Here is a 56480-nt window from a genome sequence, read left to right on the forward strand (position 1 = left end):
GTGGCTCAGGCTGACGGACAGCTCCCCCGGCCCCGGCGGCGACCCCGCCGCCGGGGCCGGGGGAGCAGCAGGCCCCGTCCGCGGCACCGTCCACCGTGCCGTCCGGGACCCCGGCCGGGGTCCCCGCCGAGGCCCCGTCGGCCCCGGTGGCGGTCCCGAGTCCCGCGCCGAGACCGACACCCACCCCCACTCCGACCCCGGCCCCGGTCCCGGTCCCGGTCCCCACCCCGATCGTGCGGCCGGTGCCCGCGCGCCCCGCGGCCGTCGGTCCCGGCGTCGGCCAGGACTTCGGCGGTGTCCCGGTCGTCGGCCGGATGTTCGCGGTCAAGGGCGGCGGGGCCTACTTCTGCACCGCGAGCGTGGTCGCCTCCCCCGGGCGTAACCTGGTGCTCAGCGCGGCGCACTGCCTGCTCGGCTCCGACACCCAGCAGGTGGCTTTCGTACCGCTGTACACGCGCGCGAACCCGCAGCCGTACGGGATGTTCCCGGTCCTGCGGGACGCGGCCGGGCGCTCCAAGATCTGGATCGACCCGCGCTACCGGTCCCAGGGCCCCGACCGCGCGGCCACCCTCGACGTGGCCTTCGCGCAGGTGGGGCCGGACGCCCACGGGTTCCCCGTGCAGGACGTGGTCGGCGGGAACCGCCTGGTCACCGGCTCCGGTTACGCACACGCCGGGGTCACGCTGATCGGGTACCCGGCCTCCGCCGCCCGCCCTCGCCTGTGCATCAACCGGACGACGAAGTTCACCAGCGCCGACGCCCGGATCCCCGGATCGTTCCTGCGGATCGACTGCACGGGCTATCCCGGCGGGACCAGCGGCGGCCCCTTCCTGACCCGTTTCGACATGCGGACCGGGACCGGTGACGTGGTCGGGGTCATCGGCGGCTGGAAGACGGGCGGGGACACCGCCGACACCTCCTACAGCTCCTACTTCGGCACGGACATCAGGAAGTTGTACGAGAAGGCGGTTGCCGGGGCGAAGGCGGGGTGAGCACCCGGACCCATCGGGTCCGGCGCGGGTTGCCGACCGTGCGCGGGGTCGCCGGGAGCCCGGCGGCGGTCAGCGGGTCGGCGGGCGTGAGGCCTAGTTTGCGGCGCAGTTCGGCGAGGGCGGCGTGGACGGGCGCGAGCACGACCTCGGCGCCCGGGTCGAGGTACGCGAGGGCGTGAGCGGTGGTCTCGATCGCCTCGGCGGCGTCCTCCGCGGCGGTCCGGCTCCACCCGCCGGGCACACCGGTCCCCCAGGGGGCGACGGCGTCGTAGAGGTGGCAGGCGGCATCGGCCACGGCGTCGGCCCGTTCCCCGACACCCGGCGCCGCGATGGTCGGCAGTTCCATACCGGGTGAACGAGCCGATCCCGCCGGGGGGTACGAGCGGAAACCTCCCGCGGTTTCCCGGACCCTGCCGTCAGAGTCCCGCCCGGCCCCGCTGCGGCGACGGGGCCCGGGACCCGCTCCGGCGGATCCGCCGGGCCACGGCATGCGAGACGGCGGTGGCCGCGCCGGCGAGCGCCAGACCGCCGGCCACGTCCCGCGCCCGCGTGGGCCGCAGGACCCCGCCGCGGCGCAGCCTGCCGCGCGCCCACAGGGTGAACGGGACGACGAGCAGCGGTGAGGTGACCACCCCGGGCGTGTAGCCGCGGGTGGCGGCGGCCTGCGCGAGGTGGACGAGCCCGTGCAGGCCGAAGCCGTTCAGGGAGGCCTGGTAGAAGGCCGATCGCCCGCCGGTGCGGTACCCGTCGGCGGAGGCGGCCGCGACGATGACCGCCATGACGCCGACGGCGGTGGCGAACTCGCGGCCGTCCACGGCTCCGAGGCTCCGCCACACACGGTCGGGTATCCGGGGGTGGCGATCGCGCAAGGCCGGGACCCGGGTACGGGACCAGCGCGGCACGGTGGCCATTTCCTCTAGGTCGTGCACGGCCCACGCGGCCAGCAGGCCGAACGTGACGGCGCCCGTCGATGTCGTCGATGCGTTCACGAGGCAACAGTCTGCAGCCACACCGGGAGCAGCAGGAGGGAAACGACCGAACTCTTGATCACGACGGATGCGGAGAGCGCGACGCCCACGTCGTAGCGCTGGGCGAAGATGAACAGGTTCTGCGGGGTCGGCATCGCGGCGATCAGGACGAGGTAGGCGAGCCACTCGCCCCGGACCCCGAACACCGCCCCGCACACCACCCACGTCAGCAGCGGGAAGGCCAGGCACTTGAAACCGATGAGGGCCAGCTCCTCACGCGTGGTGCCCCGCAGGTCCAGGCCGACCCCGCCGAGGTGGAGGCCGAGGGCGAACAGGGCCACCGGGGAGGCGCTGTCCCCGACGAAGGCGGCTCCGTCCAGGACCACGGCCGGGATGTGCACCGACAGCAGGTTGAGCACGATGCCCGCGTTGCAGGCGAGGACCAGCGGCGTGGCGAGCGAGGCGCCGACCGCGCGGGCCAGGCGCCGGCCCGGGCCGCCCGCGTCGGGGCCGGCCCTGCCCAGTTCCATCAGGGAGATGACGACCAGGGACAGGACGCACACCTGGAAGAGCAGGATCGGGAAGATCGGGGCCGCGGTCCCGAACACGGTGATGAAGACGGGGACCGCGAAATAGGCGGTGTTCACCTGGACCCCGGCCATCACGCGCAGCGCGACGGCGCGGGGCTCCCGTATCCCGTGGGCCACGGCCGCCACCGCGACGAGGGTCACGGCGAGGGCCGCCGCACCGGCGTAGCCGCCGATCGCCTGCCAGTCGAAGAGGGCCGCGAGATCGCCGGCGTAGATGTTGCCGAAGAGGTAGCAGGGCACGGCGAAGAGGAAGGCGTAGTCGGAGAAGGCCTTCGACGCCTCGGCCGGGACGATCTTGCGGCGGGCGAGCAGAACCCCGCCGCCGAAGGCCAGGACCACCGGCACGAGCTTCTCCAGCGCGGCTGCCCCACCCATGTGTACCGGCTCCCCGAGATCGACCGGGCAGCAGCCTACATCCGGCCCGTGTCCGGGCCCAGCGGCGCATAGGCTGGACCGATCATGAGCGACAGAGCCCGCACCCGACTGCTCGGCCGGACCGGCGAACTCCTCCGTATCCGCCGGACCCGCGAACGCGCACCCGCACCCGCCAAGCCACCCGCCGGTGCCCGGGTGCCCGGGGCGCTGGCGCAGCTCGCCGTGGTGATGCGCACGCCCGCCCGGGCGGGGCAGCCCCTGTTCGCGCAGGCGCCCAAGGCCTGGCAGCGGATCCTGCCGTTCGCGGTCGTCGGCGTCTTCGTGGTGACCCTGTTGCCGGTGACGATCGCGGTGCTGAGCAACGACTACGCGCTGGGCGGCGGCTGGGCGGGCGCGCTGGGGGTGGCGCAGACCGTGCCGCTGCTGCTCGCCGTGACCCGGCCGCTGCACGCGTGGGGCGTGGTCCTGGTCGCGGACACGATCGGCGGGGTGCTGCTGATCCACGCCGACAAGGTGGCCGCGCACGCCTGGCCGTGGACGCCGATGGCCATCGTCGGGTACCTGGTGCTGATGGCCTGCCTGGGGCTGCGCGAATCCATCCGGACCCTGGTCGGGGTGTGGCTGGTGACCGGCGGGGTCGGGGCCGTGCTGGGCTTCTTCCAGCCGGCGGACACCATGAACACCGCGGCGCTGCTCTTCGTGCTCGGCGGGGTGATGCTGGCGCTGACGGGCGCGCTGCGCGGGCTGGGCGACGCCCAGCAGCGCATCGCCGAGCAGGAGAGCATCAGCGAGGCGGAGCGGGCCCGGCGGACGCTGCTGGAGGAACGGGCCCGGATCGCCCGCGAGTTGCACGATGTGGTGGCCCACCACATGTCGGTCATCACGGTCCAGGCCGACTCCGCGCCGTACCGGCTGCCGGGCATGGCGGAGCCGGTGCGGGAGGAGTTCGCCGCGATCGCGGCCAGTGCGCGCGAGTCGCTGGGCGAGATGCGGCGGCTGCTGACCGTCCTGCGCGGGGACGGGGCCGGCGGCGGCGCGGACGGCGAGCGGGCCCCGCAGCCGGGGATCGACCGGCTCCAGCAGCTGGTGGAGGCGACCGTACGGGCCGGACAGCCGGTGGAGTTGTCCTTGGCGGCCGGAGCGGCCGGGGCGGCGCCGCCGGCCGTGGACCTCTCGGCGTACCGGATCGTGCAGGAGGCGCTCGCCAATGTGGTGCGGCACGCGCCCGGGGCGCGGACCCGGGTGTCGGTGACCGTGGACGAGGGCGAGGTCCTCGTGCTCGTGGTCAACGGTCCGGCCCGGAACGCCGTGGTGGCGCTGGAGGGTTCGGGCACGGGGCACGGTCTGGTGGGGATGCGCGAGCGCGTACGGTTGACCGGCGGGACGCTGGACACCGGTCCGCTGCCCGACGGCGGGTTCCGGGTCGCCGCCCGCCTGCCCCTGAACGCGCCGAGCGGGACGACCCCCATGAACGAGGAGGGCAGTTGACCATCCGCGTGATCATCGTGGACGACCAGGCCATGGTGCGGGCGGGATTCGCCGCACTGCTGTCGGCGCAGGCCGACATCGATGTGGTGGGCGAGGCTCCCGACGGCCGCCGGGGGGTGCAGGTGGCCCGCACCACGCACCCCGACGTGGTGCTGATGGACGTGCGGATGCCGGAGATGGACGGGCTCACGGCGGCCCGGGAGATCCTCGACCCGCCGCCCGGCGTGGTGCACCGGCCGAAGGTGCTGATGCTGACCACGTTCGACATCGACGACTACGTGTACGAGGCGCTGCGCGCGGGCGCCTCGGGATTCCTGCTGAAGGACGCCCCGCCGGCCGATCTGATCGCGGCGGTACGGGTCGTCGCGTCGGGCGAGGCGCTGCTGGCGCCCTCGGTGACCCGTCGGCTGATCGCGGACTTCGTCCAGCAGCGGCCGGCGCCGCGCAAGGACCCGGCGCTGCGGCTGAACGGACTCACCCCGCGTGAGACCGAGGTACTGGAGCTGATCGCGCGCGGGCTGTCGAACCAGGAGATCGCCGGCCATCTGGTGCTGGCGGAGCAGACGGTCAAGACGCACATCGGGCGGGTGCTGGGCAAGCTCGACCTGCGGGACCGGGCCCAGGCGGTGATCTTCGCGTACGAGGCGGGGCTGGTGCGTCCCGGCGACGCCGGCTGACCTCTTCTCCTCCACCCCCTACCGGGGTATGACATCCGGATTGGCTCCCCGGTCCGACGTCGCCGCGGGTACCTCCTTCTTACCTTCCTCCTCGTCACGAGGAGAGGAGAAGGGGCATGCGCCGCTTCGGAAGGACGATGGTCACCGCCGCGCTGGCCCTGGCCGTCGTCGGGGGGACCGCGGGATGGGCCTCCGGTGACAGCCAGCGGGCGGTCACCGGGCCGCCGCCGGGCACCGCCGCCTGGCTGGCCGACGCGGCGTCCGGCCGGGCGCTGCCCGATCCGGTGAGCGCGACACCGCGCGAGGTGGCCCGGTTCTTCGCCGGGCTGGACGAGGCCGCGCGGCAGGAACTCGTACGCTCCCACCCGCTGGTCGTGGGCAACCTGGACGGCGCGCCGCTCCGTCTGCGGTACGGGGCCAACCGGATCGCCATCGCCGCCACGGGTGAGGCCCGCTACGCCCCGCTCGGCGCGCCGGACCGGCAGATCCTGGCCTTCGACCCGCGCGGCCGGGGCCAGGTCGCCGAAGTGTTCGGGGACCTGGAACGCGCGGCGCACGTCTCCGTGATCGTGCCGGGCTCGGACAACGACGCCACGAACCACGACGCCAAGCGCAAGCCCGCCACCGGTCCGGCCGGGATGGCCCGGGCGCTGCGTGCCTCGGCCGGCCACTCCACCGCGGTGATCGCCTGGACCGGTTACACCACCCCTGTCGGGGTCGGCCTGGACGCGGCCGACGGCCGGCTGGCCGAGGCCGGGGCGGTCCGGCTGGCCCGGTTCACCGCGGGGCTCGACGCGGTCGGGGCGCCCGATCCGGTGCTCTTCTGCCACAGCTACGGCTCGGTGGTCTGCGGGCTGGCGGCCCGGCACACGGACGCCGTCGACGTCGTGGCCTTCGGCTCCCCCGGCATGCGCGCCGGCACCGCTGCCGGGCTGCGCACCGGTGCCCGGGTGTGGGCGGCCCGGGGGCCCTCCGACTGGATCGCCGACGTGCCGAACGTCGAGTTCGCCGGGATCGGCCATGGCGCCGACCCCACCTCCGCGGAATTCGGCGCCCGCCGGGTGCCCGCCGCCGACGTGCGGGGCCACACCGGCTACTTCGCGCCCGGCACGCAGTCCCTGGCGGCGTTCGCCGCGATCGCGAACGGAGAGCTCCGATGACGACGCCGCGCACGCTCACGACGCTCAAGAGGACCGCCGAGCGGATCGAGCGGCAGACCCCCGCCCACCGCGACCGCGCGGTCGACGGGCTGCGCGCCCTGGCCCTGCTGGCCGTGCCGACCGGGCACTGGCTGCTCGGCGGGTTCACCCTCGACTCCGACGGCGGCCTGCACAACGCCAGCCCGCTGTCGGCCTTCGGCGGGCTGGCCCCGGCGAGCTGGGTGCTCCAGATGCTCGGCATCTTCTTCCTTGTCGGCGGTTACGCCTCGGTGCTCTCCTTCCGGCGCCGCAAGGGGTCGGTGGGGGCGTGGCTGAAGGGCCGCGTCGTGCGGCTGGGGCGGCCCGTGCTCGGGGTGACGGCGGTGTGGGCGCTGGCCGCGCCGGTGCTGTACGCGGCCGGGGTGCCGGAGGCGACGCTGCGGACCGGGGCGAAGCTGGTGATCCAGCCGCTGTGGTTCGTCGGGGTGTACGTGGTGGTCACCGCGCTGACCCCGTACTGCGTGAAGGCGGCGCGCCGCCTCGGCGGCTGGGCGGCGGCTCCGCTGATCGGGTCGGTCGCCGTGGTGGACGTCCTGCGCTACGGACCGCTCGCCGACTCGGTGCCGTCGTGGCTGTCCCTGCTCAACATCCTGCCGGGGTGGTTGTTCGCGTACCAGCTGGGCGTGAGCTGGGGCGAGGGGCGGATCGGCCGGCGCGGGGCCTGGCTGCTGCTGGCCGGCGGAACGGTGCTGTTCGCGGCACTGCTGGTGGTCTTCCACTATCCGGCGTCGATGGTGGGGGTGCCGGGTGCGGCGCGGACCAACTCCCACCCGCCGTCGCTGCTCGTACTGGCCCTGGCGGCGGCCCAGTCGGGCGCCGCGCTCCTGCTGCGCGACCGGCTGGCGCGGCTGCTGGCCCGGCCGGCCCTGTGGGCGCCGGTGGTCGTGATCAACCTGTGTGCGATGACGATCCTGTGCTGGCACCAGTCGGCCATGCTGGCCGCGGCCGTTCCGGGCTCGTTCGTCGGTGAGCTGGCGGGGCTGACGACGGCGCCGGACAGTCTGGGCTGGATCGCGGCGCGGCTGGCGTGGATGCCGGTGTTCGCGGCGCTGCTGGTGGGCATCGCCCGGTACGCGCGGCGGTTCGAGGGTCCCCCGGTGGAGGGCCGCGGGGCCACGGCGGTGCGCCGGACCGTGGCGGGGCTGCTGGCGGCGGGGTTCGCGGTGTTCGCGCTGGGCCTGGCGTAGCAGCGGAACGGAGTGCGACGGGAGCAAAGGAGTACGCCGAGAGCGCCGCTCCCCCGTGGGAGCGGCGCTCTCGTCGCGTACGGCCGCGAGGCCCTGTCCGGGCGTCAGGCGATCGAGGCCGCCACGATCGCGGCCACGGCGAGGTTGCAGGAGGCGGTGACCCAGACCGCGGGGTGGGGCTCCGGGTCCACGACGATCGCGCCGAGCTTGCCCGGGGTCACCAGGTCGAGCACCAGGAAGGCCACCGCCATCAGGACCAGGCCGAGTACCCCGAAGGCCGCGGTGGACAGCAGGCCCTTGCCGAAGTCGTCGTAGGTGGTCCAGATCGAGGTGAAGACGATGCCGCCGATGCCGAGCAGCGCGGAGCTGAGCAGGAGGGCGGCATTGCGGTTGCGCTCCTCCCAGATCTGCTTCGGAAGCTTCCCGGGCGTCAGCACGTCCACGAGGACGATGCCGAGGATGAGCAGCACCAGGCCGAGGGCGCCGAAGACGCTGGTGCGGCCAAGACCGTTGATGATGTCGCTCATTGAGAAGCCTGTCTCCGCGTGGGTGGGAAAGGATGGGCCGTGGGGAGGCCGAATCTATCTCACGGCCTTGGCGCAGACCATGGGGGAGGCCAGGAAATGGCAGAGGTCAGAGCCGCGCGGCCGGCCGAGGCGGACGCGTTGACGGGGCTGGTGATGCGGTCCAAGGCGTACTGGGGGTACGGGCCGGAGTTCCTGGCCTCCTTCGCGGAGGAACTGCGGATCCGGCCCGGCGACGTGACGGCCCGCCGGATCGTGGTGGCCGAGGACGGGCGGGGGACGGTGCTCGGACTCGCCTCCCTGGACGGTTCCGCCCCGCTCGCCTCGCTGGGGCTGCTGTTCGTGGAACCGTCGGCCATCGGCCGGGGTGTGGGGCGGCTGCTGTACCTGGATGCGCTGCGCCGGGCCGTGGAGCTGGGGGTGCGCCGGCTGGTGATCGACGCGGACCCGCACGCGGCCGGGTTCTACCGGGCGATGGGGGCGGAGGCGGCGGCGGGCCCGCCGGGCGGCCCCCACGCGCTGGTGCGGTTCGAGGTGGCTCCCGTCCCGCTCGCCGGGTGGGCCCGGGCGTGGACCGGGGGCGGGCGGGCCGTGCACGTGGGCAACGTCGCGGAGTTCAACGCGCAGTTCGCCGATGCCTCCCTGGACCGGGAGCAGCGGGCCGCGCACGACTACGCCTGCCTGGCCGCGTTCTACAGCCCGGACCCGGCGGCGCTGGTGCTGCCCCGGCCGGTGCCCCGGGGCTGGACCGAGCTGGTCTGCCGCCAGCTGGGCTGGTCGGGGGTGGAGGTGTACGACGGTCTGGTGGAGCGGGGGCCGGAACTGTCGGATGCCGTACGGTCCCGGCCGGCGCTGGCCGCGCTGCTGACCGGGTCAGGGCTGCCCCTCGTACCGTGGGGGCGGACCCGGCCGTTCGGGCTGCTGGCGGACCGGCCGTGGCGGGAGGGGGAACTGCGGTACGAGTCGAAGTCCGCGGCGCACGAGCTGTTCGCCCGGGTCCTGGCGGGCGGCGGACATCCCGGAATCGTGTTGCCCGCCCAGTGGCGGGCGGGCTCCCGGTGGGCGGCGGTCCGCCTCGTCGCGGCCCGGGCCAAGGCGGGCGAGAGCACTGTTCTGAAATCGGAGCACGGTGTCGGGGGTTCGGGCACCACCGTGCTCAGGCCTGGCGAGGTGCGGGCCGGGGGCGGGGCCGGGGCCGTCCTGCGGCGGCTGCCGCGCGGGCCGCTGCTGGTGGAGGAGTTCATCGGCACCCCCGCGGACGGCCGCGACCCGGCGCAGGACGACAACCCGCGTGACCTCACGTACGACGGGTTCGTGGACGCCGAGGGCCGGTTGCACGAGGCCGGCGCGGCGCTCATGGACGTGCGGGACGGCTGCTACCGGGGGGCGACGGTGGGCCCCGGGGCGGTGCCCGGGTGGGCGGAGAAGCCGCTGCTGGCCTTCGGGGAGGCGGTGGGACGGGAGTTGGCGGCGTCCGGCTACCGGGGCTGGTTCGACGTGGACTTCGTCACCGACGGGGCGGGGCGGCTCGCGCCGACCGAGACGAACCTGCGGCTGACCGGGCCGTCGATCGCCTTCATGGTGGCGGCCCGGCTCGACGCGCTGCGCGGCGCGGGTCACCTCGTACGGATCGCCGACCGGGTGGAGCTGGGCGCCCGGCTGCCCGAGGCGCAGCTGGACGAACTGTGCGCCGCCCTGGCCCGGGACTGCGCGGAGCTCGGGGCGGTGTTCGTCCCCGCGATCCCGACGGGCGCCTTCGATCCGCAGCCCTGGCTCGGCGTGCTGGTGGCCGCCCGCAGCCGGGAGGTGCTGGACGCGGCCGAGGCACTCGTCCGGGCCCGGGCCCTGGCGGTCGGGTCCGGGTTCGGCGCCCCACCGGACCCGGATCCGGACCCGGGTCCGGCTCCGGATCAGTCATCGGCGTCGACTGCGGAGACCGGCCTGCGGGCGACGTAGAAGGCCACTACGGCGGCCGCGATCATCAGCGGGATGTTGAAGGCGTAGACGAGTCCGGCCTGGCGAGGCCAGTCCTGTTTGGCCGCCAGCCGGTACATGTTGTCCTGCGGCCACCAGGCCACCAGCAGGTACACCACGGCCAGGTGGGCCGCTTTGGTCAGGCCCGGGCTCCGGCCGTGGGCCCGCATCCGGGAGCGCCCCGTGAAGAGGAACATCACCCCGAGGCCGAAGGCCACGCACTCGAACAGGTACAGGATGCTGAACAGGAACGCCCACGGGTCCGGCACCCCGGTGAGGTCGGTCGATCCGGGCCAGAGGAGAAGGGTGAGCAGCCAGGCTGCGCCGCCCAGCACCAGCGCCCCGCAGCCGATGCCGAGCCCGGCGGAGACCGCTTCGTCCACGCGGCCCGCGGCGCGCGCGGCCCCGTACTTGCCGCCGCCCTTGGCCGCTCGTCCGGTGGCGTTCCCGCGGACCGGTTGCGGCGGTTGCGGCAGACCCGCGCGGTCCTCCTGGCCGCCCCTGGTGCGGGGTACGGTGCGCAGCCGCACCACGGCGCGGGGCCGCGCCTCGGCCGGCAGCCTGTCCAGGAGGTGTTCGCGCAGTTCGTCGATGTCCGGGAGCCCGGCGCCCCGGAGCCGGCCGGGGTCCTCGGGCGGGGCGAGGTAGGCGACCAGGCGCGTCTCTCCCCCGAATCCCGGTACCGCGGCGACGATCGCCGCCCCGACGCCCTCGTGGCCGCGGATCACGGATTCCAGCCGGTGCGGGTCGAAGGTGCGGCCGTGGAGGGTGATCCGGTCCCGGAGCCGTCCGCCGAACGCCAGCAGGCCACTGCCGCGCATCCCGGCGAGGTCGCCGGTGGGGATGGCGTCGCCGCCGTCCGCCGGGGTGAGGTACACCTGCCCCTCCCGCAGGTCCACGCGGCAGCCGGGGAAGGGGGTACCGAGGAGGGACAGCGGCTCCGGGTCGTCGACCGGGCCGGGAAGCTGCGCCAGTTCGAACCAGGCGCCGGTGCCCGCGGTCTCGGTGGTGCCGTAGACGTTCAGCAGGCGCACGCCCGTCCGCAGGCGGCTCTGCAGGGCGGCCTGCTCGTCGAGGTAGAGCCGGCCGCCGCTGACGGCGACCAGCCGCAGAGCTCGCAGCTCAGGGGCCGCCACCTTGCCGGTGCCGGTGCGGGTGCCCGCTCCCGCCCGGGCCTTGGGCACGACGCCCGGTGCAGTGGCCCGCGGGCCCGGCGGGAACAGCCGGGCCGCCCCCACCGGGTCGGTGTACACGACACTGACGCGGTCGGAGTCGATCGCCCGACGGATCGCGTCGGGCTTCCACGGCGCGCGCTCGGGCAGGACGAGGGCCCCGCCCGAACACAACGCCCGGGTCCAGCCCGCCGCGAAGGCGGTGAGGGCCGGTCCGGCGGTGATCAGGTGGCGGTCCTCCGGGGTCGGCCGGACCACCTCCGCCCAGCTGTCGTGGGCGGCGAGCAGCCGGGCATGGCTGACGGGCACCGGGCGCGGGACCGTTCCCCCGGTGAAGAGGACTGCCGCGGTCCGTTCTCCCGTCGTGCGGTCCGGGGGAGAGGTGGGCCTGGCGGCGATCTCCGGCGCTTCCGCCCCGAGGCGGATCACGCGCAGGCCGCGGCCGTCGTCGAGGCGGGCCTGCTGAGCCGTGTGCGTGAGCAGCGCGAAGGGCGGAGCGGCGGCGAGCTGTTGCTGCCCGGTGCGCGGCACGTCGACGTCGAGGACGGTGTAGGTCCCACCGGCCTTGAGGACGGCGAGGAGGGCGACGAGGAGTTCGGCCCGGCGGTCCGTCCCGATCGCCACGAGGCCGCCGGCGGGCAGTCCGGCGTCGAGCAGGTGGTGCGCCAACTGGTTCGCCTGGGCCTCGAGTTGTCCGTACGTGAGACTGTCGGCGCCGGCCAGGACGGCACGGGCGCCCGGGGTGTCCCGCGCCCACCGCTCGAAGCGGTGCAGGACGGTGTCGGCGATGCTCCTGCCGAAGCGTACGGACTCGGATCCCTGCGTCATGGACCGATGATGCCACCGGGCACCGACAGCGGACGGGGGACGCGGAAATCCCTCGTACGGAAGGGAGTTGGCGACCCGCGAGAGCGCGCTCAGACCGCGAATGTTGACCTCGACCTTGGTTGAGGTCCTAGTGTTCCGGCCATGGACATGGAAGTCACCGCTTGGACATCGCTGCACAGCGCGATCAACGCGCAGCAGGACCGCCGCCCGATCTCCCGGGCGAGCCTGCGCCGGGTCGCCGCCTTCGCCCGCCCGCACCGCCGCGGGCTCGCCCTCTTCCTGCTGCTCAGCGTGGTCACCGCGCTGCTCGCGGTGGCCACCCCCGTGCTCGCCAGCCGTATCGTCGACGCCATCGTGGGCGGCCGGGACAGCGGCACGGTCACCCGCCTCGCCCTCCTCATCGCGCTGATCGCGGTCGCCGAGGCGGGCCTGGGACTGCTGACCCGCCGACTGTCGGCCACCCTGGGCGAGGGGCTGATCCTCGATCTGCGGACGGCGGTCTTCGACCATGTGCAGCGGATGCCGGTCGCCTTCTTCACCCGCACCCGGACCGGCGCCCTGGTCAGCCGGCTCAACAACGATGTGATCGGCGCCCAGCGGGCGTTCAGCAACACCCTGTCCGGTGTGGCCGCCAACACCGTGACCCTGCTCCTGACCCTCGCCGTGATGCTGAGCATCTCCTGGCAGATCACCCTGCTGGCGCTGGTGCTGCTGCCGGTGTTCGTGCTGCCGGCCCGCCGGATGGGAGCGCGGATGGCGGCCATGCAGCGGGAGGCCTCGGCCCTGAACGCCGCGATGGGCACCCAGATGACCGAGCGGTTCTCCGCTCCCGGCGCGACCCTGGTCAAGCTGTTCGGACGGCCTGCCGACGAGTCCGCGGAGTTCGCAGCCCGGGCGGCCCGGGTGCGGGACATCGGAATCCGTACGGCGATGGCCCAGTCGGCCTTCATCACCGCCCTCACCCTCGTCTCGGCGCTGGCCCTCGCCCTGGTCTACGGGCTCGGCGGGTACTACGCCCTGCGCGGGACCCTGGACGCCGGTTCCGTCGTCGCCCTCGCTCTGCTCCTGACCCGGCTCTACGCCCCGCTGACCGCGCTCGCCGGCGCCCGCGTCGAGGTGATGAGCGCGCTGGTGAGCTTCGAGCGGGTCTTCGAGATCCTCGATCTGAAGCCGCTCATCACGCAGAAGCCGGACGCCCGCCGGGTGCCGGAAGGGCCGGTGGCCGTCGAGTTCGACCGGGTCTCCTTCGGCTACCCCTCCCCCGACAAGGTCTCGCTCGCGTCCCTGGAGGAGGTCGCCACCCTCGACGCCCGGGGCGGTACGCAGGTGCTGCACGAGGTGTCCTTCCGTGCGGAACCCGGCCGGATGATCGCGCTGGTCGGGTCGTCCGGCGCCGGCAAGTCGACCATCGCGCAGCTGCTGCCGCGGCTGTACGACGCCGACGCGGGCGCCGTCCGGATCGGCGGGGTCGACGTACGGGACCTCACGGCCGATTCGATCCGCGAGACGCTCGGCATGGTCACCCAGGACGGGCACCTCTTCCACGAGTCGGTGCGCGCCAACCTGCTGCTGGCCCGGCCGGAAGCCTCCGAGGAGGAGATCTGGGAGGCCCTGCGCCGGTCCCGGCTCGACGGCCTCGTCGCCTCGCTGCCGGACGGACTGGACACGGTCGTCGGGGAGCGCGGCTACCGCCTGTCGGGCGGGGAGCGGCAGCGGCTGACCATCGCCCGGCTGCTGCTGGCCCGGCAGCGGGTGGTGATCCTCGACGAGGCCACCGCGCACCTGGACTCCACCTCGGAGGCCGCGGTGCAGGAGGCGCTGGGCGAGGCCCTGGCGGGACGGACCGCGGTGGTGATCGCGCACCGGCTGTCGACCGTACAGGCGGCGGATCTGATCCTGGTGGTCGAGGACGGCCGGATCGTGGAACGCGGCACGCACACCGAGCTGCTGGCGACGGGCGGCCGGTACGAGGAGCTCTACCGCACCCAGTTCGCGGCGGCGGACACGCCCGCCGACGTGGCGTCGGGCGGCGCGGCACCGGCGTCGGGAGCATGATGCTGTGATGGACATCAAGCTGGAACTCGTCGCCGTCCCCGTCACCGATGTCGACCGGGCCAAGGCCTTCTACGAGAAGCTCGGCTTCAGCGCCGACCATGACGTCACCGTCAGCGAGGACGTCCGCTTCGTCCAGCTGACCCCGCCGGGTTCGGCCTGTTCGATCGCGATCGGCAAGGGACTGACCCGGATGACCCCGGGGTCGCTGGACAACATGCAGGTCGTCGTCACCGACATCGAGGAGGCGTACGAGGACCTGCGCGGCCGGGGCGTCGAGGTGACGGAGATCCAGGACTTCCCCTGGGGCTCCTTCGTCTACTTCTCCGACCCGGACGGCAACGGCTGGGCGGTCCAGCAGACCACGCCCCGCAAGGCCGCCGCCTAAGGGCTGGTGACGGGTCGGCGGAGCGGGCGGACCCCACTGCGAGGCGGCCGCCGACCGGCCGGTCGGCCGCCGCCCGGCCGTGCGGGCGGCAGCTGCGACGGTGCGTCGCGCGCGGCCTGTGCGCCACCGCCCCGGAGCCCGGATCGGCCGGCGGGCGCGGGGTCCTGGCTTCGCGCCGCTCAGCTCTCCACAGTGGTCGTGGCGGCGGCCGCGTGGTGGTGGTCGAGCTCCCACGCGTGGTGCTTGAACTCGTGGCGGAAGTCGGCGTGGTCCTCCCACTGCCGGGCGATGCCCCGCAGGACGTCCCAGTTGTGCTCCACCGACTGGTCGATGACGCGGCGCGTGGCCGGCTCGGCCGACTCCCGCTTCTCGATGAGGCCCTTGACGGCGGAGGCCTCCAGGACGGCGTTGCGCAGCGCGCGCAGCGCGCGGGAGGTGTCGTCCATCCCGAAGCCGTACTCGCTGCCCGTCTCCGCGTCGAACAGCGGGGTGAGCCGCGCCTCGATGAAAGCGGTGATCCGCTCGAAGTGCTGCGCGTCCATCGGGGGCTCCTTCTCCTGCCGGACCGCGGTGCGTAACCGGCGTCTCCAGTGCTTCAGCTGTGCACCGCCCATTATCCAGCAGCCCCCTTCCGGGCCGGGACCGGCGTGGAGCCCCTGGTCCACCGCCCCAACTCCCCGCTCACCATGGCGATTTCCCGATGATCTATGTTGAGGACCCGCTGTGAGGAAGGGACGTGACAGGTGGACGGCAGTTCATGGCTGACGGAACGCTTCGAGGAGCACCGCTCTCATCTGAGAGCGGTGTCCTACCGGATGCTCGGCTCGCTCAGCGAGGCCGATGACGCCGTCCAGGAAGCGTGGCTGCGCCTCAACCGCTCGGACACCGGCGACATCGAGAACCTCGGCGGCTGGCTGACCACGGTCGTGGCGCGCGTCTGCCTGAACATGCTGCGCGCCCGCGAGTCCCGGCGGGAGCACTCCATGGAGACGTATGCCACCGACCCGGTCGTCAGCCGCGAGGACACGGTGGACCCCGAGCAGGAGACCGTGCTGGCCGACTCGGTCGGGCTGGCACTGCTGGTGGTGCTCGACAAGCTGACGCCGGCCGAGCGGCTCGCGTTCGTGCTGCACGACCTGTTCGCGGTGCCGTTCGACGAGATCGCCCCGATGATCGACCGCTCCCCCGCCGCGACCCGGCAGCTCGCGAGCCGCGCCCGCCGCCGGGTCAAGGGGGCCCCGCTGGTATCCGAAGCCGATCTGAGCCGCCAGCGCCGCGTCGTGGACGCCTTCCTCGCCGCGACCCGGGGCGGGAACTTCGACGCGCTGGTCGCGGTGCTCGATCCCGACGTGGTGCTGCGGGCCGACAAGGCCGTCGGACCCACCCCCGTTCCCGTCCTCATCAGCGGCGCCGTCACCGTCGCCAGGGGCGCCATGGCGGCCATGCAGCGGGCGCGGTCCACGCAGCCGGCTCTGGTCGACGGCGTCGTCGGTCTGGCGATGGCTCCGCTGGGACGGCTGTTCCTGGTGCTGTCCTTCACGATCGAGGACGGCCTGATCACCGGGATCGACGTGATCGCGGAACCGGATCGGCTGCGCGAGCTCGAGATCGCCGCACTCGACGCCTGACCGGTCGAGGACCATCGCGGTGTCCGCCTCCGACCTTTGAGGCACGAGGCGGGCACCGCCGACCGGCCCCGCCTCCGCACGAGGCGGGCACCGCCGGCCGCACGCCCGCCTCCGCACGAGACGGCACCGTCGGCCGCGTACCGCTCACGGGGCGAGTACGTCCAGCTCCTCCAGGGCGCCCACCGCGATCTGCCGGGTCAGCGCCTCGGCGCGGGCCGCGTCACCCTCCCGTACCGCCTCGGCCACCTGGACGTGCAGGGTGACGGCCGCCGGGTCGGGATCGTGGAACATCACCGCGTGCTCGGTACGACCGGTCAGCACCTCGGCGACCACGTCCCCGAGGCGGGCGAACATCTCGTTGCCGGAGGCGTTCAGTACGACGCGGTGGAAGGCGATGTCGTGGCGCAGGTAGCCGTCGAGCTGGTTGCCCCGTGAGGTGCTGACCATGCCGAGGGCCGCCTCGGTGAGCTCGGCGCACTGCTCCGGGGTGGCCCGGACCGCCGCGAGCCCGGCCGCGACCGGCTCGATCGCGGACCTCAGCACGGTGAGGGAGCGCAGCTGACGGGGGCGGTCGGCGCCGGCCAGCCGCCAGCGGATGACGCGCGGGTCGTAGACGTTCCACTCGTCGGTGGGGCGCACGGTGACGCCTACCCGCCGACGGGACTCGACCAGGTGCATCGATTCCAGGACGCGGACTACCTCGCGCACCACCGTGCGGGAGGCGTCGAAGCGTTCGGCGATCTCGTCCGTGCGCAGCACGCTGCCCGGCAGGTACTCCCCCGCCGTGATCGCCAGCCCGAGGGTGTCCAGCACGCGGGAGTGGAGGCCCTGTCCAGGACTGCCGTCGGTGGTCATGTCGTAAGCGTACGGTGACGCCTGACCGAACCAAAGATGTGATGTTTTCCGCCAGACCCTTGAATAAGTAGTACTTAATGCGCTTCAGTGGTGCCCGCACAGAGCGATGTCGACGAGGACAGCGAGGTAGGCGTGAGCACCCAGCGCGTCATTGTGGTGATGGGCGTGGCCGGCACGGGCAAGACCACCGTGGGCCGGCTGCTCGCGGAGGCGCTGGCCCTTCCGTACGCGGAGGGCGACGCCTACCACCCCGCGGCCAACGTCGCGAAGATGGCGGCCGGTATCCCGCTGGACGACGCGGACCGGTGGCCGTGGCTCGATGCCGTCGGCGAGTGGATCCGCGGCCGGGCCGGGCTCGGCGGCGGCGTGGTCTCGGCCTCGGCGCTCAAGCGCGTCTACCGCGACCGGTTGCGCGCCGCGGCCCCCGGGGCGGTGTTCGTCCACCTGACCGGTGAACGCCCGCTGATCGAGGGGCGGATGGCGGAGCGCACGGGCCACTTCATGCCCGCCACCCTGCTGGACTCACAGTTCGCCACGCTGGAACCGCTCCAGGAGGACGAGCCCGGCATCGTCGTCGACGTGTCCGGTCTCCCCGGAGAAATCACCGAACGGGCGCTGGCCGCCCTGCGTCGGCTCCCCGCACCCGAGACACCCGAGAACTGAGGAAACGTCACCGTGACCAGTCTCAGCGTCGAGACCCTGGCAGCGGCCGGCACCGGACCGATCACCTCGGCCGGGAACACCCAGCTGGGGATAGCCGTCCTCGCGGGCATCGCCGTCATCGTCCTGCTCATCACCCGCCTCAAGCTGCACGCCTTCCTGGCGCTGACGGTCGGCTCGCTGGCCCTCGGGGTCTTCGCGGGCGCGCCGATGGCCAAGACGATCTCCAGTTTCACCGCCGGACTCGGCGCCACGGTCGCCGGTGTGGGCGTACTCATCGCGCTCGGCGCCATCCTCGGCAGGCTGCTGGCGGACTCGGGCGGTGCGGACGAGATCGTCGACACGATCCTCGCCCGGGCCAAGGGCCGGGCGATGCCGTGGGCCATGGTGCTGATCGCCTCCGTGATCGGGCTGCCGCTCTTCTTCGAGGTCGGCATCGTCCTGCTGATCCCGGTGGTCCTGCTGGTGGCCGAGCGCGGCCACTACTCCCTGATGCGGATCGGCATCCCGGCGCTGGCCGGCCTGTCCGTGATGCACGGGTTGATCCCGCCGCACCCCGGGCCGCTCGTCGCCATCGACGCGCTCCACGCGAACCTGGGCGTCACCCTCGCCCTCGGCGTGCTCGTCGCCGTTCCGACCGTGATCATCGCCGGGCCGCTGTTCTCCAGGTATGCGGCGCGTTGGGTGGACATCCCGGCGCCCGAGAACATGATCGTGCAGCGCCCCGCGGCGGAGCGCGAGCACCGTCCCCGGTTCGGCGCCACCGTCTTCACGGTGCTGCTGCCGGTGGTGCTGATGCTGGTCAAGGCCTGGGTGGACATCGTTGTCAGCGACCCTGCCGACCCGGTGCAGCGCGTCACCGACGTGGCGGGCTCCCCCCTGATCGCGCTGCTCGCGGCGGTACTGGTGGGCATGTTCACCCTCGGCCGGGCGGCGGGCTTCACCAAGGAGCGCCTGTCCGCGACGGTCGAGAAGTCCCTGGCCCCGATCGCCGGCATCCTGCTGATCGTCGGCGCCGGCGGCGGCTTCAAGCAGACCCTCATCGACGCGGGTGTCGGCCAGATGATCCTGGAGCTGTCGGAGAACTGGGCCGTACCCACCCTGCTGCTGGCCTGGCTGATCGCCGTCACCATCCGCCTCGCCACGGGCTCGGCGACGGTGGCGACGATCTCGGCGGCCGGACTGGTGGCGCCGCTCGCCGCCGGCGCGTCCACAACCGGAACGGCGCTGCTGGTCCTGGCCATCGGGGCGGGCTCGCTGTTCTTCAGCCACGTCAACGACGCCGGATTCTGGCTCGTCAAGGAGTACTTCGGGATGACCGTCGGCCAGACCCTGAAGACCTGGTCGGTGATGGAGACCATCATCTCGGTGGTCGGGCTGGGCTTCGTCCTGCTGCTGTCCCTGGTCCTGTAGGCCGACTGTCCTGCAGGCGACGGCCTTGCAGGCCGACGGTCCCGTAGGCCGACGGCTTCGCAGGCCGAAGTTCCCGTGGGCGAAGGTCCCGAAGGCCGACGGCCCGGCCCACTGCGTCAACGGCCTGGTAGGTCAGCGCTCGTCGCCGAGCTGCGCCGCCGCCAGGGAGAGCCCGGTCGCCGCGGTGGCGCAGCGCCCGGCGAGGGTGGCCACCTCGGCGCGCAGGGCTTCGGACCGGGGCCCCCGCCAGGCCGGTGCGGCCGTCGTCGCCCGCAGCCGTACCGCGTGGGAGCGCAGTGCCGTGGCGTGGCCGCCCAGACTGGCGGCCCGGTGCGGGTGGGCGTGCGGGCGGACGTGCGGGTGCGGCGCCCACGGCCGGAGCGCGGGCGGTCGTTGACCGCGTGGAACGGGCTGCGGTGCCTCCACCGCGTCCCCTGCGGGCAGTCCGGACCCGCGGTCGCAGAAGGCCCAGAAGGCGGCGCCCAGTCCGAGGAGCGGTTCGGCCGGCACGGCCCGGCCGGTGGCGACCTGCCAGCCGGCGTGGTCGTTGAACGGGTTCGCGTCGGTCAGGGCCTTCCAGGCCAGGATGTCGGCGAAGGCCGGGGCCAGCAGGGAGAAGGCGTGCTCGGCGCCCCGGTCGCGCATGATTCCGCGGAACAGGCGGACGGCCTCCGCCTGCCGGCCCTCCTCGACGGCCCCGAGCACCGCGGCCGCGCCCGGATCCCGCATGAGTTCGGGACGGGCCGCGCTCGCCGCGCGGATCCGGACCCGGAGACCGCACACGGCGACGCTGATCGCGAGGCTCTCTCGGCCCGCCAGCATCCCCGCCAGCCGCCCGGCGCGCGCCACGCCCCGGCCGCGCGGGGCCCAGCCGAGGCCCGACGGGTCGGTGAGCGTACGCAGCAGGGTGCGCCAGCCGACCCGGCGGTGGCCTCCACGGGCGAGGGCGGCGGCCGGCAGTCGGCCGCCGAGGGCGAGCCCGGAGGCGTAGCGGGCTGCCTCGCCGACCGCGTCTGCGCAGGCGGCGAGTTCGCGGCACAGGTCGTCGAGCAGGTCGACGTCCGCGTCGCTGGACGCGGAGGTCGCGGCGTCGGCCATGGCGTCCTCTCGTGTGGGGGATGTGGGGCGTCAGCGGGTGGAGCGTCAGCGGGTGGGACGTCAGCGGGTGGGACGTCAGCGGCGGGTGAAGGTGAGCCGGATGCCGTACGGGTCGAGCGTCGCGGGCAGCGGTCCCACCGGGTCCAGGGCCGGCCGTCCGCCCCCGACCCGGTGGTCCCGCAGCACCTCGGCGCAGAACGCGGCCGTGAGCAGCAGGCCCAGCTGGTCGCCCGGGCACCGGGAGCCGCCGTGGCCGAAGGGCGCCATGCGGGTGTCCTGGTCCGCGCCCGGGTTCTTCCACCGGCCCGGCACGAACACGTGCGCGGCCGGTACCCGTTCGGGGTCACGCTGGTGGAACGCCACGGGCAGCAGTACGGAGGTGCCGGCCGGGCAGCGCACGCCCCGCCACTCGGTCTCGGTCCGGGTGACCCGGATCAGGTCGGGCACCACCGGGTACAGGCGCAGGGATTCCCGTACACAGGCCCGCAGCCTGGGCAGTTCGCCGCCCCGGGCCGCGCCCCCGGCCGCTTCGGCGGCGGCGGTGTCCTGCTCGGCCGGGTGCGCGCCGAGCAGGAGCAGGGTGCGCAGCAGCGTGGCGGGGAGGGAGTCCAGGGCCAGCAGCCACTGGTGGGCCTGGCCGGAGGGGTCCGGCACGCAGGCCGGTCCGGCGTGTCGGACGGCCCGGCCGAGGAGCGTGTGCGCGCCGGCGTGGCGGGCGTACTCCTGGATGCGGCGGGCGGCGCGGGCCCTGCTCTTGGTGCGTGACTGCCCGAGCCAGCCCGCGAGCTCCTCGTCCGCGGCGGCCGCGTCGCCGAGGACGATCCGGCGGGCGGCGCGGCCCACGGCGTACCGGGCGCGGGCGAGTTCGAGGGTGCCGGAGGCGCTCAGGTGCCGGGCCTCTTCCGCGACGGCCGCCAGGAACGGCCCGCACGAGGGGTGTACGGGGACGTCGGCGGCCAGCACCTCGACGGCGGTCTGCCGCTGCTCCGGGCCGGGTTCGGCGTGGGCGCAGCCGAGACCGGCGGTCTGCGGCGGGTCCGCCGCGAGGACGCTCACGGGTTCGGCGTAGAACCGGCCCAGGTCCCCGGGGGCGAGGAGCACGAGGATCGCCTTGCCGGACCGCTCCCGTACGAGCAGGGGCGCGTCGCCGTGGCGGGCCCGCAGGGCGCGCAGGAAGGCGGCGGAGGCGCGCGCCGTGCCGGGGCGGGTCCGGGCGGGGACGAAGCCGCGGACGAGGGCCACGGTGCGCGGAAACGATTCTTTTACGGATGTCCGCCGACCTGGAGGTTCCGTGCCGAGGCCGCGCACGGCCGGCCCCCGGTCCGTGAACGGGGTTCCGCCCCGGGGCGGCCGGCCGGCTCTCCCGGCGGCCGGGCGGGGCCACGGGGATCCCGCGGCGGGCGCGGCGCTCACCCGGGCGTCGCCCGGCGCGGGACGCACCGGCAGCCCGGTCCGCTCCGCGAGGGCCCGTACCCGGGCCCTGAGCCCGTCGAGGGCGGCCCCTTGGACCGTACGCATCCGGGTACCTCCGCAGCTGGGACGACAACGGTCGGTGACATCGGCTTCACCGTACGACGCCCCCGCGGACCCCGCGCTCCGAGCGCTACGGCAGGGCGAAGGCGGCGGCGCGGAAGGCGGTGCGCAGGGGGGTGTCGCGGGTGGTCGGGAGGAGGAGGGCCCATCGGCGGTGCCGCGGGGAGATCCACAGGGCCGGGCCGCCGGGCGCCGGGGCGGGGTGGGTCCAGACGCCGTGCGGGGCCGGGTGCCACAGGAGGCCGCGGGCGGGGGTCAGTTCGCCGGTGCGGATGCGCAGGGACTCGGCGGTCCATGCGCGGGTGATGCCCACAGGTCCGCCCGGGCTGCCCGTGCTGCCCGGGCTGCCTTGGGCCACCGCGCCCACCGCGCCCACCGCCTCCACCGGAGAAAGAAGGTGGCGCAGGAAGCGGACGAGGTCGGCGAGGGGCGCGCGGAGGGTGTCGTCGGCGAACCGGGTGCGGGTCATGCCCAGGGGGTGCCAGACGCGGGTGGTGGCGAATTCGGCGAGGGGCATGCCGCAGAGGTGCTCGGCGAGGCGGGTGAGGGTGAGGGCGGCTTCCCCGTCGGCATGCGTGAGCAGGTGGTGGGCGGTGGTCCCGGCGGGAGTACCGGCGGCGGCCTCGTCCCCGTAGGCGGCGAGCGGTGTGTGCAGCCGCAGCGCACCCTCCTCGACGAGGCTGCCGATGGCGGGCCACAGGGCGAGGGCGGCGGCGAGGGCGCCGACGTCGAGGTCGGCGGCTCCGGGATCCCCGGGGTCCTCGGCCTCGGGGACCCGTGGGTCCTCGGCCGCCTCGGGGACCCCGGAGTGCGAGACCGCCTCGGGGACCCCGGAGTGCGAGACCGCCTCGACACCCTCGGCGCCGCCGACGGCCCAGACCGCCCCGGGATCGGCGGACCCGACGAGGGCCCGGATGTCGTCGGCCTGGTCGCTCAGGAGCGTCATGGTTCCTCACATTAACGAGCCCGCAGCACCGCCCCCGGCGCGTCGGACCACAGTCGGCAGGCCCGCCACCCGAATGCCCGGGCCCGTCCCGGGAAGTCCAGGTGACACGGCCGGCTCGAGAGGCCCGAAAGGGCGGGGCGCACCGTCCGGCGCCCCGCCCCTTCGACCCGTCCGGTCAGTTCTTGTCGGGGCGGTCCGTCACGCGCAGGGTGTTCAGCAGGGGCTTGCCGAACCCGGTGTGCGTGACGAAGCGGACGTTCAGCACCCCGTCCGTCACCGTGACCGTGTACGTACGGGTCAGAGCCGTGTACGTGCCCGCCTCCAGGGAGACGTCGAGGGAGGGCAGGACCTGGCTGCCCTCGGCCAGGACGTCGAAGACGCGCTTGTTCGGCTTGGTGGAGGAGAGCTCCGCGAAGCCCAGCTCCACGGTGTAGGTCCCGTTCGGCACGTTGTCGAAGCGGTACTCGTACATGCCCTCACGGGCGTTGCGGAACAGCCGCTGGTCGTCCGTACCGGCGATGGTGCGGCCCGTGGACTGGACGGAGCCGTTGCCCTGGTAGCCGTAGGAGCCCGCCGTGTACTTGCGGTCCGGGGACCAGCCGTCGCCCAGCGCGTCCGTGCTCGCGTATCCGGAGCCCGCGTCGAGGGCGACCTGGTAGCGCGGGACGACCACCTTGACCGGGACGGTGAGCACGGGCGTACGGCCGCTCGCCGACGCGATCTTCAGGTCCGCCGTCAGGACTGACCCCGGGGTCAGTCCGGCCGTGTCCACCGCGAGGGTGAGCGCGGTCTTGCCGCCCGTCGGAAGACTGCCGCTCCCGGGTGTGGCCGTCAGCCAGGCCGCGTCCTCGGTCACCGTGAAGGCCGTGCCGAGTCCGGGGTTGGTCAGGTCCAGGGTCCGGGTCCGCTCCTGGTCCGCCGGGAGGACGACCTCCACGGAGGGCCGGGAGGCCGTGACCCTGCCGGTGCGCAGCGACTGGGTGACCGCCGTGACGTCGGCCGCCTTGACGTCGACCGTCACCTGTGCGGATTCGTACTGCGGCGCGGCGAGTGAGACGGCCCGCGAGCCGGACGGGCTCTGGACGACGTAGCCGCCGTCCGCCGCGGTGGTCGCGGAGACGGCGGAGTCGCCCGTGCCGACGGTCACCGTGGCGCCTGCGACGCCGTTGCCGTCGTTGGCGTCGAGGACCCGGCCCGCCACGACACCGCTCTTCGTGGTGCGGAAGGCGATGGACAGGCCGTCCGTGATGACCGGGGTGTTGAAGGAGTACTTGAAGGCATCGGTGCCGGTGGCGTTCTCCACGCCGACCGTGGCCGTGGACCCGCCCTTGATGCCGGTGCCGCCCGTCCCCTTGTAGGAGTACGAGACGGTGCCGTCCTCGCCGATCGCCGCGGCGAAGGAGAACTTCTCGGCCTGCGCCGACCAGTGGGAGACCTCGCGCCACTCGATCACGTAGGCGCGGTGCGGGGCGGTGCCGGTGACGGCGGTGAAGACGCCGGATCCGCTGCCCGCCGCGCCGACGACCAGGTCGTCCCAGAAGGGGTAGAGCGCGGCGTTCGGGGTGGCCGCGCTCGGCAGGTCCCCGTTGACGTCGGCGGTGTTGTTGCCGCCGAAACTGATGGTGCCGTTGGTGCCGATCCAGGCCTGGCCGTACGTCTTGCCGTACAGCGGGAGCGGGAAGGGGAGGTCCACGCGCTCGGTGGTGTTGTCGCCGGTCAGCGCGAGCTGTCGGCTGCCCTGGGTGTACGGACGGCCGTTCGCGGTGGCGCAGGCGTAGCCGTAGCCGTCGGTGCGCTCGGGCAGGGTGACGGCGACGGTGGTGTCGCCGGTGACGGTGGCCTTGGCCGTGCCTCCGGTGACGCAGCGGGAGGAGTGCGTGGCGTTCACGTCGTAGGTGCCGTGCGGCAGGGTGACCTCGAAGCGGCCCTGTGCGTCGGCGGTCGCGGTCACCGGCGTGTCCGCAATGGTGACGGAGGCGCCCGCCGCCGGTCCGGTGGCGGAGGAGACCGTGCCGGTGAGCTTGCCGGAAGCAGCCTGGGTGAGGGTGAAGTCGCCGGTGGCGGTCGCGTTCTCGGCGACCGCCACGGTCGCGCTCTGCGTCCCGTAGCCGAACTTGGCGGCGGTCACGCCGTAGTCGCCCACCGAGAGGGCGGCGAACTTGTAGGTGCCGTCGGCCGCGGTGGTCGTCGTACGGTCGATCGGACCGTCGGCGGTCACCTTGGCGCCCGCCACGGGCTCGCCGCCGGCGGAGCGGACGGTGCCGGCGAGCGCGCCTATCGCGCCGCGCGGGGCGGCGTTCACGGCGGCGAGGGCGTCGAGCCTGCCCTCGCCGAAGACGTTGTTGTCGGCGGCGGTGCCGCCGCACTGACCGCTGTCGGTGTCCTGGGCGGTGCCGTCCAGGAGCGATTCGGTCTGCGCGATGTCGCCTTCGAGGGCGGGCGCGGCGGACCAGAGCAGCGCCACGGCCGCCGCGGTGTGCGGCGAGGCCATGGAGGTGCCGGAGAAGGCCTCGTACCCGCCGCCGGGGACGGAGGAGCGCACGTTCACGCCGGGGGCGGCGATGTTCGGCTTGATGATGCCGCCGGGGCCCGCGCCCCGCGAGGAGAACGACGCGATGGCGTTGTTGATGTCGAAGGCACCGGAGCTGTAGGAGCTCGCGTAGTCGCCGGGTGAGCCGCTGGTGGCGCAGTTCGGCCCGGAGTTGCCGTTGGAGAAGGCCGGGAAGATGCCGGCGGCCCGCCAGGTGTCGACGATCTGCTGGTACCAGTCGTCGTGCGCGGCGCTGCCCCAGGAGTTGTTCACGATGTGCGGGGCGAGGTCGGGGCGCGGGTTCTGGCCGCTCGGATCTGTCGGGGCGACGATCCACTGGCCGGAGGCGAGCAGGGAGGCCTCGGAGCAGGAGCTGGTCTCGCAGCCCTTGGCCGCGATCCACTTGGCCCCCGGGGCGACGCCGATCTTGTTGGCGCCGCCGTCGTCGCCGACCATCGTGCCCATGGTGTGGGTGCCGTGGTCGTTGTTGTCGCACGGAGCCGCCGCGGCGCAGACCCCCGCGGGGTCGAACCAGTTGTAGGCGTGGGTGTAGGTGCCGTCCGCGTTCTTGCCGCGGTACTGGTTGTTGACGGCCGGGTGGGTGTAGTCCACCCCGCTGTCGATGTTGGCGACGACGATGCCCTCGCCCCGTACCCCGGCCTGCTCCCAGACCTGGGGCGCCTTGATGCGGTCGATGTTCCACTCGACGGCGTCGGCCGCGGCCCGCTCCCGCTTGCCCTCGGCGGGTTTGGGCAGGTCGACCTTGTCGTCGGCGTCGATCCGGGACACCTCGGGACGCTGCGCGAGGGTGCCGGCGAGCTTCTCGCTGCCGACGACGCGGACGGCGTTCACGATCCAGTACGAGGTGTACTCGGCCTTGGCGCCGTCGAGGGCCTTGACCAGCTCGGCCTGGCTGCGCGCGGCGTGGTCCTTCTTGGCGCGGAGTACGGTCTCGGCCTTGGCGGCGCGGGTCTGCTGCTTCGCCGCGGCGCTGAGGTCGGCGGCGCTGTCGAGGTAGACCCAGAACACGGCCTTGGCGGAGTCGTCGAGCTGGGCGCGGAGCTTCGGTTCGATCTTGCGCTCGGCCGCGCTCGGGGCGGGGCCGGGTTCGGGCGCGGCGGCGGCGACGCCCGCGCCGAGGGGGAGGAGCAGGACCGAGGTGAGGGCGGCGAGCGCCGCGCGTAAGGGTCGCCTGTCGGGTTGGGCCACGTGTGATCTCCTCGTACACCGGGTGCGGGTTGTGCGGGAAAGACGTGCGGGATGTGCGCGGGTCATGGTGATTGAGTGCCATGTTCATTACAAGAGGGCCTAATGAGCCGCGTTCCGCCCCCGGGTCCCCGTGTCCGCTGGCCCTTCCCCGCCTCCGGGGCCAGCCTGAAAGCATGACCGCACCCGCCGAACCGCCCGAGCCGGCTGTCCCGCTCGCGTCCGCGCGGGGCCGGTGGATCCTGCTGACCACCGTGCTCGGGTCGAGCATGGCCCTGCTGGACTCGACGGTGGTCAACGTCGCCCTCCCGCGCATCGGGCAGGACCTGGGCGCCGACCTGGCCGTGCTCCAATGGACGGTGAACGCCTATCTGCTGACCCTGGCCGGACTGATCCTGGTCGGCGGCGCGCTCGGCGACCGTTTCGGGCGACGGCGGGTCTTCGTACTGGGTGTCGCGTGGTTCGCGGTGGGCTCGCTGTTGTGCGGAATCGCGCCGAACGCGGGGGTCCTGATCGGCGCCCGGGCCCTGCAGGGCATCGGCGGGGCCCTGCTGACCCCCGGCTCCCTCGCGCTGATCCAGGGCTCGATCCGCCCCGGGGACCGGGGCCGGGCGGTGGGCCTGTGGTCGGGGCTGGGCGGGGTCGGGGCGGCCGTGGGGCCGTTCCTGGGCGGCTGGCTGGTGGACGGGCCCGGCTGGCGCTGGGTGTTCCTGCTGAACGTGCCGCTGGCCGCGCTGTGCATCCCGGTTGCGCTGCGCCACGTACCCGAATCTCGGGATCCGCACGCGCACGGGCGGTTCGACGTGCTCGGCGCCGTGCTGGGCGCGGGGTCGCTGGCGCTGCTCACCTACGCGCTGATCGAGGCGCGGTCGGCTGCCGCGCCGGTGGCCGCCGCAGCCGTGGGCGGCGTACTGATGGGCGTCGCGTTCGTCTACGTCGAGCGCCGGCGGGCCGATCCGATGGTGCCGCCGTCGATCTTCGCCTCGCGGCAGTTCACGGCCGTCAATCTGGTCACCCTGTGCGTCTACGCGGCCTTCAGCGGCTTCTTCTTCCTCGTCGTGCTCCAGCTCCAGGTGGTGTCCGGGTACTCAGCGCTGGCAGCCGGGGCCGCGCTGCTGCCGACGACCGTGCTGATGCTGCTGCTGTCGGCCCGCTCGGGGGAGCTCGGGGAGCGGATCGGCCCGCGGATCCCGCTGACCGTGGGGCCGCTGCTGTGCGCCGCCGGGACGCTGCTGATGCTGCGCGTGGGACCGCACGCCCCGTACGCGACGGACGTGCTGCCCGCGATGGTGGTGATGGGCATGGGCATGGTGACCCTGGTGGCCCCGCTGACGGCGACCGTACTGGCCTCCGTCGACCCCGGCCGGGCGGGGCTGGCCAGCGGCATCAACAACGCCGCGGCGCGGGCGGCCGGGCTGCTCGCGGTGGCGGCGCTGCCCCTGCTGGCCGGGATGGGCCCGGAGGCGTACCGCTCGGCGGACGAATTCGACGCGGCTTTCGGTCGGGCCATGCCCTGGTGTGCGGCGGTGCTGGTGGTCGGGGCGGCCGTGGCCTGGGCGACCGTACGGACCCCCTCGCCCGGGGCGCCCCACCCACAGTGCCGTACCCAGTGTGCGATGACCGCTCCGCCGCTCGAACCGCCGCGAGAGGAGAGCGCACCGTGACCGGGAATCGCGGGCGGCGGCCGGGGCACCCCACTGCTCGGCGGTGCAGCAGCGCGCGGCCGCGCAGGCGGTCCGGCGCCGTCTGTGGGGGCCGGTGGCCGTCGGCCTCGCCACCGGCGCGGTCCTCTCGCACGCCCTCGCGACCCGGCCGGTGACCGCGGAGCTCCGCGGCCGGGCGGTCGGCTACGGCGTGGACGTCCCTGACGCCCCACTCGTCGTGACGGGCTACCTCTTCGCCACCCTCGGCGCCCTGCTGCTCGCGGGCGACCGGCGGCTGCGGCTGCTCGGGGCCGCGATGACCGCCGGGGCCGTGCTCTGCGCGGCCCTGTGGAGGCTTGAATTCGCCTCCACCTGGTGCGCGTTCGCCGCGGCCGCGTCCTTGCTGGTCCTGGGCCGGGCGGGCCGCCAGGAGCCCTCCGGTTCTGTGCCGCGACCGGCCTGAAGTTGCCAAGTTACCTAGAGGTATGTAGTGACTTCACACGCCCCTAGCAGTAGAACTCGTTCTCATTCAGCCAAGAGTGAGGAACGTCACATGAGCACAAATGGCGTGCCCAGCAACGGTCCCAATGGATTCACCCGTCGCGGATTCCTCGCAAGAACAGGTTCTATTATGGGGGCGGTCGCCCTCTCCGCCCACGTCACCTCCACTTCCACGGCGCAGGCCGCCACCGCAACCGCCCCGATCGGCGACGGGGCCCGCGTCCCGGTCCTGGTGATCGGCACCGGATACGGCGGATCCGTCGCCGCCCTGCGCCTGGCCCAGGCCGGCGTCGACGTGCACATGGTCGAGATGGGCATGGCCTGGGACACCCCCGGCAGCGACGGCAAGATCTTCGCCCACACCACCAATCCGGACTACCGCTCCTACTGGCTCCGCACCAAGACCAAGGCGCCGCTCAGCAACTTCCTCGGATTCCCGATCGACAAGACCGTCCCCAAGTACACGGGCATCCTGGACGCCGAGGAGATGGGCGGCATCATCGTCTACCAGGGCCGAGGTGTCGGCGGCGGCTCGCTCGTCAACGGCGGCATGGCCGTCACTCCGAAGCGGCAGAACTTCAGTTCCGTGCTGCCCTCGGTGAACGCCGACGAGATGTACGACACCTACTACCCCCGGGCCAATGCCGGACTGGGCGTCGGCCTCATCGACCCGGCCTGGTTCGACACCGTCGCCTGCTACCAGTACGCCCGCGTCGGCCGCAAGCACGCCCAGCGCTCCGGCTTCCCCTTCGTCTTCGTCCCCGACGTGTACGACTGGGACTACATGAAGCAGGAGGCGGCCGGCACCGTCCCCAAGTCCGCGGTCGACGGCGAGATCCTCTACGGGAACAACTACGGCAAGAAATCGCTCCAGCAGACCTACCTCGCTGCGGCCAGGGCCACCGGCAAGGTCACCATCTCCCCCCTCCACCAGGTCACCTCGGTCGCCCCGGCCTCCGGCGGCGGCTACACCGTCAGCATCAGCCGGCTGGGCACCGACGGCGCCGTCACGGCGACGAAGACCGTCACCTCCGACCGGGTGTTCTTCGCGGCCGGCAGCGTCGGCACCAGCAAGCTGCTCGTCAAGCTGAAGGCCACCGGCGTCCTGGCGAACCTGAACGACGAGATCGGCAAGGGCTGGGGCGACAACGGCAACGTCATGTGCGGCCGCGCCAACCACATGTGGGACGCGACGGGCAAGGTGCAGGCCTCGATCCCGTGCGGCGGCATCGACAACTGGGAGGCGGGCGGCGCCTTCGCCGAGGTGGCGCCGCTCCCGACCGGGATCGAGACCTACGCGTCCTTCTACCTCTCCATCACCAAGAACCCGCACCGCGCCCGGTTCTCCTGGAACGCGGCGGCCGGCAAGGTCGAACTCGACTGGCAGACGGCGTGGAAGCAGCCGTCCATCGACATGGCCAGAACCATCTTCGACAAGATCAACTCGAAGGAGGGGACGATCTACCGCACCGATCTCTTCGGCACCAACAAGATCTGGGGCGACCACCTCACCTACCACCCGCTCGGCGGCGCCGTGCTGAACAAGGCCACCGACAACTACGGGCGCCTGCACGGCTACACCGGCCTGTACGTGATCGACGGCGCGCTCATCCCCGGCAACACCAGCGTCAACCCGTTCGTCACCATCACGGCCCTCGCCGAGCGCAATATCGAGAAGATCATCGCCACCGACCTGTAGTCAGGGCCGGGCACACCGAAAGCCGGGGCCGATCGGATCACCGAACGGCCCCGGATCCACGTCAGTGACCCGGCAGCATGCACACGCTGTCGAGGCCGAGCACGTGGTTGAGCCGGCCGAATGCCAGCCAGGAGCCGATGCTCATCGTCAGTTCCACGATCTCCAGCTGGCTGTAGTGCGCGGTCATCCGGTCCCAGAACTCGTCGTCGAGTCCGTGGTGGTCGAGGGTGTACCGCTCGGCGTACTCCGCCGCCAGCCGGGTGCGGTCGTCGAAGGCCTGCGTCGTGCGCCACTCGGTCACCGCGTCGGAGAACGCCTCCTCGACCTTCTCCCCCTCCCGTTCGGTGCGCCAGTCCAGGCAGAAGACGCACCCGTTGATCTGCGCGACGCGCAGCCGGGCGGCCTCGAACTCGCGCAGGCCGAGGGTGGTGTGGGCGTACACCGACAGGGAGAAGTTGGCGGCGGCCATGCCGATGCCGGGGACCATGTCGCCCCACACGTACTCGATCGGGTGCTGGCCTTCGGGGATGTCGATCCTCATGACTGTTTCCTTCCGAGTCTGCCGACGGCGGGGCGCAGCGGGACGTCCAGGGCGTCGTAGAGGCCGGGTTCCGCCTCGGTGAGCCAGTCGATGGCGCTCACCAGGCGCCCGACGGCGGTGGCGTTGCCGCCGGCGGAGCGGTTCTCGCCCTCGTCGGTGGCCTCGATGGTGACCTCGATGCGGGGGCGGCCTTCGATGACGACCCGGTGGGCGCCGTCGCCGCCGGCGGGCGGCGACGGCCAGTCCGGAGCGCAGGAGGCGTGAATGCGGGTGACGTGCTCGATGATGATGCGGGGCTCTCCCTCGACGATGCCCTCTACCTCGAAGCGGATCGCCCCCTGGGTGCCGGCCGCGAACACGCCCATCGTCCTGGTGGTCACGGTGGTGTCGAGCGCGCGCCGGGCCGACGTCTCGCGGATCTCGTCGAGTTCGACCCCGAGGGCCCGGGCCATCATGCGTATCTGGCCGCCCCACACCATGGTCGGGACCGAGGGCATGAGCATCATCGGCTCGTAGTCCATGGGCTGGCCCATGCCGACGAGGTAGCGGACCGAGTCCGGCTGGTCGTAGGTGGAGTAGTCGAATATCTCCTGGCAGCGGATGGCGTCGACGGTGGTACCGAGTCCGCTGAGCAGGAGCGGGAGCACGTCGTTGCCCCAGCCGGGGTCGACGCCTGAGGCGAACAGCGAGCCGCCGCCCTCCGCGATGGCGGCCAGCACCGGATCGCGGAACTCCGGCGGTGCGCTGCGGTGGTCGTAGAGCGGGTAGAGCGCGGGGCTGACGACCACCGCGCCGGACCGGATCGCCCGGGTGATGTCGGTGAGGGCGTCGTCGGGGCGGATGTCCCCGGAGGCCGCGTACACCACGGCCCGCGGGCGAGCGGCCAGCACGGCCTCGATGTCGTCGGTGGCCTCGACCCCCAACGAGTGGCCGAGCTGCCCGAGTTCACCCGCGTCGCGGCCGACCTTGGCTGGATTGTGGACGATGACTGCGGTGAGCTTCAGCGCGGGATGGGCCTCGACGGCGCGGATGGCCAAACGGCCGACGTTGCCGGTGCCCCAGACAACCGTGGAAATCATGCGCGGAGGGTAGCTACAGGACCTGCACCTTTCCAGAGCCGTGCGGGCCGCGGCGTCACTGGTTGCCGGCGCCCAGGACGAAGAGGAGATAGACGAAGAAGGCGAAGAGGTGGCCGACGAACAAGTAGGCGATCAGCCGGATCACCAGACCGCGCGGGAACTTCGATTCGATGCGCGCCCGTATGGTCACGGGGTTCTCTCCTTGGGACATGGGTACGGCTCCTCGGCTGACTGCGGCTACGGGTGGTGCGTGGAGGTGGTGGTTCCGCCGAGGCACAGCCCGGCGAGGCTGCTCTGCAGCAGGGTGTGGACGAACAGCAGGTCGGCTCCGCCCCCGGACGACGCGCCGATCCGGTGCGGGGTGAGCGAGTCGAAGTGCGCGCTGTCCCCCGGCTCCAGCAGGTACTCGGCCTCCCCCAGATGCAGCCGCAGCCGCCCGCCCAGGACGTACAGCCATTCCTCGCCGGGATGTACGCGGACCAGCTCGCCCTGGCTGCGGCCCTGCGGGACGTGCACGCGCAGCGCCTGCATCCCGCGCCCGGATCCCCCGGCCTGCCAGTACGTCCACCCGTCGGCCTCGCGGGCGCCCGGGCCGCCGGCCCGTACGATGGGATCGGCGACGGCGGGGGTCTCGCCGAGCAGCTCGGAGACGGTCGTACCGTAGGTGCGGGCGAGCGCGAGCAGCAGGGGCAGCGAGGGCTGGCGCCGGCCGGTCTCCAGCCGGGACAGGTGGGCGGGTGAGAGCCGGGCCCGGGCGGCGGCGGCCTCCAGGGTGAGTCCTGCGCGGCGGCGCAGGTCCCGCAGCTGCGGTGCCACGGCGGGCAGCGCGTCGGCGGGGACGGCCGCGGCTTCGGCGGCGGCCGCGTCTTCAGGGCCGGCCGCGTCTTCGGAGCCGGGAGCAGGACCGGGTGTCATGCCCCGATTGAGCCAGAAAATTGCCCTCCTGGCAAAGCAACTTGCCTCTGAGGCAAATTCATCCTGCGCCGCCCTGTTCCAGCACCGTCTCCACCGTGTCGGCCTGGTCCGCGCTCTTGTCCGGGCGGTGCCGCAGCACCCGCGCGAAGCGCAGCGCCACCCCGGCCGGGTACCGCGGGGAACGCTGGAGGCCGTCGTAGGCGATCTCCACGACCAGTTCCGGCCGCACCCGGACGGTGAAGCCGTCGTCCGAGGTCGCGAGCGCGCGCAGCGCCCCGGTCTGCCAGCGCAGCATCTCGTCGGTGAGCCCCTTGAAGGTCTTGCCGAGCATCGCGTACGTCCCGTCGGCGGCCCGCGCGCCCAGGTGCAGGTTGGACAGCAGCCCGGTGCGCCGTCCGTGGCCCCATTCGGCGGCGAGGACGACCAGGTCGAGGGTGTGCACCGGTTTCACCTTGAGCCAGTTCTTGCCGCGCCGGCCCGCCGCGTAGGCGGAGTCGAGGCTTTTGACCATCACCCCCTCGTGGCCGCGGCGCAGGGTCTCGGCCCAGAACTCCTCGGCCTCGGCGGCCTGTTCCCGCACGTCCTCGACCTCGAGGCGGCGGACCCGGGCATGCTCGGGCACGAGCGCGGCGAGGGTCTCGTACCGCGCGCGGACCGGGAGGTCGAGCAGTACCTCGTCCCCGGCGACCAGCACGTCGAAGAAGAAGGGGACCACCGCGAGCGTCCGCCGGGCGGCCTCCACGTCGATGCGGGAGCCGACCCGGCTCGCGATCTCCTGGAAGGGGACCGGGCGGCCGTCCGCGGCCCGGCCGATGACCTCTCCGTCGAGGACGAACCGTTCCCCCGGAAGCGACCGGGCCAGCTCGGCCACCTCCGGCAGCCGGGCGGTGATCTCGTCCAGGGAGCGCGTGTACACCCGTACCTCGCCCCCCTCGCGGTGGACCTGGACCCGGATCCCGTCCAGCTTCTCCTCCACCGCGCAGGGGCCGAGCGCGGCCAGGGCCTCTGCGACCGACTTGGCGGTGCTCGCCAGCATGGGCTGTACGGGCTGCCCCACGCGCAGGGTGACGCCCTGCAGCGCCCGCGCCCCCTCGGCGAGGACGGCAGCGGCCACCCGGGGCAGGGACCCGTCGAGCATCACGGCACGGCGCAGGTCGGCGGCCGGTACGCCGGCGGCCGCGGCCACGCCCTCCAGGGCCACCGCGTCGAGGGCTCCCTGGCGCACCTCCCCGGACAGCAGGCTGCGCAGGAAGCGCTGCTCGGCCTCGGTCGCCGCGCCGAGCAGCCCGTGCAGGATCCGGCGGCGCCGCTCCTGCGATCCCGCGCCCGTGACGGTGGCGAACTCCGTGACCGCCTCGTCGACGGCCCGGACGGTCAGTGCGGGCTCCCGTGCCGGTTCCACGTCCTGCGCGAGCACGCGCCAGCCGATGCCCGGACGGCCCTGCGGAAGGCGCCCGGCCAGGTAGGAGATCACCAGCGCCGCCTCCTCCGGGGGCGCGGCGGCGAAGAGCTCCGCGAGCAGGGCGGTCTTCCGGGACCGGGCGGAGGTGTCGGCGACCTCCCGGGAAACGCGCGCGACCTCGGCCAGCAGCATGCCGCCATCCTCCCGCTCCGCGGCGCGCCGCGCAGAGCGGGAGAGCCGGCCGTGCACACCGCGGGTGCACCGGGCCGCCGCATACCGCGGGTGCGGTACGGGGCGCGGCCCGCGTACTCCTCGGGAAGGTGGGGACATCCCCCTGCGGGCGCTCGGGCTCGGGGGCACCTGGCGTTTAGGGTTCCCGTATGAAGCTCCGACTGCCCAGGCGTCGCCGGGACCGGCTGCTCGCCGGCGCTGCCGCGCTCGCCGTCGTCGCGGGAGCCGGCACGTCGTTGGCGGCGGCCGCGGCCGACGCCGGCGACGCGCCCGCCGTGCACCGCCAGGACACCGTGCTGGACGTGCCCGACGCCTCGATCGACACCTCGTACTTCACGGCCGGCGGCGGGGACGGTGCGGGGAGGAAACGTCCCGCCGTGCTCCTCGGGCACGGTTTCGGCGGCAGCAAGGACGATGTGCGCGCGCAGGCCGAGCGGCTGGCCCGCGACGGGTACGCCGTCCTGACCTGGTCGGCGCGCGGCTTCGGCCGCTCCGGCGGCCGGATCGGGCTGAACGACCCTGAGTACGAGGTCAGGGACGTCTCCCGGCTCATCGACTGGCTCGCCACCCGGCCCGAGGTGCAGCTGGACGCGGACGGCGACCCGCGCGTCGGCGTGTCCGGTGCCTCCTACGGCGGCGCGGTCTCCCTGCTCGCGGCCGGGTACGACCGGCGGGTGGACGCGATCGCCCCGCAGATCACCTACTGGAACCTGGCTGACTCCCTCTTCCCCAACGGCGTCTTCAAGAAGCTCTGGGCGGGTGTCTTCTTCACCACCGGCTCGTCCGGCGGCATGCAGCCCGCCCCGCCGGGACCACAGGCACCCGACCCGCAAGCGGCCCCCGGCTGCGGGCGGTTCCAGCCGGAGCTCTGCTCCATGTACGAGCGGGTCGCGGTCGCCGGTAAGCCCGACGCCGAGGCCCGCGCGCTGCTGGAGCAGCGCAGTCCGTCGGCCGTAGGGGCCCGTATCAAGGTGCCGACCCTCATCGTGCAGGGCCAGGACGACTCCCTCTTCCCGCTCGACCAGGCCGACGCCATGGCCAAGGCGATCGCGGCGAACGGCGCGCCCGTCTCGGTGGACTGGGCGGCCGGCGGGCACGACGGGGGCATGCGCGAGGCAGGCCGGGCCGAGGCCCGGGTCGCGGCCTGGTTCGACCGTTACCTCAAGGGGGACGAGGGCGCCGACACCGGCCCGGCGTTCCGCGTCTCGCGATCCGGTGGCATCGACTCCACCGACGGCCAGGTGCAAATGCGCGGCGCGAGCGGCGAGCGGTACCCCGGGCTCACCTCCCGCCCCGAGCGGTTCGCGCTGGCCGGCCGTGAGCAGAGCTTCGCCAATCCGGCGGGCGGCGCGCCCCCCGCCCTGTCCTCGCTGCCCGGCATCGGCGGGCAGCTCGCCGCCTTCGGAGCGGGGCTCTCGCTGGACTTCCCGGGGCAGAACGCCCGCTTCGAGTCGGAGCCGCTGGCCGAGGGCGTACGGATCACCGGGACGCCGACCGTCACCCTGAAGGTGAGGTCGACGGCCGCGGACGGCTCGGCCGTGCTGTTCGGCAAGGTGTACGACGTCGGGCCCGACGGCCGCCAGCAGGTGCTGCCGAGTCAGCTGGTCGCCCCGGTGCGGGTGGAGGACGCGCAGCAGGGCAGGTCCGTCGAGTTGCGGCTGCCCGCGATCGACCACGCCGTCGAGGCCGGCCACCGGCTGCGGCTGGTGGTCGCGGCGACCGATCTCGGCTACGCGACCCCGGCGGCACCGGCCACCTACACGGTCTCGGCACAGAGCCCCCTGGCCGTCCCCGTCGCCGCGGACGTAAGGACCGCCTCGGCCGGGCTGCCCGCCTGGACGTGGGGGCTGCCGCTGGGGGCGGCGCTGCTGGCCGCGGCGCTGCTGGGGATCCGGCGGACCGGCCGGGGGCCCGCGGGGGCGCGGGGCGGCGTACCGCAGCCGGACGCCGCGCTGGCCGGCGTACCGCTGGAGATCACCGGACTGACGAAGCGTTACGCGAAGGCGGAGGACCGGTACGCGGTGCGGGACCTGTCGTTCCGGGTGGAGAGGGGGCAGGTGCTGGGGCTGCTCGGGCCCAACGGTGCGGGGAAGACCACCACCCTGCGGATGCTGATGGGGCTGATCTCGCCGGACGCCGGGGAGATCCGGGTGTTCGGGCACGCGGTGCGGGCAGGGGCGCCGGTGCTGTCGCGGGTCGGGGCCTTCGTGGAGGGTGCGGGATTCCTGCCGCACCTGACGGGCCGGGCGAACCTGGAGCTGTACTGGCAGGCCACCGGCCGCCCGGCCGGGGACTCGCACATGACGGAGGCCTTGGAGATCGCGGGGCTCGGCGACGCGCTGGAGCGCGCGGTGCGCACGTACTCGCAGGGCATGCGGCAGCGCCTGGCGATCGCGCAGGCCATGCTGGGGATGCCGGACCTGCTGATCCTCGACGAGCCGACGAACGGTCTGGACCCGCCGCAGATCCGGGAGATGCGGGACGTGATGATCCGCTACGCGGCGGGCGGGCGGACGGTCATCGTCTCCAGCCACCTGCTGTCGGAGGTGGAGCAGTCCTGTACGCACCTGGTGGTCATGGACCGCGGCAGGCTGGTGCAGGCGGGCGAGGTCGCGGAGATCACCGGCGGCGGGGACACCCTGCTGGTGACGCTGGCGGAGCCGGTGGACGAGACGACCGTCGAGAAGGTCGCGGCGCTGGAGGGAGTCGGTTCCGTGGTGTCCGCCGATGACGGGCTCCTCGTCCGGCTCGAAGGCGCTACGGCCGCCGGGCTGATCGCCGAACTCGTACGGCTGGAGGTGCCGGTGGCCGGAGTGGGACCGCACCGCCGGCTGGAGGACGCGTTCCTCACCCTGATCGGAGGTTCGGCATGAGCACGGTGGAGGCGGACGTCGTACGGGACGTCGCACAAGAGGTGGCCACGGGTTACCGGGCGAGCCGTACCCTGCCGCTGCGCGTGGAGGCGTCGCGGCAGTGGCGTCGGCGGCGGACGCTGGTGATGGGCGGCGTGCTGGCCGCGCTGCCCTTCATCCTGATCATCGCGTTCGCGGTGGGCGGCGGCCCCGGGAGCCGCAGCGGCGGAGACGGCCGGATCACCCTCATCGACACGGCGACGGCCTCGGGCGCGAACTTCGCCGCCACGTGCTTGTTCGTGTCCGCGGGCTTCCTGCTGGTGGTGCCGGTGGCGCTGTTCTGCGGGGACACGGTCGCCTCGGAGGCGAGCTGGTCCTCGCTGCGCTATCTGCTGGCCTCGCCGGTACCGCGGGCGCGGCTGCTGTGGAGCAAGCTGGTGGTGGCGCTCGGCTTCAGCCTGGCGGCGATGGTGCTGCTGCCGGTGGTCGCGCTGGCGGCGGGCACGGCCGCGTACGGGTGGGGGCCGCTGAAGCTCCCGACGGGTGGCGCGCTGCCCGTCGCGGACACGGTGCCGCGGCTCGCGCTGGCGGTCGCCGTCGTCTTCGTGTCGCAGCTGGTGACGGCGGGACTGGCGTTCTGGCTGTCCACGCGGACGGACGCGCCGCTGGGCGCGGTGGGCGGCGCGGTCGGGCTGACGATCGTCGGGAACGTGCTGGACGCGGTCACCGCGCTCGGGTCGTGGCGCGAGTTCCTGCCGGCACACTGGCAGTTCGCGTGGGCGGACGCCTTGCAGCCGCAGCTGGAGTGGGGCGGGATGGTCAAGGGGGCGGCGGTGTCGGTGTCGTACGCGGTGGTGCTGTTCGCCCTCGCCTTCCGGGGGTTCTCCCGCAAGGACATCACCTCCTGAGGGGAGGCGCTCCGAGCGGAAGTACCCCGGGCGGGTTCAGGACAGTACGCGGACGGGTGAGCCGTCGAGGAACGCCTGGATGTCCTCGACGGCTTCGCCGTAGTACGTGGCGTAGTTGGCCCGGGTCACGTAGCCGAGGTGCGGGGTCGCCGGCAGGCGGGGGGCGCTGCGCAGGGGGTGCGCCGCGGGCAGCGGCTCGACGTCGAACACGTCGATGCCGCTCGTGTCTTCACCGGTCACGCGGTGGCGCCCGGTGCGATCGCGTCGATCTCGGCGAGGAGTTCGGCCTCCAGCGGGCGGTCGGCGACGGCCGCGTTGGCACGTACCTGTTCCACCGAGGTGGCTCCGGCGATGACGGAGGCACAGCCGGGCTGCGCGGAGAGCCAGCCGATGGCGAGTTCGAGGACGCTGCGGCCGTGCTTCTCGGCGAGGGTGGCCAGCGCTTCGACCACGTCGAGCCGCTCCTCGGTGAGGTACGCGTCGCGGCCTTCGAGGCGGGAGCCCGGCGGAACGGGTGCGCCCCGCCGGATCTTGCCGGTCAGGAGGCCGTTGGCGAGCGGGAAGTACGGGAGCACGCCGACGCCGTAGTGGAGTGCGGCCGGAACGAGCTCGCGCTCGGCCGACCGCTCCAGCAGCGACCACTGGTTCTGCGCGGACACGAAGGGCACCGAGCCGGTCTCGCGGGCGACGTGGGCGGCTTCGGCGAGCTGCCAGCCGGTGAGGTTGGAGTGGCCGATGTAGCGGATCTTGCCCTCGGCGACGAGTTCGGTGAGCGCGGCCAGGGTCTCGGCGATGGGGGTGGCCGGGTCGGGGCTGTGCAGCTGGTAGAGGTCGATGTGGTCGGTGCCGAGGCGGCGCAGGGACTCCTCGACGGCCCGCCGGATGTAGGCACGGCCGCCGCGGGAGCCGGCGGCGGGCCCGTACTTCATGTCCATGCCGGCGAAACCGAACTTGGTGGCGAGGACGACCTGGTCCCGGCGGCCCTTGAGGGCCTGCCCGAGGTGGCTCTCGGAGCCGCCGAGGCCGCCGTAGATATCGGCGGTGTCGAGGAGGGTGATGCCCGCGTCGAGGGCGGCGTCGACGACGGCGCGGGTGGCCTGGGCGTCGAGTCGGCCGCCGAAGTTGTTGCAGCCGAGCCCGACGGCGGAGACCTGAAGACCCGAACTGCCCAGGGAGAGATAGCGCATGTGTTTCCTGCCTCCGCTTTGGTGCGATGCCTGACCGGCCGTCGGGGATCAGTGTAGGAGGCACCGGCCGGGCGTTGTCCGTGGAAGGGGATCCTCTGTCATTGCAGGGTGACGACCGTGGGGCGGCCGAGGTCGGGCTGGTCGCGCAACGGCAGTTCGGTGCCGGGACGCTCCAGTTCGAGGACGATGATCTCGTTGGTCCCGTTCTTGCCCGTGCGCCAGAGGGGGCCGGGCGCGTAGAGGGTGCGCTGCGGGCCGCGCGGGGTGTCGTGGTGGCCGAGGAGGAAGCCGTTCAGCCAGACCAGGCCGGTGCCCCAGCCGGACATGTCCAGGAAGGCGTCGCCCGGTGCGCCGGTGAGGGTGTGGGTGAAGCGGTGGAAGACCGGGTGGCCGGCGTGGGTCCCGGTGCGGGCTTCGGCAGGGGCTTGGGCACGGGCTTGGGCACGGCCTCCGGCAGGGGCCTCGCCGTCGTCGGCGTCCACGGCGAAGTCGAGTCCGGTGAGGTCCGTGAGCGGCAGCGGGCGGATCTCCCACTCGAACAGCTGCTGGTGGCCGTGGCGTACGCCGCGCCAGATGCCCTTGCGGTCGTCGAGGAGCGGCCCGTAGTTGACCCGGCCCTGGGCCCGGACGAGGAGGTCGAGGACCACGCCGGCCTCTCCGACGGGCAGGTCCAGCCCCTCGTCAGGGGCGTTGCGGTCGAGTACGCCCAGCGGCACTCCGTCGGCGAAGACGTACGCGCGGTCGCCGAGGCCGTCGATCTTGACGGGCATCGCGGGGCGCGGGCCGGTGACGGTGGTGCGGTAGTGGATCATCCCGTGGCTCTGGCCGAGCCGCTCCATCGGCTCGGGAGCCGGGCGCAGCACCGGGGGCCCGCCGAGAACTTCGAGGGCGGCCAGCAGTCGCGCGGTGCCCGCGGGGGTGGCGAGGGCGGGGGTGATGCGCGGCTGCGGCTCGGGCAGCGGTCCGTCGGGCAGCTGCACGTACGTGCCAATGACCTCGCGGAACGCGTGGAACTTGGGGGTGAGTTCACCCGCCTCGCCGATGGGCGCGTCGTAGTCGTAACTGGTGACCGTGGGCTGGTAGCCGGGCTCTCCGGGGCGGGAACCGGTGTGGTTGGCCCCCGCCCAGAAGCCGAAGTTGGTGCCGCCGTGGGCCATGTAGAGGTTGACGGAGGCACCGGTGGCGAGGAGTTCGTCGAGCGAGTCGGCGGCGTCCTCGACGGCGCGGACGTGGTGGTCCTCGCCCCAGTGGTCGAACCAGCCGATCCAGAATTCCATCGCGGCGAGCGGGCCGGTCCGCTGGTAGCGGCGCAGGACGTCGAGGCGTTCGGCGGGCCGGGCGCCGAAGGTGGCGGTCGCGAGCCGGCCGGGCAGCATACCACCCTGGAGCATGGCGTCCTCAGGGCCGTCGGCGGTGAACAGCAGGCAGTCGACGCCGCGTTCGACGAGAGCCTGCTCCACGTGGGCGCGGTAGCGGGTGTCGTTGCCGTACGAGCCGTACTCGTTCTCGATCTGTACGGCGACCACCGGGCCGCCGCGGCTCGCCAGCAGGGGCAGCAGCTCGGGGACGACGAGGTCGAACCAGCCGTCCACCTCGGCCTGGAAGCGCGGGTCGGAGCAGCGCAGGTGGAGGCCGTCGACCGCGAGGAGACGGGCGGGCAGGCCGCCGAAGTCCCATTCGGCGCAGATGTAGGGGCCGGGGCGGACGATGGCGTCAAGCCCGACGTCCTGGGCGGTGCGCAGGAACCGGCCGAGGTCGCGCCAGCCGGTGAAGTCGGCCTTGCCGGGGGCGGTCTCGTGGAAGTTCCAGGGGACGTAGGTGTCCACGGTGTTCGCACCCATCGCGCGCAGCCGCTTCAGCCGGTCCTCCCACAGGGCCGGATGGATCCGGAAGTAGTGCATGGCCCCCGAGACGATGCGGTGGGGGCGGTCTGCTCGGCGGAATCCGTCCTGGTCGTGCGTGAGCATGCGCTGACTCCCGAGAGAGGTCGAGATGCTGCCGTGAGGTGCGGGACTCCGCCGAATATATGAACGCATCGACCGCGCCGTCAATGACAAGTTGATCGAATCGATCGAATCGATCGGATCGATTCCCTATGATGGCTGCGCAGCACCTACCAGCAGACCGCTCACGCCTACCGCACACGCATACCGCGCACGGCCGGCCACCGCAGCCGTCGACCACAGACCAGGGCGCAGACCGCAGGGGGACACCTTGAGACCACACGTAGACCAGCGCCAGGCGCAGGTGCTCGCGCTCGTCGAGGAGCGGGGCAGCGTACGCGTGGCGGATCTGGCCCGGGAGCTCGGCGTCTCCCCCGTCACCCTGCGGCGGGACATCGAGGCGATGGCGGCGCGGGGCGAGATCCAGCGGATGCACGGGGTGATCAGCCGGGTGGAGGCGGGACGGGCCCCGGCGGCCGGCCGGCCGGGCACGGCGGAGACCGGCGCGCCGGGCGGTGCGGGCGCCGGGGCAGGCGCGGGCGCCGGGGCGGGTGGCGGCGAAGGTCTGGTGATCGGGATGGTGGTCCCGACGACCGAGTACTACTACGCCGATGTCGTACGGGGGGCCCGCGCCGCCGTGGAGGCACGGGGTGCGCGGCTGACGGTGGGGCTGACCCGGTATCTGCCCGGCGAGGACCGGACGCAGGCGGACCGGCTGCTGTCCACGGGCGCGCACGGGCTGCTGCTGACCCCGAACTGGGAAACCGGGGCGCCCGGACCCGGGGAGGGCGTCTGGACGGCGGAACTCCCGGTTCCCACAGTGCTGGTGGAGCGGTGGGCCCCGCCCGGGCATCCGGCGGCGGAGCTGGACCGGGTGTCCTCCGACCACGCCCACGGCGCGGCCCGGGCGGTGCAGCACCTGGTGGGTATGGGGCACCGCCGGATCGCGCTCGCCAGCCGGTCCACGCCGACCACGGCGCGGCTTCGGGCCGGGTACGAGGCCGCCGTGGCCGCGCTCGGGCTGGAGCCCGCCCCGCCGTGGCCGCCGGCCGGGCCGGGCCGGCTCTCGGACGCGGACCTGTTCGCCCGGACGCTGGACTACCTGTGCGACGCGGTGAAGGCGGGCGGGGTGACCGCGGCCCTGATCCACAGCGACACCGACGCGATCATGCTGATCCCGCGGCTGCAGGCGCGCGGTGTGCGGGTCCCCGAAGACCTGGCCGTGATCACGTACGACGACGAGGTGGCCGGTATGGCCGATGTGCCGCTGTCGGCGGTCGCCCCGGCCAAACACGAGGTGGGCGCCCGCGCGGCAGCCCTCCTCCTGGACCGCCTGTCGGCCGGGGCTCCCGAGGAGCCCCCCAGGCAGCACCTGGACCTGCTCCCCCGCCTGACCATCCGCCCCTAGCTCAGCTCAGCCGGACAGCGTGACGAGGCCCATCCCATAGGCGGTGATCACGAGCTGAACCCGGTCCCGGGCGCCCAATTCGGTGAGCAGGCGCGACACGTGCGACTTGGCGGTGGCCACCGTGACGAAGAGGTCCTCCGCGATCTCGGTGTTCGACCCGGCCGCGCCCGACCAGGGTCAGAACTTCCCGTTCCCGCTCGGTGATGCCCTCGACCAGCCGTGGGGAGCCTGCCGGGGCAGCTTCGGGGCGCCCGGCGAACTCCGCGATCAGACGGCGCGTGACACCCGGGGCGATCAGCGCGTCGCCGGCGGCGACCACTCCCCTTGGCAGCAACTTCCCGCCGCAGCGGCGCCGCCCGGCGCGACCCACACGCCCCGTATGCCTTGCCGTACGCGGTGACGGCTTCCGCCACCTTCGCCGAGACCAAAGCGGCGATCCATGGCGTGGACACCCGTGTCCACCACGAGGACGTCGCGGCCGCCACGCCGTTCCCGTCAGCCGCAGCGTCACGGCCCACCGGCGGCCGGCCGCCCGGGCCGTCCGGCGGTTTTATACCTGAACCGCCGGGGCGCCGGTCGACACCAGCCGCGCCAAGTACTCCCGGCCCTGCGCGAGCTGGCCCGGCAGGTCGGCGGCTTCGGGGTGCCAGCGCTTTTCGTACTCCCAGCACAGCCAGCCGTCGCGCGGTGCGGCGGCCACCGCCTCCGCCAGCGGCAGCACTCCGGCGCCGAGTCCCAGCGGGGTGAGCTCGCGCGCCGACGCCACGTCCTTCACCTGTACGTAGCCCAGGTGCGCGGCGAGGGCCCGCCGCGACCGCTCCGGCGTTTCGCCTCCGAGCCAGGTGTGCAGTACGTCCCACAGCGCGCCCGCGCCCGGATGCGCGACCCGGTCCAGGACGCGCGCGGCGGCGGCCGCGGTCCGGTGGGAGTCGTGCGTCTCCAGCAGGATCCGCACACCGAGCCGCTCCGCGAAGGGCGCCGCGGCCCGGAGCCTGCGCACGGCGTTGGTGTCGGCGGCCGCCTCGGGCAGGTCGCCGCCGCCCGGGAAGACCCGTACGTAGGGCGCTCGGAGGTCGGCGGCGAGCCGGACCAGCGCGCGCAGTTCGGCGAGAACCGGCGCGTCCGCACCGGCGGCAGCCACCTTGGCGTACCCGGCGACGCCGAGGACCACGACTCCCGCGGCGGTGAGGGTCCGCAGTCCCGCGGCGCGCTCGGCCGCCGGACTGCCGGGGTGCAGGGGCTCCTCGGCATGGGCGCGCAGTTCCAGGCCGTCGAACCCGTGGGCCGCCGCGAGGGCAACGCTGCGGTCGAGCGGTGTTCCGGGCAGGCCTAGCGTGGAAAAGGCGTACTTCACGGGTGACTCCCCTCGGTCGGGGCCGGCGCCGTGGAGGCGCGCGTGATCGACCGCTCCCGCGAGCACGTCGACCGACGGGCCGGCTCGGCTCAGCCCTCGTAGTCGTACTTCATACCGATGCCCAGGGTGCCCTGGGTCGGCAGGAGCCCGGCGCCGACGATGTCGAGGACGGGCGGGAGGAGGAGTTCGGCCAGGCGGGCCACTTCCTGCGGAGTCAGCGCGGACCACGGGGCTGCGGCGAGCTCGTCGGTGAGCTTCTCGACGGCCGTGCGCAGCGCCAGCCCCGCCGGGGTGGCCGTGCCGTCCTCGGCCAGCAGGCCCCCGGCGACGAGGCGGTCGCGGGCGGCGCTCCACTCGTCCCCGGGCCACTCTCGGTTCGCGAACGCTTCGGCGGGGGCGGCTCCGGCGCCGGAGTGCAGGACCAGGGACTCGACCGGGTCGAGGTGGTGGGCCTGAAGGGCGGCGATGTGGCCGTCGCCGCGGTGCTCGCGCAGGATCGTGGCGGCGTGCCAGAGCACGGCGTGCGGCGCCTCCGGCCAGGGCAGCGCCGCGTTGGCGGCGGCCAGCGGGCGTCCGGCCGTGTCGGCGGCCTCGGCCGCCCGGCGGGCCAGGCGCGCCGCCTCGGCCAGGTCCGGGGAAGCGGTGCGCTCGCCCAGCAGGGCCTGCAGGGCGCGCTCGGTGGCGGCGGCGCGGCCCGCGAGGACCCGGGCCGGCGGGGCGGGCTGCCAGGAGTGGGCGACGTAGCGCCGCACCATGCTCGGGCTGAAGGTGTAGAAGAGGGCGCTCACGAGGTCCGCGCCGGCCGGGCCGAGCGGGGCGGCCCGGAAGGCGAAGTACAGGGGCCACCGCTCGTCCGTGGCGTAGCCGAGGCCCGTGGCCTCCTCGTAGCTCTCGGGCGCGAAGTAGACGAGGGCGTGGACCGGTTCCAGCAGCTGCCACAGCTGCCGGACCGTGCCCAGGCCGTGTGCGCCGCTGTACGTCATGTCGCTTGCTCCCGGAGTCAGTTGGTGCCGTGCACGGCAGGTGGGTCAGCATAGATCACGAGCCGGTGGGAGGTATGGCCCAAGGGTGACATAACGTGCCCTCCATGGATCAGGAGCACATAGCCGGGGATGGCGAAGGCGCAGGCAGGCGGCGGTTTCTCGCGATCGCGACGGGCGCGGCCACGGCGGCCGGGCTCGGTGCCGTGGCGGGCTGCGCGAGCGGGGACGGCGGTGGCGACGGGCAGGGCGGCAACCCGGCCGGCGGGACGGAGGCGGCGGCTGGGAAGCCATCGGCGGCGAAGCCCGGCGCCTTCGACGTCAAGGCCGAGAACGCCCGGTCCGGGCACCCCGACTGGCCGGTGACCAAGGCCGGCCCGGCCCGGGCCATCGAAGGCTTCGCGGACCGGGTCAGCGTCCTGCCCGGCGAGTCCTTCGGGCTGTACGTGTCCACCACCGCGCCCCGGTTCACCGTCTCCGCCTACCGGATGGGCTGGTACGGCGGAGCCCGGGCCCGGCTGGTGTGGCGCTCCGAGGCCCTGCCCGGGGTCCGGCAGCCCGAGCACACGGTGGACTCCGGTACGCGGATGGTCCGCACCCGGTGGGCCCGCACCACCTCGATCGACACCAAGGACTGGCCCGAGGGCTGCTACCTGCTGCGGCTCGACGCGCAGGGCGGCGAGGGCCAGCGCTTCGTGCCCGTCACCGTCCGGTCGGCGGCGACGACAGGCCGTACGGTCGTGGTCAACGCGGTGGCGACCTGGCAGGCCTACAACCGGTGGGGCGGCTACGGCAGCTACGACGGGCCCAGCGGCGGCTACGCGGCGCGCTCCCTCTCGGTTACCTTCGACCGGCCGTACCAGTACGACGACGGCGCTGGCCTGTTCCTGGTGTACGAGGCCCCGCTGATCGCGCTCGCCGAGCGGCTCGGCATCCCCCTGGCCTTCGCGACGACCACCGACGTCGCCCGGGAGAGGCGGCTGCTGGAGGGGGCCTCGGCGGTGCTCTCGCTCGGGCACGACGAGTACTGGTCGCCCGAGCAGCGGGCGCACGTCACGGCCGCCCGTGACGCGGGTACGAACATCGCGATCCTGGGCGCGAACTGCTGCTTCCGCCGCATCCGGCTGGAGGCCTCGGAGCTGGGCCCGGACCGCACGGTCGTCTGCTACAAGTCGTCCTACGACCAGGACCCCGGGTTCAAGCGGGGCCACCCGGCGACGGGGGACTTCCGCTCCGCGCCCGGCGCGGACCCGGAGAGCTCGCTGCTCGGCGTGATCTACGACGGCTACCCGGTGGACGCCCCGTACGTGGTGACGAACCCCGGCCACTGGCTCTTCGAGGGCACGGGCGCCAAGGCGGGCGACCGCTTCGAGCACCTGGTGGGGGTGGAGTACGACAAGGTCGACACCGGTTTCCCGACGCCCCGGCCGATCGAGATCCTGGCCCACTCCCCCGTGGTGTGCGAAGGCCGGCCCAGCCATCAGGACACGGCGTACTACACGGTGCCGAGCGGGGCGGGGGTCTTCGCAACCGGCACGATGCGGTGGGTGGAGGCCCTGGACGCGAAGGGCGACGGCCGCGGCGGCGCGAACCACGGCCTGGACGCGCGCTGCGGCGCGCTGACGACCCGGGTGACGGAGAACCTGCTGCGGGTGTTCGCGGCGGGACCGGCCGGGCGGACACACCCGGCGCAGGACAACGTCACGGCGGTGTACGGCGGTTCGTGACCGACCCATGCCGGGCGCCGGCCGACGGTCGGCGCCCTGTGTGCGGTGGACTTCGCCCGGAACCCGTGCTTAGGATCGTGAACGCGGCATCGCGTGTCGGTCACCGGCCGGGTGAGGCATGGAGGTGTCCGCGACATGCCTTTCGGAGGCATCCACCCATGTCAGTCGCACTGAATCACACGATCATCCACTCCCGTGACAACCGGGAGTCCGCCGAATTCCTGGCACACATCCTCGGCCTCGAGATCGGGACCGAGTGGGGACCGTTCATCCCCGTGGAGACCGCCAACGGCGTCACCTTGGACTTCGCGACCATCCCGGCCGGGTCCATCACCGTGCAGCACTACGCGTTCCTCCTCTCCGAGGAGGAGTTCGACGTGGCTTTCGGGAAGATCCGGCGCGCGGGGGTCGCGTACTTCGCCGACCCGCACGGCAAGCATCCCGGCGAGATCAACCACAACGACGGGGGCCGCGGCGTCTACTTCACGCACCCGGCCGGCCATGGGATGGAGCTCATCACCCGCCCGTACGGCTACCAGGAGGCCGGGGTCGAATAGGCCCCGTTCCGGCCGTCCGCGTCACGGCGCGGGCGGTCATCCGGCCCATGACGTCGTTCAGCGAACAACAGCCGCGACCACCGTGCGGCGGACAACCAAGAGCGGACAACGAAGAGCGGACAACGAAGAGCGGACGGCCAAGAGCAGCGGGGGAGCTCGGAGAGCTCACCGCGTGCGCACGCCAGGACGCACGCGCGAACGTCATCCGGCAGGCTTCGGGGAAACAGCAACGCCCAAGCGAGAGCTGAGCTCCCGCCCGGGCGTTCGGCAACGCTGCGCGATGTGGCAGGGGCGGCAGGATTTGAACCTGCGGCCTTCGGTTTTGGAGACCGGCGCTCTGACCAGCTGAGCTACACCCCTTCGGTGGGACCAACGATGACACGGCTCGGGCCGAAGATCCACCAAATTCTTCGATCAACCAGGTGAAAGTTTTTCAGCCCTGTGGACGCCGGATTCCGTCGGCAAGTCGATCAGCGACTCGTTCTTGCTGGTCAGAGCGATGTTGAGCGGGGTGGTCCGCCCGCGGCCGCTCCAGTCGCCATCCGCCCCTTGAGACACCGGACATCGCGGGAGATCAGGGCGGGGAGGATCGTGGACAGGGTGATCGGTGGATCAGAAGGGCTCTGCGTGCCCGGCGGCCGAGCACCGGCTCAGGTGCCGCGGCGACTCCGGCTGCGCGGCGCCCTCGCCGCGGCCGCGCTCCTCGGTCCCGCGCTCGTGGGCGCGGGCCCCGACGGATCCGGCGAGACCGTCCCACTCGCCGGGAACGAGCCCGGCCAGCGGCTCGACGTGACCCTGGTACGGGTGGTCGACCCCGCGAGCCCGGCCGGCCCGCAGGGCCCGCAGGGCCCTGCGCCCGACGACTCGACCCGGTTGCTCGCCGCGCGGTTCCGGCTGGAGAACACGGGGACCGTCGACTACAACGAGTCCCCCGCAGCGGCCGCCCACCTGCTCGACACCGCCGGGAAGCGGTTCGCCGGCCTCAACACCGCCACGACGGCCGGGCCCTCCTTCCCCGACACCGTGACGCTCAGCCCCGGCGGCTCGGCCGAGGGCTTCGTCACCTTCCGGATCCCGAAGGACGCCGGCCTGGCGGCCGTCCAGTTCGCCCTCAACGGCGGCCTCGCCGACGACGTCGGCCAGTGGAGCCTGCCCTGACGGATCCCGAGTTCCAGCCGCCCCCTTGACCGCTCTGGTCCAGACCAATAGTTTCCGGCATGCACCGCGCACGCGCTCACGCCCCGCTCCCGCATCCGCAAAGGAAGCCCATGCGCCGCAGCATGCTCGGCAGGCTGGCCGTCGCCGCCTGCTCCCTCTCCCTGCTGACCGCCTTCGCACCCACCGCCACCGCCGACGCGGACGCCGATGCGGCGGGCGGACACGGCCGCTCATACCGGAAGGTCGGCTACTTCACCCAATGGGGCGTCTACGGACGGGATTTCCAGGTCCAGGACCTTGAGGCGAACGGCTCCGCCGACAAGCTCACCCACGTCAACTACGCCTTCGGCAACGTCAGTCCGGAGGGCAAGTGCTTCACCGGGAACGTGCCCGGCGAGGCCGACGCCTGGGCGGACTACGTCCGGCCCCTCGACGCCGAGAACTCCGTCGACGGGGTCGCCGACACCTGGGAGCAACCGCTCGCCGGCAACTTCAACCAGCTGCGCGAGCTCAAGGCCCGGCATCCCGGCCTCAAAGTGCTGATCTCACTGGGTGGTTGGAGCTGGTCCACGCACTTCTCGGACGCCGCGCTGACCCCCGCCTCCCGCAAGGCCCTCGTCGAGTCCTGCATCGACCTCTACATCAAGGGCAATCTGCCGCAGGACGGCACCCGCGGCGGCGCGGGCGCTGCCGCCGGCCTGTTCGACGGCATCGACCTCGACTGGGAGTGGCCCGGCTCCGCCGGTGACGCCGACACGACGTTCCGGCCCGAGGACAAGCAGAACTTCGCGGCGCTCGTCAGGGAGTTCCGCACGCAGCTCGACGCGTACGCGCGGAGCCAGAACAAGAACCGGGACAAGAAGCCGGCGTACGAGCTGACCGCCTTCGCCCCGGCCGCCCCATCCAAGATCGACGCGGGCTTCGACGTCCCCCGGATCATGCGCGACCTCGACTTCGTGACCCTCCAGGGCTACGACTTCCACGTCTCCGGCGAGCCCATCACCGCCCAGCAGTCGGCGCTGCACGCCCGGGGCGACTTCAGCGTCGACGGCACGGTGGACGCCTGGCGGCGGCGCGGCGCGCCCGCGCACAAGCTGGTGGTGGGCATGCCGTTCTACGGGCAGGGCTGGACGGGCGTCAGAGGCGGCGGGGACGGCATGGGGAAGCCCGCCACGGGCCCGGCGCCCGCCACCTGGTCCGCGGGGTACGAGGACTACAAGGCGCTCAAGAAGCTGGCCGACTCGGGAACCTACAAGGTCTACCGCGACCGGCGGGGCGGGCACGCCTGGCTGTTCGACGGCGCTACCCTCTGGACCTACGACGACCCGCAGGTGCTGCGCGCCAAGACCGGTTACATCCGCGAACAGGGCCTGGGCGGCGCCATGTTCTGGTCGCTGGACGCGGACACCGCAGACGGCGAGCTGATGACGGCCATCGACCGCGGCCTGCGCGGCCGCTGACCGACACCCCCGCCCCGCCCCACTGACCGACACCCCGCCCACCCCACCCACCGGCGCCGCCGGGCCGCGGAAATCAGCCCGGCCCGGCGGTGCCCTCCACATACGCTCGCGCCTCATGGACAACGCGACGGTACGGGCGGTCAACCGCCTCACGAAGCGCTGGGCCGCACATGCCCCGGCCGGGGACTCGGGCACGGTGTTCACCGCGGCCGGGGTCTGGCCGCTCCTCGCGGTGCTCGCGGACGGCTCGGGCGGCCGGCCCGCGCCGAACTGACGGAGGCCCTGGGCATACCCGCCGAGGCCGCGGCCGGGGACGCCCGGGAGCTGCTGACCGGGCCGGCCGGCGTACGGGGCCTCCAGGCGGCCACGGAGCTGTGGATCAAGGCCGAGCTCCCGCTCGAGGAGCGGTGGTCGGCGAGCTCCCCGCAGGCGCCCGGGGCCTCCTCACCGGAGCCGAAGACACCGACCACGAGGCTCTGGACGGGTGGGCGTCGGACCGGACGGGCGGCCTGATCGACCGCATGTCGATCGCTCTGCTGCAGGATGCCGAGGAGGAGGTCAAGCTGATCCTGGCCTCGGCGCTCGTCCTGCGAATGCGGTGGGAGGAACCCTTCCGGGTGATGACCGGCCGGGCCGGACGAGGCCCTTGGGCGGGGCGGAACCTCGAACGGATGTCGCGCACCACCCCCGCACCGGACGGTGTCCGCGTCGCCCGGGCCACGGCCGGGACCGGGGCCAGGGTCGGGGCCAGGGCCGGGGCCCGGGCCACGGCCGGGACCGGGGCCTCGGCCGGGACCGGGGCCAGGGTCGGGACCGGGGCCAGGGTCGGGGCCGGGGCCGGGGCCGGGGCCGGGCCCGGAGCCGTCACCGTCCTGGATGTGGCCGGCACCGAGGACGTGGACGTGCACCTGCTCCTCGGCGAACCGGCGGCGCCGGTCGACGAGGTACTGGAAACCGGCAGCGCGGCCGTCACCGGCACCGTCCCGTCGCTGAACGGCAGTTCACTCCCCGAGGGAAACGCGGGTCCCGGCCTCACGGTCCGCACGGTGGACTCCTACGGTCCGCAGCCCCAGCTGCGCATCGAGACCGTGGCGTTCTCCCTGCATGCCGAACACGATCTGCTGGACCTCGCCCCGCTGTTCGGGCTGCAGACCGCCGCCGACGCGGACCAAGGACACTTCCCCGGCATCAGTTCGGAGCCCCTGGCGATCGGCTCGGCCCGGCAGTCCGTGCCGGCCCGCTTCCACGCGGCGGGGTTCGAGGCCGCGGCCGTCACCGCCGTCGGGGCGCGAGCCGGGGGCGCCGCACGCCGCGCGACGTACCGGCCCGCCCGGCCGAGGTCCGGTTCGACCGGCCCTTCGGCTTCCTCGCCGGCCACCGGGCCTCCCGGCTGGTCCTCGCCGCGGGCTGGGTCGCCGAGCCCGATACGGTCGGCGGATGACCTCAGAGACGATCACCGCCGCCGCGGCGGGTACCTGGCAGCTCGGCGACCTGACCATCAACCGGATCGGCTTCGGCGCGATGCGGCTGACTCAGCTCGCCGACGGCTCCCCCAGCGACCGCGAGCGGGTGACGGGCGTGCTGCGCCGCGCCGTCGAGCTCGGCGTGAACCACATCGACACCGCCGCCTTCTACTTCTCCCCGCTGCGCTCCGCGAACGAACTGATCAACCGGGCGCTCTCCCCGTACGCCGAGGACCTCGTCATCACCACCAAGGTGGGGCCCGGCCGCGACGCGGCCGGGGAGTGGTGGTGGGCCGAGCCCGGCCGGCTGCGCGGGCAGGTGGAGGAGAACCTGCGCCAGCTGGGCCGGGACCACCTGGACGTGGTCAACCTGCGGGTCCCGCGCCGCGAGACGACCGGGTCGATCGCCGAGCACTTCGGGGCGCTCGCCGAGCTCCGTACGGCCGGGCTGATACGGCACCTGGGCATCTCCAATGCCCGGCCGGACCACCTCGCCGAGGCGCAGGCCATCGCTCCCGTGGTGTGCGTGCAGAACCCGTACGGGATCGGGTCCCCGGCCGAGGACCACGCCTTCCTGGACAGCTGCGGGGAACAGGGCGTCGCCTTCGTGCCGTTCTTCGCGATCGCGGGCGCGGGCAAGGAGGCCGGGGTCACCGCCGAGGACGGCCCCCGGGTACGGACCGTGGCCGAGGCCCACGGCGTGTCGGCGGCCCAGCTGCGCCTGGCGTGGACGCTGAACCGCGGCCCGCACGTCCTGGCGATCCCGGGCACGGGGAACCCGGACCACCTGGTCGAGAACATCGCCGCGGGGTCCGTGCGTCTCACCGCCGAGGAGATGGCGCTGCTCGACTCCGTGTGATCCGGCGGTGCGCGGCCGCCAGCGCCGCCGTCTCCGTGAAGGCGGGGACGCGCCCGGTGCCCCCGCGGCCGGAGACGGACAGGGAGGCGGCCGCCGCGCCGTAGGCCACCGCGTCCGCGAGGCTGTCGCCGAGGGCGAGCCGGGCGGTGGTGGTGCCGGTGAGGCAGTCCCCGGCTCCGGTCGCGTCGACGGGAGCGGGGTTCACGGGCACGGGCTCGTACCGGGCGTGCGTACCGTCGTCCAGCAACAGCCGGTCGGCGCCCGCGGTGACCACGACCGTCCGGGCGCCGAGCGCGCGGCAGCGGGCGGCGGCGGTGCGCGGGTCGCCGGTGTCGAGGAGGGCGAGCGCGTCGGCCGGGCACGAGGTCTTGAGCAGTGCGGTCAGCGGGGCGACGGCGGCCAGCAGTGCCCGGGCCCGGGCCCGGCCGGTCAGCCGGGGACGGAAGTTGGGGTCGTACGAGAGGTGCCCGCCGGCCTCGTGTACGAGGTGCGCGGCGGCCAGTACGGCGTCACGGCTGCTCGGTGACAGCGCGCCTGTGACGCCGCTGGTGATGAGTGCCGTAGAGGCTGTCAGGAGGTCGCGCCAGGACTCGACGTGCGCGGGCGAAAGGGTGGAGCCGGCGCTCCGGCTGCGCCAGTAGAGGCTCCCGTGATCACGCGCGGTGGTCAACACCCGACGGGTCGGCGCGCGTCGGCGCCCAGCCTCCGACAGCAACCAGCCTCCGACAGCGACCAGCGCCCCACAGTGATCAGCGCCCCCATTGATCAGCGCCCGACCGCCGACGCGGATACCGTGACCCTCCCGGCCCCGGCGGCCCCGCCGCGCAACGCGAGGGCCACTCCCACCACCATGGCGATGGCAAGTCCGGCCGCCGCGGCCAGCGTCGCCGCGTCCGGCGAGGTCAGCGGCTGCTCTCGCAGGGCCCAGGTGGTCAGGGCCACCAGGACGGCGTAACCGGCGCCCACCACCAGGACGAGCCGCGTGCGCACCACCGCGCGGACCGCCCAGCCGTACCGCCCGGCCGCGAAGGTCAGGGCCAGCGCCAGCAGCGGCAGCACCTGGAGGGCGTGCATCCCGACGAAGTGGGCGATCCGCAGGTGGCCGCCGCTGGCGGCCCAGCCGGTGACCGGCAGGTGCGGGCCGCCGTCCGGGACGCCGACGCTGTGCGCGCCGACCGTGTCGGTGACCTGGCCGGCCAGCTGGGCCCCGGTGGGCCGGACCATCAGGAAGCCGACAGCGAGGCCGGCGAGCCCGACGGCCGAACCGAGCTGGATGGCCCGAACGGTGGCCCGGTCGGCGAGCGGCTGGCGCCACAGCACCATCGCGATGAGCAGCGCGGCCAGCCACAGCACGACGATCGTCGCCCCCATCACGGCGAACAGGCTGCTGTCGGGCGGGGTTTCCCGGTTTGGAGGACCGCGGCCGGCCGGTGCACGACCTGCTCGGCGCGGCCGCCAGTACGGTCGACCCCGATTTCCCACCCGACGCCGACGCGGAGAGCGGGGAACGCGCCCGGGCGCTGGTCGAGGACCTGGATCGCGCGGCGCGGCTGGCAGGTTCCGGCCGACCACCCCTCGGCGCGCGCCCTGGCCGCCGCCGAGGCCTCCCTGCTGACGGTGGGCCACGGGGACCATCTGGACTTCCTGGACGAGTTCGCGGCCGCCGCCGAGCGGATCGCGGGGTGTGACCTCACCTTCGTCGCGCGCGGGAAGGACCCGGAGGACATGGTGGAGCGGGTGGTTGTGGGCACCGTACTGGGAGATGCCATGCTGGCGGCGTTGCGCCGGCTGGCCCAAGGGGACTCCTCGGCCAGGCGCTACCCGCGGCCTTCCGTTCCGGAGGAGGCAGCGGAATCGTCTTGCGACAAGAATTCCGGATAAGTGTTATCGAGGCCCCTCTCGACGGTCTCCCAGGCATTGGGCATCATCGACCGCCGGTACGGACAGGGAACATCACATGAGCACTCAGCACACGGCAGCGCTGGTGGCAGCGGCCCGCGCGGGCGATCCCCGCGCGCAGGACGACCTCATCAGCGCCTATCTGCCGCTCGTCTACAACATCGTCGGGCGGGCCCTGAACGGGTCCGTCGACGTGGACGACGTGGTGCAGGACACGATGCTGCGGGCCCTCGACGGGCTGGGCGGCCTGCGCGCGGACGAGAGCTTCCGGTCCTGGCTGGTGGCGATCGCGATGAACCGCGTACGGGCGCACTGGCAGGCCCGGCAGAGGGGCTTCGGCGAGAGCACCCTCGAGGCGGCCGGCGAGGTCGCGGACCCGGGGGCCGACTTCGTCGACCTCACGGTCGTACGCCTGAACCTGGCGGGCCAGCGCCGCGAGACGGCCCGCGCCACGCGCTGGCTGGAGCCCGACGACCGGGCGCTGCTCTCGCTGTGGTGGCTGGAGTGCGCCGGGGAGCTGACCCGGGCCGAGGTCGCCTCCGCGCTGGAGCTGAGTCCGCAGCACACCGCCGTTCGGGTGCAGCGGATGAAGGCGCAGCTGGAATCGGCGCGCGTGGTGGAACGGGCCCTGGGCGCCCAGCCGGTGTGCGAGGAGCTGCGGACGCTCGTGGCGGGCTGGGACGGTCAGCCCTCGGCCCTGTGGCGCAAGCGAATAGCCCGGCACGCGCGTGAATGCGTACGGTGCTCCGGCCTGTGGAGCGGTCTGGTTCCGGCGGAGGGGCTGCTGGCCGGTCTGGCCCTCGTTCCCGTATCGGCGGCACTGCTGGCAGGGGTGCGTTCGGCCGGGGCGGCCGACTTCGCCCCCGCGGGCTCCGCCTACGCCGACGGCGCCGACGCGGACTTCTCCGACACGGTGTCCCACCTCGCCACGGACGGGACGACGGCGGGCGGCGGGCGGGGCGCGCTGCGCAGGCGCAAGCAGAACCGCCGCCGGGTGATCGGCGGCGCGGTTCTCGCCGCCTGCGTCGCGGGCGGCGGGCTGGTGTACCTCGGCACACTGCCCGGCTCCGGCGGTGCGAAGGCGGGCGGGGCCGCCACCCCGCCCCCGCTGGCCGCGCTCTCGGCGACCGAGTCCGCGCTCCCCGCGGAGTCGCCCTCGCCCTCCGCGTCCCCCTCGCCCTCAGCCTCCCCGTCGCCGTCGGCCTCCGCCTCGCCGAGCCCGTCGGCGAGCCCGACGAAGAGCCGCAGCAGCTCTCCGACCCCGCGGGCCTCGGCGCCGGCCCCGGCTCCCGCCCCGCCGCAGGGCGCCGCGGGCCAGGTCGTGGCCCTGGTCAACGCCGAGCGGGCGGCGGCCGGCTGCGGCCCGCTGAAGGAGGACCCGCAGCTGCGGGCCGCGGCCCAGGGTCATTCCGACGACATGGCCGGCCGGGACTTCTTCTCGCACACCAACCCCGACGGCGCGGACCCGGGCACCCGGACGACCGCCGCCGGCTACCGCTGGTCGACGTACGGGGAGAACATCGCGAGGGGCCAGCAGACCCCGCAGTCGGTCATGGACTCCTGGATGAAGAGCCCGGGACACCGCGCGAACATCCTCAACTGCTCCTTCAAGGACATCGGCATCGGCATCCACCAGGGCGCGGGCGGTCCCTGGTGGACGCAGAACTTCGGGGCGCGGTAGCCGCCGCCCCCGCGTGGCCGCAGCCCCGCTCGGCATCGGCCGGAGTCGCTCCCGGCTTTCCCGCCTCCTGCATCAAAATGGGGGCAGGATAGGGCCAGGAGGCAAACCGGCCGATCACAGGGGTGGGGGTGACACACATGGCGAGGAAGGATCTCCGCCCGCACCAGCGCGAGGCCGTCGACGCCGTGGTGCGGGCGCTGGAGCTGCCCGCCGGGGGCCGGGTACCCGCGAGCGGGCTGCGCACCCAGGTGATCATGGCCACCGGCTCGGGGAAGTCCCTCGTCGCCGTCCGTTCGGCCGAGGAGCTGCGGGCCGGGCGGGTGCTGGTGCTGGTGCCCTCCCTGGACCTGCTGGTGCAGACCGTCGCGGCATGGCGGGAGGGCGGCCGCACCGGCCGGTCGCTGGGGGTGTGCTCGCTGCGCGGGGAGGACGCGGGCGTGCCCACGACCACCGATCCGGCCGAACTGGCCCGCTGGTGCGGCCCGTCGGTGGACCGGGTGACGGTGTTCGCCACGTACGCCTCGCTGGGCATGGGCACCGTCGAGCGCGCGCATCTCGCCGGGCTGCCGGGCTGGGACCTGATCGTGGTCGACGAGGCGCACCGGACGTCGGGCCGGATCGGGAAACCCTGGGCGGTGGTGCACGACAACGCGCGGATCCCCGCCGTGCGCCGGCTCTACCTGACGGCCACGCCCCGCGTGTGGCAGGACGGCGAGGAGACGCCCGGCGAGGGTGCCGGTCCGCGGCGGC

General features: G+C 73.7%; 48 protein-coding genes, 1 tRNA gene and 3 pseudogenes (1 of these 52 running past the window's edge). 26 read left to right on the plus strand and 26 right to left on the minus strand.

Features of this window, described 5'->3' with window-relative positions; genetic code table 11:
• A pseudogene (locus tag AB0D48_RS25525) lies at positions 1–184 on the minus strand (hypothetical protein); the annotation flags it as partial.
• Between the two features lie 58 nt (positions 185–242).
• On the opposite strand from AB0D48_RS25525, the gene AB0D48_RS25530 reads away from it, so the two are divergent.
• Complete coding sequence (locus AB0D48_RS25530) at positions 243–992, plus strand: trypsin-like peptidase domain-containing protein (protein WP_362401307.1); 750 nt, start codon at positions 243–245, stop codon at positions 990–992.
• Here the strand turns inward: AB0D48_RS25530 and AB0D48_RS25535 are convergent.
• The 3 genes from AB0D48_RS25535 to AB0D48_RS25545 form a co-directional block, all read right to left on the minus strand.
• Complete coding sequence (locus tag AB0D48_RS25535; RefSeq protein WP_362401310.1) at positions 946–1338, minus strand: hypothetical protein; 393 nt, start codon at positions 1336–1338, stop codon at positions 946–948. The genes AB0D48_RS25530 and AB0D48_RS25535 overlap by 47 nt on opposite strands.
• Positions 1339–1408: 70 nt before the next feature.
• Positions 1409–1981: an HXXEE domain-containing protein gene (locus tag AB0D48_RS25540; RefSeq protein ID WP_362401313.1), complete on the minus strand. Its 573-nt coding sequence runs from the start codon at positions 1979–1981 to the stop codon at positions 1409–1411.
• On the minus strand, positions 1978–2925 hold the full coding sequence (locus AB0D48_RS25545) for an AEC family transporter (protein WP_362401316.1): 948 nt from the start codon (positions 2923–2925) through the stop codon (positions 1978–1980). Before AB0D48_RS25545 ends, AB0D48_RS25540 begins: the two co-directional genes overlap by 4 nt.
• Positions 2926–3153: 228 nt before the next feature.
• On the opposite strand from AB0D48_RS25545, the gene AB0D48_RS25550 reads away from it, so the two are divergent.
• The 4 genes from AB0D48_RS25550 to AB0D48_RS25565 all read left to right on the plus strand — a co-directional run bounded on the left by AB0D48_RS25550 (position 3154) and on the right by AB0D48_RS25565 (position 7476).
• Positions 3154–4413, plus strand: coding sequence for a histidine kinase (locus AB0D48_RS25550; protein ID WP_362401530.1), 1260 nt, complete (start codon positions 3154–3156; stop codon positions 4411–4413).
• The gene (locus AB0D48_RS25555) at positions 4410–5090 is read left to right on the plus strand and encodes a response regulator transcription factor (RefSeq protein WP_362401319.1); all 681 of its coding nucleotides are present in this window, start codon (positions 4410–4412) and stop codon (positions 5088–5090) included. The genes AB0D48_RS25550 and AB0D48_RS25555 overlap by 4 nt, the downstream gene beginning before the upstream one ends.
• Before the next feature lie 116 nt (positions 5091–5206).
• Positions 5207–6250, plus strand: coding sequence for an alpha/beta hydrolase (locus AB0D48_RS25560; RefSeq protein ID WP_362401322.1), 1044 nt, complete (start codon positions 5207–5209; stop codon positions 6248–6250).
• Positions 6247–7476: an acyltransferase gene (locus AB0D48_RS25565; protein ID WP_362401325.1), complete on the plus strand. Its 1230-nt coding sequence runs from the start codon at positions 6247–6249 to the stop codon at positions 7474–7476. The genes AB0D48_RS25560 and AB0D48_RS25565 overlap by 4 nt, the downstream gene beginning before the upstream one ends.
• 104 nt (positions 7477–7580) lie before the next feature.
• Here AB0D48_RS25565 and AB0D48_RS25570 read toward each other — a convergent pair whose 3' ends face one another.
• A complete protein-coding gene (locus AB0D48_RS25570; RefSeq protein ID WP_362401328.1) occupies positions 7581–8003 on the minus strand; it encodes a DUF350 domain-containing protein in 423 nt (140 codons plus the stop codon).
• 96 nt (positions 8004–8099) lie between these two features.
• Here AB0D48_RS25570 and AB0D48_RS25575 point away from each other — a divergent pair, with 96 nt between their 5' ends.
• Positions 8100–9956 carry a GNAT family N-acetyltransferase gene (locus tag AB0D48_RS25575; protein ID WP_362401330.1) on the plus strand — a complete coding sequence of 619 codons (1857 nt, stop codon included), beginning with the start codon at positions 8100–8102 and terminating at the stop codon, positions 9954–9956.
• On the opposite strand, the gene AB0D48_RS25580 is transcribed toward AB0D48_RS25575, so the two are convergent.
• Complete coding sequence (locus AB0D48_RS25580; RefSeq protein WP_362401333.1) at positions 9911–11974, minus strand: AMP-binding protein; 2064 nt, start codon at positions 11972–11974, stop codon at positions 9911–9913. The genes AB0D48_RS25575 and AB0D48_RS25580 overlap by 46 nt on opposite strands.
• Positions 11975–12115: 141 nt before the next feature.
• On the opposite strand from AB0D48_RS25580, the gene AB0D48_RS25585 reads away from it, so the two are divergent.
• Positions 12116–14029 carry an ABC transporter ATP-binding protein gene (locus AB0D48_RS25585; RefSeq protein WP_362401336.1) on the plus strand — a complete coding sequence of 638 codons (1914 nt, stop codon included), beginning with the start codon at positions 12116–12118 and terminating at the stop codon, positions 14027–14029.
• A gap of 7 nt (positions 14030–14036) precedes the next feature.
• The gene (locus AB0D48_RS25590; RefSeq protein WP_362401338.1) at positions 14037–14414 is read left to right on the plus strand and encodes a VOC family protein; all 378 of its coding nucleotides are present in this window, start codon (positions 14037–14039) and stop codon (positions 14412–14414) included.
• Positions 14415–14593: 179 nt separating this feature from the next.
• Here AB0D48_RS25590 and AB0D48_RS25595 read toward each other — a convergent pair whose 3' ends face one another.
• On the minus strand, positions 14594–14956 hold the full coding sequence (locus AB0D48_RS25595) for a hypothetical protein (RefSeq protein WP_362401341.1): 363 nt from the start codon (positions 14954–14956) through the stop codon (positions 14594–14596).
• Positions 14957–15157: 201 nt separating this feature from the next.
• Between AB0D48_RS25595 and AB0D48_RS25600 the strand changes: the two genes are divergently transcribed.
• Complete coding sequence (locus tag AB0D48_RS25600) at positions 15158–16042, plus strand: sigma-70 family RNA polymerase sigma factor (protein ID WP_362401343.1); 885 nt, start codon at positions 15158–15160, stop codon at positions 16040–16042.
• 144 nt (positions 16043–16186) lie between these two features.
• On the opposite strand, the gene AB0D48_RS25605 is transcribed toward AB0D48_RS25600, so the two are convergent.
• Positions 16187–16897 carry an FCD domain-containing protein gene (locus AB0D48_RS25605; RefSeq protein WP_362401346.1) on the minus strand — a complete coding sequence of 237 codons (711 nt, stop codon included), beginning with the start codon at positions 16895–16897 and terminating at the stop codon, positions 16187–16189.
• Positions 16898–17029: 132 nt separating this feature from the next.
• Here AB0D48_RS25605 and AB0D48_RS25610 point away from each other — a divergent pair, with 132 nt between their 5' ends.
• Both AB0D48_RS25610 and AB0D48_RS25615 read left to right on the plus strand, forming a co-directional pair.
• Positions 17030–17560, plus strand: a complete 531-nt coding sequence (locus tag AB0D48_RS25610; protein WP_362401532.1) for a gluconokinase — start codon at positions 17030–17032, stop codon at positions 17558–17560.
• Between the two features lie 12 nt (positions 17561–17572).
• Positions 17573–18970, plus strand: coding sequence for a gluconate:H+ symporter (locus AB0D48_RS25615; protein ID WP_362401349.1), 1398 nt, complete (start codon positions 17573–17575; stop codon positions 18968–18970).
• A gap of 132 nt (positions 18971–19102) precedes the next feature.
• On the opposite strand, the gene AB0D48_RS25620 is transcribed toward AB0D48_RS25615, so the two are convergent.
• The 4 genes from AB0D48_RS25620 to AB0D48_RS25635 all read right to left on the minus strand — a co-directional run bounded on the left by AB0D48_RS25620 (position 19103) and on the right by AB0D48_RS25635 (position 26286).
• A complete protein-coding gene (locus AB0D48_RS25620; RefSeq protein ID WP_362401352.1) occupies positions 19103–20068 on the minus strand; it encodes a hypothetical protein in 966 nt (321 codons plus the stop codon).
• 75 nt (positions 20069–20143) lie between these two features.
• Positions 20144–21310, minus strand: a complete 1167-nt coding sequence (locus AB0D48_RS25625; protein ID WP_362401355.1) for a cytochrome P450 — start codon at positions 21308–21310, stop codon at positions 20144–20146.
• Between the two features lie 361 nt (positions 21311–21671).
• Positions 21672–22547 carry a hypothetical protein gene (locus tag AB0D48_RS25630; protein WP_362401358.1) on the minus strand — a complete coding sequence of 292 codons (876 nt, stop codon included), beginning with the start codon at positions 22545–22547 and terminating at the stop codon, positions 21672–21674.
• Positions 22548–22722: 175 nt separating this feature from the next.
• A complete protein-coding gene (locus AB0D48_RS25635; RefSeq protein WP_362401361.1) occupies positions 22723–26286 on the minus strand; it encodes a S8 family serine peptidase in 3564 nt (1187 codons plus the stop codon).
• A gap of 173 nt (positions 26287–26459) precedes the next feature.
• Between AB0D48_RS25635 and AB0D48_RS25640 the strand changes: the two genes are divergently transcribed.
• The 3 genes from AB0D48_RS25640 to AB0D48_RS25650 all read left to right on the plus strand — a co-directional run bounded on the left by AB0D48_RS25640 (position 26460) and on the right by AB0D48_RS25650 (position 30126).
• Complete coding sequence (locus AB0D48_RS25640; RefSeq protein ID WP_362401365.1) at positions 26460–27947, plus strand: MFS transporter; 1488 nt, start codon at positions 26460–26462, stop codon at positions 27945–27947.
• A 43-nt stretch (positions 27948–27990) separates the two neighbouring features.
• Positions 27991–28389 carry a DUF6629 family protein gene (locus AB0D48_RS25645; RefSeq protein ID WP_362401368.1) on the plus strand — a complete coding sequence of 133 codons (399 nt, stop codon included), beginning with the start codon at positions 27991–27993 and terminating at the stop codon, positions 28387–28389.
• A 90-nt stretch (positions 28390–28479) separates the two neighbouring features.
• Positions 28480–30126, plus strand: a complete 1647-nt coding sequence (locus AB0D48_RS25650) for a GMC oxidoreductase (protein ID WP_362401371.1) — start codon at positions 28480–28482, stop codon at positions 30124–30126.
• A gap of 61 nt (positions 30127–30187) precedes the next feature.
• Here the strand turns inward: AB0D48_RS25650 and AB0D48_RS25655 are convergent, their stop codons facing one another.
• From AB0D48_RS25655 to AB0D48_RS25675, 5 genes are read right to left on the minus strand one after another with little or no spacing between them, the layout of a single operon-like run.
• On the minus strand, positions 30188–30667 hold the full coding sequence (locus AB0D48_RS25655; protein WP_362401373.1) for a carboxymuconolactone decarboxylase family protein: 480 nt from the start codon (positions 30665–30667) through the stop codon (positions 30188–30190).
• A complete protein-coding gene (locus AB0D48_RS25660; protein ID WP_362401376.1) occupies positions 30664–31746 on the minus strand; it encodes a dihydrodipicolinate reductase in 1083 nt (360 codons plus the stop codon). Before AB0D48_RS25660 ends, AB0D48_RS25655 begins: the two co-directional genes overlap by 4 nt.
• Positions 31747–31801: 55 nt before the next feature.
• Positions 31802–31957 (minus strand): DUF6126 family protein, encoded by a 156-nt coding sequence (locus AB0D48_RS25665; RefSeq protein ID WP_362401379.1) that lies wholly within the window; start codon positions 31955–31957, stop codon positions 31802–31804.
• A gap of 26 nt (positions 31958–31983) precedes the next feature.
• A complete protein-coding gene (locus AB0D48_RS25670) occupies positions 31984–32661 on the minus strand; it encodes a helix-turn-helix domain-containing protein (RefSeq protein WP_362401382.1) in 678 nt (225 codons plus the stop codon).
• A gap of 58 nt (positions 32662–32719) precedes the next feature.
• A complete protein-coding gene (locus AB0D48_RS25675; protein ID WP_362401385.1) occupies positions 32720–34255 on the minus strand; it encodes an ATP-dependent DNA ligase in 1536 nt (511 codons plus the stop codon).
• A 188-nt stretch (positions 34256–34443) separates the two neighbouring features.
• Between AB0D48_RS25675 and AB0D48_RS25680 the strand changes: the two genes are divergently transcribed.
• Positions 34444–37167, plus strand: a complete 2724-nt coding sequence (locus AB0D48_RS25680; protein ID WP_362401388.1) for an alpha/beta fold hydrolase — start codon at positions 34444–34446, stop codon at positions 37165–37167.
• The gene (locus AB0D48_RS25685; protein ID WP_362401391.1) at positions 37164–38054 is read left to right on the plus strand and encodes an ABC transporter permease; all 891 of its coding nucleotides are present in this window, start codon (positions 37164–37166) and stop codon (positions 38052–38054) included. The genes AB0D48_RS25680 and AB0D48_RS25685 overlap by 4 nt, the downstream gene beginning before the upstream one ends.
• 36 nt (positions 38055–38090) lie before the next feature.
• On the opposite strand, the pseudogene AB0D48_RS25690 reads toward AB0D48_RS25685, so the two are convergent.
• A pseudogene (locus AB0D48_RS25690) lies at positions 38091–39241 on the minus strand (aldo/keto reductase).
• Between the two features lie 98 nt (positions 39242–39339).
• A complete protein-coding gene (locus AB0D48_RS25695; RefSeq protein ID WP_362401395.1) occupies positions 39340–41208 on the minus strand; it encodes a beta-galactosidase family protein in 1869 nt (622 codons plus the stop codon).
• Between the two features lie 247 nt (positions 41209–41455).
• Between AB0D48_RS25695 and AB0D48_RS25700 the strand changes: the two genes are divergently transcribed.
• Positions 41456–42592 (plus strand): substrate-binding domain-containing protein, encoded by a 1137-nt coding sequence (locus AB0D48_RS25700; protein ID WP_362401398.1) that lies wholly within the window; start codon positions 41456–41458, stop codon positions 42590–42592.
• Between the two features lie 6 nt (positions 42593–42598).
• Here the strand turns inward: AB0D48_RS25700 and AB0D48_RS25705 are convergent.
• The 3 genes and pseudogenes from AB0D48_RS25705 to AB0D48_RS25715 all read right to left on the minus strand — a co-directional run.
• Positions 42599–42911: pseudogene (locus tag AB0D48_RS25705) on the minus strand (LuxR C-terminal-related transcriptional regulator); the annotation flags it as partial.
• A 231-nt stretch (positions 42912–43142) separates the two neighbouring features.
• Positions 43143–43946, minus strand: coding sequence for a sugar phosphate isomerase/epimerase family protein (locus AB0D48_RS25710; RefSeq protein ID WP_362401401.1), 804 nt, complete (start codon positions 43944–43946; stop codon positions 43143–43145).
• Between the two features lie 89 nt (positions 43947–44035).
• Positions 44036–44929: a hypothetical protein gene (locus AB0D48_RS25715; RefSeq protein WP_362401404.1), complete on the minus strand. Its 894-nt coding sequence runs from the start codon at positions 44927–44929 to the stop codon at positions 44036–44038.
• Positions 44930–45033: 104 nt separating this feature from the next.
• On the opposite strand from AB0D48_RS25715, the gene AB0D48_RS25720 reads away from it, so the two are divergent.
• Positions 45034–46653 (plus strand): N,N-dimethylformamidase beta subunit family domain-containing protein, encoded by a 1620-nt coding sequence (locus AB0D48_RS25720; RefSeq protein ID WP_362401407.1) that lies wholly within the window; start codon positions 45034–45036, stop codon positions 46651–46653.
• Between the two features lie 158 nt (positions 46654–46811).
• Positions 46812–47210, plus strand: a complete 399-nt coding sequence (locus AB0D48_RS25725; protein ID WP_362401410.1) for a VOC family protein — start codon at positions 46812–46814, stop codon at positions 47208–47210.
• 283 nt (positions 47211–47493) lie between these two features.
• Here AB0D48_RS25725 and AB0D48_RS25730 read toward each other — a convergent pair.
• Positions 47494–47570 (minus strand) — tRNA-Trp (locus AB0D48_RS25730).
• Positions 47571–47810: 240 nt separating this feature from the next.
• Here AB0D48_RS25730 and AB0D48_RS25735 point away from each other — a divergent pair.
• From AB0D48_RS25735 to AB0D48_RS25745, 3 genes are all read left to right on the plus strand, one after another.
• Complete coding sequence (locus AB0D48_RS25735) at positions 47811–48368, plus strand: hypothetical protein (RefSeq protein ID WP_362401413.1); 558 nt, start codon at positions 47811–47813, stop codon at positions 48366–48368.
• 110 nt (positions 48369–48478) lie between these two features.
• Positions 48479–49828, plus strand: coding sequence for a glycoside hydrolase family 18 protein (locus tag AB0D48_RS25740; protein ID WP_362401416.1), 1350 nt, complete (start codon positions 48479–48481; stop codon positions 49826–49828).
• Between the two features lie 115 nt (positions 49829–49943).
• Entirely contained in the window at positions 49944–50102 is a 159-nt protein-coding gene (locus tag AB0D48_RS25745) for a hypothetical protein (RefSeq protein ID WP_362401419.1), read from the plus strand.
• A 727-nt stretch (positions 50103–50829) separates the two neighbouring features.
• On the opposite strand, the gene AB0D48_RS25750 is transcribed toward AB0D48_RS25745, so the two are convergent.
• On the minus strand, positions 50830–51006 hold the full coding sequence (locus AB0D48_RS25750) for a hypothetical protein (RefSeq protein WP_362401422.1): 177 nt from the start codon (positions 51004–51006) through the stop codon (positions 50830–50832).
• 259 nt (positions 51007–51265) lie between these two features.
• On the opposite strand from AB0D48_RS25750, the gene AB0D48_RS25755 reads away from it, so the two are divergent.
• Complete coding sequence (locus AB0D48_RS25755) at positions 51266–52150, plus strand: aldo/keto reductase (RefSeq protein WP_362401425.1); 885 nt, start codon at positions 51266–51268, stop codon at positions 52148–52150.
• Here the strand turns inward: AB0D48_RS25755 and AB0D48_RS25760 are convergent.
• Positions 52113–52820 carry a PfkB family carbohydrate kinase gene (locus AB0D48_RS25760; protein WP_362401428.1) on the minus strand — a complete coding sequence of 236 codons (708 nt, stop codon included), beginning with the start codon at positions 52818–52820 and terminating at the stop codon, positions 52113–52115. The two genes, AB0D48_RS25755 and AB0D48_RS25760, sit on opposite strands and share 38 nt — an antisense overlap.
• A gap of 95 nt (positions 52821–52915) precedes the next feature.
• Complete coding sequence (locus AB0D48_RS25765; RefSeq protein ID WP_362401431.1) at positions 52916–53524, minus strand: hypothetical protein; 609 nt, start codon at positions 53522–53524, stop codon at positions 52916–52918.
• Positions 53525–53767: 243 nt separating this feature from the next.
• On the opposite strand from AB0D48_RS25765, the gene AB0D48_RS25770 reads away from it, so the two are divergent.
• The 3 genes from AB0D48_RS25770 to AB0D48_RS25780 all read left to right on the plus strand — a co-directional run.
• Positions 53768–54031, plus strand: a complete 264-nt coding sequence (locus tag AB0D48_RS25770; protein ID WP_362401434.1) for a hypothetical protein — start codon at positions 53768–53770, stop codon at positions 54029–54031.
• Positions 54032–54107: 76 nt separating this feature from the next.
• Positions 54108–55730, plus strand: coding sequence for a sigma-70 family RNA polymerase sigma factor (locus AB0D48_RS25775; RefSeq protein WP_362401437.1), 1623 nt, complete (start codon positions 54108–54110; stop codon positions 55728–55730).
• Positions 55731–55867: 137 nt separating this feature from the next.
• Positions 55868–56480: the 5' portion of a Helicase associated domain protein gene (locus AB0D48_RS25780; protein ID WP_362401440.1), read on the plus strand. Its footprint extends 1790 nt past the window's final position; only the first 613 of its 2403 coding nucleotides appear in the window; the start codon lies at positions 55868–55870; its stop codon lies beyond the right edge, outside the window.

Origin of the sequence: Streptomyces sp. NPDC048269 (genome assembly GCF_040652395.1) — a bacterium.
In the GTDB taxonomy this organism is placed as follows: Bacteria; Actinomycetota; Actinomycetes; order Streptomycetales; family Streptomycetaceae; genus Streptomyces.

Bases quoted from the DNA above. Each gene is read 5' to 3' on its own strand.
- AB0D48_RS25720 (WP_362401407.1), top strand. From the start codon at position 45,034: ATGGATCAGGAGCACATAGCCGGGGATGGCGAAGGCGCAGGCAGGCGG.
- AB0D48_RS25775 (WP_362401437.1), top strand. From the start codon at position 54,108: ATGAGCACTCAGCACACGGCAGCGCTGGTGGCAGCGGCCCGCGCGGGC.
- AB0D48_RS25740 (WP_362401416.1), top strand. From the start codon at position 48,479: ATGCGCCGCAGCATGCTCGGCAGGCTGGCCGTCGCCGCCTGCTCCCTC.
- AB0D48_RS25595 (WP_362401341.1), bottom strand. From the start codon at position 14,956: ATGGACGCGCAGCACTTCGAGCGGATCACCGCTTTCATCGAGGCGCGG.
- AB0D48_RS25665 (WP_362401379.1), bottom strand. From the start codon at position 31,957: ATGTCCCAAGGAGAGAACCCCGTGACCATACGGGCGCGCATCGAATCG.
- AB0D48_RS25605 (WP_362401346.1), bottom strand. From the start codon at position 16,897: ATGACCACCGACGGCAGTCCTGGACAGGGCCTCCACTCCCGCGTGCTG.
- AB0D48_RS25725 (WP_362401410.1), top strand. From the start codon at position 46,812: ATGTCAGTCGCACTGAATCACACGATCATCCACTCCCGTGACAACCGG.
- AB0D48_RS25745 (WP_362401419.1), top strand. From the start codon at position 49,944: ATGGACAACGCGACGGTACGGGCGGTCAACCGCCTCACGAAGCGCTGG.
- AB0D48_RS25650 (WP_362401371.1), top strand. From the start codon at position 28,480: ATGAGCACAAATGGCGTGCCCAGCAACGGTCCCAATGGATTCACCCGT.
- AB0D48_RS25620 (WP_362401352.1), bottom strand. From the start codon at position 20,068: ATGGCCGACGCCGCGACCTCCGCGTCCAGCGACGCGGACGTCGACCTG.
- AB0D48_RS25670 (WP_362401382.1), bottom strand. From the start codon at position 32,661: ATGACACCCGGTCCTGCTCCCGGCTCCGAAGACGCGGCCGGCCCTGAA.
- AB0D48_RS25590 (WP_362401338.1), top strand. From the start codon at position 14,037: ATGGACATCAAGCTGGAACTCGTCGCCGTCCCCGTCACCGATGTCGAC.
- AB0D48_RS25565 (WP_362401325.1), top strand. From the start codon at position 6,247: ATGACGACGCCGCGCACGCTCACGACGCTCAAGAGGACCGCCGAGCGG.
- AB0D48_RS25550 (WP_362401530.1), top strand. From the start codon at position 3,154: ATGCGCACGCCCGCCCGGGCGGGGCAGCCCCTGTTCGCGCAGGCGCCC.
- AB0D48_RS25570 (WP_362401328.1), bottom strand. From the start codon at position 8,003: ATGAGCGACATCATCAACGGTCTTGGCCGCACCAGCGTCTTCGGCGCC.
- AB0D48_RS25575 (WP_362401330.1), top strand. From the start codon at position 8,100: ATGGCAGAGGTCAGAGCCGCGCGGCCGGCCGAGGCGGACGCGTTGACG.
- AB0D48_RS25660 (WP_362401376.1), bottom strand. From the start codon at position 31,746: ATGATTTCCACGGTTGTCTGGGGCACCGGCAACGTCGGCCGTTTGGCC.
- AB0D48_RS25535 (WP_362401310.1), bottom strand. From the start codon at position 1,338: ATGGAACTGCCGACCATCGCGGCGCCGGGTGTCGGGGAACGGGCCGAC.
- AB0D48_RS25580 (WP_362401333.1), bottom strand. From the start codon at position 11,974: ATGACGCAGGGATCCGAGTCCGTACGCTTCGGCAGGAGCATCGCCGAC.
- AB0D48_RS25755 (WP_362401425.1), top strand. From the start codon at position 51,266: ATGACCTCAGAGACGATCACCGCCGCCGCGGCGGGTACCTGGCAGCTC.
- AB0D48_RS25685 (WP_362401391.1), top strand. From the start codon at position 37,164: ATGAGCACGGTGGAGGCGGACGTCGTACGGGACGTCGCACAAGAGGTG.
- AB0D48_RS25715 (WP_362401404.1), bottom strand. From the start codon at position 44,929: ATGACGTACAGCGGCGCACACGGCCTGGGCACGGTCCGGCAGCTGTGG.
- AB0D48_RS25560 (WP_362401322.1), top strand. From the start codon at position 5,207: ATGCGCCGCTTCGGAAGGACGATGGTCACCGCCGCGCTGGCCCTGGCC.
- AB0D48_RS25630 (WP_362401358.1), bottom strand. From the start codon at position 22,547: ATGACGCTCCTGAGCGACCAGGCCGACGACATCCGGGCCCTCGTCGGG.
- AB0D48_RS25695 (WP_362401395.1), bottom strand. From the start codon at position 41,208: ATGCTCACGCACGACCAGGACGGATTCCGCCGAGCAGACCGCCCCCAC.
- AB0D48_RS25675 (WP_362401385.1), bottom strand. From the start codon at position 34,255: ATGCTGCTGGCCGAGGTCGCGCGCGTTTCCCGGGAGGTCGCCGACACC.
- AB0D48_RS25680 (WP_362401388.1), top strand. From the start codon at position 34,444: ATGAAGCTCCGACTGCCCAGGCGTCGCCGGGACCGGCTGCTCGCCGGC.
- AB0D48_RS25640 (WP_362401365.1), top strand. From the start codon at position 26,460: ATGACCGCACCCGCCGAACCGCCCGAGCCGGCTGTCCCGCTCGCGTCC.
- AB0D48_RS25655 (WP_362401373.1), bottom strand. From the start codon at position 30,667: ATGAGGATCGACATCCCCGAAGGCCAGCACCCGATCGAGTACGTGTGG.
- AB0D48_RS25545 (WP_362401316.1), bottom strand. From the start codon at position 2,925: ATGGGTGGGGCAGCCGCGCTGGAGAAGCTCGTGCCGGTGGTCCTGGCC.
- AB0D48_RS25585 (WP_362401336.1), top strand. From the start codon at position 12,116: ATGGACATGGAAGTCACCGCTTGGACATCGCTGCACAGCGCGATCAAC.